Source organism: Pseudomonas paraeruginosa (genome assembly GCF_003025345.2).
GTDB lineage: Bacteria > Pseudomonadota > Gammaproteobacteria > Pseudomonadales > Pseudomonadaceae > Pseudomonas > Pseudomonas paraeruginosa.
Genome location: NZ_CP020560.1, coordinates 449,652 through 507,090, shown reverse-complemented (window position 1 = coordinate 507,090; position 57,439 = coordinate 449,652). Strand labels below are relative to the sequence as shown.

Here is a 57,439-nt window from a genome sequence, read left to right as displayed (position 1 = left end):
CCAGATGATCACCTGGCCCAGCCGCGAATCGGCGTACTCCTCCAGCCAGCGGGCCTGGGCGCGCTGGCCGAGATCGACGGGATACAGGCTCGGCTGCGGATAGCGCTCTTCCAGGTACTGGCAGATCACGCTGGAATCGTTGAGGACGAAGTCGCCGTCCACCAGCACCGGTATCTGCCGCAACGGACTGAGGCGCTCGAAGGCCTCGTCGCCGAAGAACGGCACGATGGGGTCGATGCGGTAGGCGACGCCTTTCAGCTCCAGCAGCACCAGTACCTTGCGCACATAGGGGGATAGATAGGAACCGATGATCAGCAAAGGTTCGGCCACGACGAGACTCCTGTTCTTGTTATCGGAACGCCGATCCTCCGGCAAACCACCGGGGCGACTCAAGTGGCTTCCCGACGGACGCCAATTGCAGGGATAGTCGCACTTTGCGATCATTTGCGAATAATTCTCGTTTTTCCATTCGATCCCGTTACGGGATGGGGAGCGTCCGTGGCGGCGGGTGAAGTCAGCAACAGCGAATTCGTGGGTAGCCTGTACCGGGACCACCGCGGCTGGCTGCTCGCCTGGCTGAACCGCAACCTCGGCTGCCGCCAGCGCGCCGAAGACCTCAGCCAGGACACCTTCGTCCGCCTCCTCGGCCGCCCGGAGCTGCCCGGCCTGCGCGAACCGCGTGCGTTCCTGGCGAAGGTGGCGCGCGGCCTGCTGATCGACCACTTCCGCCGCGCCGCCCTGGAGCAGGCCTATCTCGCCGAACTGGCGCTGGTTCCGGAAGCGGAGCAGCCTTCGGCCGAAGAGCGGTACCTGATCCTCGAGGACCTGCGCGAGATCGACCGCCTGCTCGGCACGCTGTCGCTGAAGGCGCGCAGCGCGTTCCTCTACAACCGCCTGGACGGCATGCCACACGCCGAGATCGCCGAGCGTCTCGGGGTCTCGGTGCCGCGCGTGCGCCAGTACCTGGCCCAGGGCCTGCGCCAGTGCTACATCGCCCTCTACGGGGAACCGCGATGAACCCCGACGAGCGCCAGACAGCAGTGCACGCGCGGGTGCTCGACGAAGCCATCGCCTGGCAGTTGCTGCTCGATTCCGGCGAGGCTCATCCCGACGACCACCGCGCCTTCCACCGCTGGTACGCGGCGCATCCCGAACACGAACGCGCCTGGGAACAGCTCGGCGGCCTCGACCGGCACCTGGCGAGAGCCGCCAACGGGCCGGCGCGCAACGCCCTGCTGTCCGGCAACGCACGCTTCAAGCGGCGCCTGCGCCGGCTCGGCGGCAGCGCCCTGGGACTGCTGCTGGCGCTGGGCGTCGGGCTCGGCGTGGCCAACCGCTACGTCCCGGTCCGCTACCTGCTGGCCGACGCCTACAGCGCCACCGGCGAGCAGCGCGAGCTGACCCTCCCCGACGCCACCCATGTGCGCCTGAACAGCCGCAGCGCCATCGATGTCCGCTTCGACGGCGAACGCCGCCAGGTCGTGCTGCTGGCCGGCGAGATCCTGGTGGAAACCGCCCATGGCGACCCGCGCCCCTTCGTGGTCAGCAGCGCCGACGGCGACATGCGCGCCCTCGGCACGCGCTTCCTGGTCCGTCGCGAGGAGCCCGGTACGCGCCTCACCGTATTGCAGTCGGCGGTGGCCGCGCGCGCGGAAACGCTCAGCGAAGAACGTGTGATCAAGGAAGGCCAGCAGGTGCTGATCCTGCCGCAAGGCCTGCAGGCCAGCGCAGCGGCTCCGGCCCTGGCCGGCGCCTGGGCGCAGGGCATGCTGGTGGTGGAGAACGCCCGGCTGGCCGACCTGGTGGCGGAACTGGGGCGCTACTCGCCGGCACTGCTGCGGGTCGACCCGAGCATCGCCGACCTGCGCGTCACCGGCAGTTTCCCGCTGAAGGACACCCGCCTCGCCCTCCAGGCCCTGGAGCCGAGCCTGCCGGTACGCAGCGTGAGGCACAACGCCTGGTGGTTCGAAGTGGTGCCACGCTGAACCGAACGGGTCGCGAAAAATTTTTTCCGCCGGCCCTATCACTTTTTCCGACTCGTCCGGCAAGGAGGCATTGAGACTCGTTTCCATCCAGGAGCCCCGCACATGCCCCGCCCGACGTTCCGTCCCGGCCTGCTCGCCATCGCCATCGCCCTTGCCGTTCCCGCACCGTTCCTCCACGCCGCCCCGGCCGAACAGGCCAGCGTGCGCGACTACCGCATCGCCGCCGGGCCGCTGGCGGGCACCCTGAACCGCATCGCGGCCCAGGCCGGCCTGGTCCTCACCCTGGACCCGGCGCTCGCCGAAGGACGCAGCGCCCACGCCGTGCAAGGTCGCTTCGACGCGCCCGGCGCATTGCGCGAAGCGCTCAGGGGCAGCGGCCTGGAGCTGGTGGAAAACGCCGGCGGCACCTACAGCCTGCGCAAGGTGCCGGAAGACACGCTGTCGTTGCAGGCGATGACGGTCAGCGGCGCCGAGGAAGACCCACTGGGGCCGACCAGCGGCTACGTGGCCAAGCGCAGCATGACCGGGACCAAGACCGATACGCCGATCCTCGAAACCCCGCGCTCGATCTCGGTGGCGACCCGCCAGCAGATGACCGACCGCGCCGTGCACAACCTCGACGACGCGGTGCGCTACATGCCCGGCGTCGTCGCCAGCAGCTTCGGCAGCGACACCCGCTCCGACTGGTTGAAGGTACGCGGCTTCAAGCCGACCCAGTTCCTCGACGGCCTGCCGATGGCGGTCGGTGTCTACAACAACCCGAAGCTGGAAACCTGGAACCTGGAGCGTGTCGCCCTGTTGCGCGGCCCGGCCTCCTCGGTCTACGGCCAGACCCCGCCGGGCGGCATGCTCGACATGGTCAGCCTGCGTCCGCAGAACGTCGCCAGTCACGAGGTGAAGGCCGAGGTCGGCAACTACAACCACAAGCAGGTCAGCTTCGACAGCACCGGCCCGCTCGACGACGAGGGACGCTTTCTCTACCGCGTCTCCGGGGTGGTGCGCGACAGCAACACCCAGGTCGATCATATCGACGACAAGCGCTACAACATCGCCCCGAGCCTGACCTGGAACATCGACGACGACACCCGGCTGACCTTCCTCGGCCAGTTCAACCGCGACGATACCGGCATCACCAGCCAGTTCCTGCCGCTGCGCGGGACCAAGTACGACGCGCCGTTCGGCAAGGTTTCCCACCACAAGAACCTCGGCGATCCGGACTGGGAATACTACGACCGCACCTACTACTGGCTGGGCTACGCCTTCGAGCGGCGGATCAACGACGTCTGGCAGTTCCGCCAGAACCTGCGCTACCTGCGCAACGACCTGTCGTTCCAGGCGCTGACCCCAGCCGGTTATTACGCTGCCGCCAGCGACGACGGTACCCTGCAGCGCACCAGCACATCAGTGGACGAGGACGTCAGCCAGTTCGTGGTGGACAACAACTTCCAGGCCGACTTCGACACCGGCGCGCTGCGCCACACCCTGCTGCTGGGCCTGGACCATAACAGGACCACCAACGAATACACCTCGATCTTCGGCTTCGAGGTACCGCCGACCAACATCAACAATCCGATCTACGGCCAGCCGATTCCCAAGCCGCCGCGTTCCGATGCGTACTACGACTACAAGCAGAAGACCTACCAGACCGGCCTCTACATCCAGGACCAGATCGCCCTCGACAACTGGCGCCTGACCCTCGGCGGGCGCGAAGACTGGGTGCACACCGGCGCCACCTTCTACAACAAGGGCGACGCCACCAATACCAGCCGCGACAAGAAGTTCAGCGGCAACGCGGCGCTCAGCTACATCTTCGACAATGGCGTGGCGCCCTACATCTCCTACGCCGAGTCGTTCCAGCCCACCACTGGCGCCGATATGAACAGCACCAGTTCGCTGAAGCCGACCGAAGGCAAGCAATGGGAAATCGGCGTGAAGTACCAGCCGGTGGGCTCCGACTCGCTGTTCACCGCCGCGGTCTATGACCTGCGCCAGGAGAACGTCAGCGTGTCGCAGAACATAGGCGGCACGCCGGTCACTTCGCAGACGGGCGAAGTGAAGGTCTCCGGGATTGAGCTGGAAGCCACCAGCAACGTCACCGAAAACCTGAAGATGATCGGCGCCTATAGCTACACCGACACCGAAGTGAAAAAAGGCCAGTACGCAGGCAACCGCCTGCAACAGGCGCCGCGCAACCAGGCCTCGCTATGGGCCGACTACACCTGGCACGAGGGTGCGCTCAACGGTTTCAGCGTAGGTGCCGGCGCCCGCTACGTAGGCTCGACCTACGGCGACCAGGCCAACACCTACGACGGCTACGCCGGCTCGTACACCCTGTACGACGCCGCCGTGCGCTACGACCTGGGCCAATTGAACGGCAGCCTGAAAGGCGTCAGCGTGGCGGTCAATGCCAACAATCTGTTCAACAAGGATTACCTGGCGTCCTGCGACGGCTACTACTGCTACTACGGCGACCAGCGCAGCGTGGTGGGCAGCGTCAGCTACAAGTGGTGAGCGACGCGTCACGGGTGTGCAACGGCGGATAACCGCTTCGCGGTTACTCGCCCTGCCGCAGAACGTACCTTCCGGGCACCGGATGCCCTCCTCCCGCCTGAGGGAGAGGGCCGGGATATCGGCAGCCGGCGCAATGGGGAGGACCCTGCATTCCGGGCGCCGGAGATCATCGTTCACCCCGCGATCCGACCCCACAGCGCGCTGGCGTCGTCGTGGATCTTGAAACGCGGGAACGCCAGGGCCTGGTCGTCGCCCTGTTCGATCTCGCGCAACTCGTCGAGCAGGGCGCTCACTCCGACGTCCTCGAGGCGCCGCAGCAACTGCTCGTCGGTATAGCGGCGGAAAGGCTCGACCAGCCGGTCGAAGCCGTCGGTCATCAGCACGAAAGAGCGCAACGCGGCGAGCGGCAGGGTCTCGCGCTGCACCTGGCCGAGCCAGCGATCGCTTATGTCCAGCGCCCAGTAGCCCTCGGGCTTGTTCATCAGCTGGCGGTTCTGCCGCACGCGCGGGCGGCTGGCCTTGAACAGTTCGGCGTGGTCCCACTGCGGGTGCTCCTCGCGCATCCGGCAGAAATGCGCCAGCGATTGCCGGTCCAGTTCGTGCAGGGCCGATTCGCCGAAGCTGCGCACCTGGCCGTCGGCGCCTTCGACGAGGATCCGGCTGTCGCCGATGTTGAGCAGTTCGACCTCGCCGCCGCGAATCCGCAGCAGGCTCAGGCAGGCCGCCGGCATGTCTTCGAGGTCGTGCCAGTCGCGGCCGCTCTGCGCGCGGAAGTCGCCCTGGATATCGTTGAGCAGGCGCCGCAGCAGGGTCTCGCTGGATTGCTCGGGCTCGACTTCCAGCAGCAACCGCAGGTGCCGGTCCACCGCCTGGGCCAGCCAGCGCGCGTCGCTTTCCACGCCCAGCACGCTGCGGCCGATGCTGGTGGCACCGTCGATCACCCAGGCGGCCTGCGCCGTGCAACCCAGCGCATCGTCGTTCACCGCGCCCCCGCGCGGCATTCCGCCCCGAGTATTTCCACTGTGGGCATTCGCAGTTCCTCCTATGCTCAATGGCTTGCCAGAATAGCAAGACAGGGCCTTTCCACGTCCCGCCCGTCGTTCGAGGAGAATTGCATGCGTTGCCTGTCATCCCCGTTGCTGGGCCTGCTTGTCGGCCTGTCGCTGAATGGCGCCGCCCTGGCGGGCGAGCAGTATTACCCGCTGGACAAGGGCTCCGCGCCCTACGCGGTCGCGCCCACCGCCCAGGGACCGGTATGGTTCGGCGCCGCCGGCGGGCACGCACTGGGCCGGCTCGATCCGACCAGCGGCGCGAGCGTGCAGGTGCCGCTCGGCGAAGGCGCGCGGCCGCGAGCCATCGTCAGCGACGAGAGCGGCAACGCCTGGGTGCTCGACAGCGGCCTCGACGCCATCCTCCGCGTCGGCGGCGAGCGCCTCGGCAGCGAGCGCTTCGCGCTGCCGGCCAAGGCCGCGCCGGTCGGGCTGGAGGCCGCCGCGTTCGACGACGACGGACGGCTCTGGTTCACCGGCAGCCGTGGTTTCCATGGCCGCCTGGATCCGCAGCGGCGCGTGGTGGAAGTCTGGCCGGCGCCCCAGGGCAAGGCGGCGAGCGGCATCTGCGTCACCCCGGACGGCGAGGTCTGGTACGCACAGGACGACGCGCTGGTGCATGTCGATCCGCTCGACGGCAGCGCCGAGCGGTTGCCCGCGCCTGAAGGCACGAAGGCCCTGCGCGGCCTCGGCGCCGACTCCGTCGGCAGGCTCTGGGCCAGCGACAGCGGCGGCGCCCGGCTGTACCGCTACGATCCCAGCGATGCCTCGTGGCAGAGCTGGCCGCTGCCGGACAGCCAGGCCCGCCCGGACAGCCTGCGGGTCGACGCCATGGACCGGGTCTGGCTGCACGACGCCGCCAGCGGCGCGCTCTTGCGTTTCGACAGCGAGCAGGCAACATTCCGCGTCCTGCCCAGCGACCGGCCGGCGCCCGGCAACGCCCTGCTCGGCGGGCGGCCCGGCGAGACCTGGAGCGCCGAGCCCGCCACCGATCGTCTTCGCGTCGTCCGCGATTGATCCATCCAAGGAGCCCGCATGAACGCCACCCATACGCTGTTCTACGCCGCCGCCTCGCCCTTCGTGCGCAAGGTCCTGGTCCTGCTCCACGAGACCGGCCAACGCGAGCGCGTGGCCCTCGAGGAAGCCATGCCGACGCCGGTCGCGCCCATCCGGCAGCTCAACGCCAGCAACCCGGCCGGCAAGATCCCCGCCCTGCGCCTGCCGGACGGCCAGGTGCTGCACGACAGCCGGGTGATCTGCGACTACTTCGACCAGCAGCACGTCGGCGAACCGCTGATTCCCCGCGAAGGCAGCGCCCGCTGGCGGCGCCTGACCATCGCCTCGCTGGCGGACGCCATCCTCGACGCGGCGGTGCTGGCCCGCTACGAAGCCTTCGTCCGCCCCGAGGAAAAGCGCTGGGACGCCTGGCTCGACGCACAACGGGAAAAGATCGCGCGTTCCCTGGCCTGGCTGGAGAGCGACTGCATCGCCGAACTGCGGGCGCGCTTCGACATCGCCGCCATCGGCGTCGCCTGCGCCCTGGGCTATCTCGACCTGCGCCAGCCGGAGTGGAACTGGCGCGGCCACTATCCGCAGTTGGCCGCCTGGTTCGCCGAGGTCAGCCAGCGCCCGTCGATGCAGGCGACCCGCGCCTGACCCCGGGGCCCGCCGACGCCTGCTGCCGCCGCAGGAGCTCGGCGCGTTGCAGCCAGGCCGCCGAGGGGCCGGGGAACAGCAGGCCGATCCGCGCCGCCAGGCGCTCGCCGTCGCGGCGGTCGTCGCGCAGGCCGACATAGCCGTTCATTTCCAGCACACCAGGCGGAACAGCAGCAGGCCCAGCAGCAGAGCGCTCTGCCCCAGTCCCATGCAGAGTTCGAGGAAGGAGCGCACATGGGGGTTGCCGGCGGCGTCCTCGATGCCGCTGAGGCCTTCCCAGAATCCGCCCGGCATCAGCACCAGCATGGCGTGGGCCAGGGGCTTGCCGCTGGCGATCCAGTACTCGATCAGGCCGAACTTGCCGAAGAACAGCAGGAAGATCAGGATCACGCCGCTGACCAGCAGGCCGAGGGCGGCGCAGAGGGTGAACTCGAAGAACAGGCGCATGGTTTTCCTCCTTGGAAATCGGCGGCGGCCGGTGCCGCCGCCCTCGTCGTCAGGCCTTGGCGGGTACGGCCGGGAGGTCCTTGCGACCGACGCCGTACCAGTCCAGCCTGCGGGTCAGCACCATCACCGCGGCGAGCACCGCGAACAGCAGCAGCGAGCCCATCAACAAGGCGTAGTCCTCGGCGCTGAGCAGGCCGTAGAGCAGCCCGTACAGCCCGGCCAGGCCGGCGCTGAAGCCCAGGCCACGGGTCACGCTGCGCAGGACGAAGCACAGGTAGAAGCCGATCAGGCCGACGCAGGCCCCGGCGGAGGCCAGGTAGGCCAGCTCGAAGCCGACGTGCTCGGCCAGCGATAGCAGCAGCAGGTAGAAGAACGCCAGCGCCAGGCCGACCAGCGCGTACTGGATCGGGTGCACCGCCAGGCGCTTGAGCACCTCGAAGAGGAAGAAGCCGGCGAAGGTCAGGGTGATGAACAGCAACGCATACTTGATCGCCCGGTCGGCCTTCAGGTACTGGTCCACCGGGTCGACCAGGCCGACGCCGAAGGCGCGCGCCTGGAAGCCGTCGCAGCGCTGCTCCTGCACGCAACTGCGCAGCGCCTCTTCCATGTTGGTGGCGAAGAAACTGGTCTGCCAGCGCGCGGTGAAGCCCTCGGCGGTGATCTCCCGCTCGCTGGGCAGGAATTCGCCGCCGAAGCTCGGGTGTGGCCAGTCGGCCTTGAGGATGACCTGGCTGTCGCGCCCCACCGGCACGATGTCCAGCCGCTCGCTGCCCAGCAGGGTCAGGTCGAAGGCGTACTCCAGGCGCTGCGCCTGGCGCCCGTCGACGCCTTGCAGCGGTGCGTGCACGCCGCTGCCGAGCAGGCCGACCCGGCTGCCCGGCTCGAAGTCGACGCCGGCGCCGTTGAGGGAAAGCCGCAGGGCGTTCTCGATGCCGCGGATGTCGCTGATGCCCATCGCCAGGAACGGCGTCTCGAACTGGTAGTCCTCCAGGTCCTCCTCGATGCCGTAGTGCGCCGGCACCTGGAAGTAGCCGCCGACCTTGTTGTCGACGTGGTACAGGCGCGCCTGGTAGATCCCGCGGTAGCGCAGCTCGGTGCGCATCTGGCCGTCGAGGGCGAAGCGATCGGGCAGGAAGTACAGCTCGCCACGCTGTTCGCGCTCCTGCAGGACGCGCTTCTGGGTCTTCTCCTCGGTGACCCATTCGCGCACCGTCCTGCGGTAGGGCACCACCAGCAGCGGCCCGGTGAGGCGCTGGCTGTAGCTGGAGCTGCGGGCGATGTCCTGCAGCACGCCGTCGCGGGCCTCCTGGCGATCGCGGATCAGGCCGTCGATCATCAGCAGGGGGATCAGCAACAGCAGGATGAGCAGGGCGATGGCGCCAAGCTTGTAGGCCAGCGTGCGGTTCATGGGGACTCTCCGTCAGGGTGATGGCGGAGAGTCTGCGACGCGCTCGTGGGATGCCGCGGGGCGTCGTGTGGAGAATCGATGGAGTTTGTGTGGAGCCGCTTCAGCCGCGCGGCAGCCAGAGCAGCGCCTCGACGCCGTCCTCATGGTTGCCGACCTGCAGCCGGCCGCCATGCAGTTGCGCCACCTCGGCGACGAAATTCAGTCCCAGCCCGGTGCTCTTGCGCCCGCTGGCCGGGCGCGGCAGCGAGTAGAAGCGCTCGGTGAGGCGCGCCAGGGCATAGTCGGGAATCGCCGGGCCCTGGTTGAACAGGCGCAGGGCGACACCCTTGCCGTCGACCTCGGCGCTGAGGCGGAGGCGACCGCCGGGCGGGGTGAAGTCGAGGGCGTTGTCGAGCAGGTTGGCCAGCGCCTGGCGCACCAGGAACCGCTCGCCGCGTATCGCGCAAGGACCGTCGAGGCGCTTCTCCACCGTCAGGCCCTGGCGCTGGATGCGCGCCGCCTGGCCTTCGAGCAAGGCCTCGGCGACCTCCCTCAGGTCGACCGGGCCGACCTCCTCCAGCCCCTGTCGCTGTTCCACCTGGGCCAGGCTCAGCAGGCGCTCGATCAACTGCTGCAGGCGCTCGCTCTCGCCGGCGATATTGGCGACGAAACGCGCCCGCTGCTCGGCCGGCATCTCGCCGTCGAGCAGCTCGGCGGCGCCGCGGATCGCCGCCAGCGGGCTCTTCAGTTCGTGGGTCAGGGTATGCACGTAGCGCTCGACATAGTCCTTGCCTTCCAGTTGGGTGCGCATGCGTTCCACCGCGCCCGCCAACTGCGCCATCTCGCCACCGCGATAGCGCGGCAGTTCGGCGCGGCGCCCCTCGCTGATCGCCTGGGCGTAGCGGGTCAGGCGCCGCAGCGCGCCGCTGAGCCACCAGGAGAGCAGGCCGCCGACCAGCAGGCCGAGGGCGATCAGGCCGGCGCCGAGCCAGGCCAGGCGCCGCTGCGAACGGTCGATGTAGGGTTGCAGGCTGCTGTTCGGCTTGGCCACCGAAACCACCCCGATGATCTTCCCGGCATCCTTGATCGGCGCGGCCACGTACATCACCGAGGAGTCCGGATCGTCCGGGTCTTCGCGACTGGAGCGCGCGCCGTACTGGCCACGCAGGGTCCGGTAGACGTCGTTCCAGCGCGAGTAGTCCTGGCCGACGGCGATCCCGGTGGAATCCAGCAGCACCTTGCCGCTGGCATCGGTGACATAGATGCGATGGTTCACCGCCTCCTTGCGCAACCCCCAGATGTCCGCCTGCGGCACCCGCTTGCCGTAGTCCTCGAGCATCTCCGGCAGGTCGCTCTGTGCCAGGGTGCCGTTCTTCACGTCCTGGCGGAGGATCTCGGCGAGCAGGTTGGCGGTGTCCACCAGGGTTTCCTCGGTGGACTGGCGCACCCCGGGGCGCACCTCGTCCATCACCGTGCTCAGCACGAAGTAGCCGGTGAGACCGACGAACAGGAAGTAGACCAGAAAGATCCGTACGCCGAGCGGCATCAGGCGTGGTCCGGGCTGTAGCTGTAGCCCAGGCCGCGATGGGTCTGGATCGCCTCGCCACGCGCGTTCACCTGGCGCAGCTTGGCGCGCAGGCTCTTGATGTGGCTGTCGATGTTGCGCTCGTAGCCGGCCTCGCTGGCGACGCCGAGGGCGTCGAGCAACTGCTCGCGGCTGAATACCCGCTCGGGCTGCCCGAGCAGCGTCTGCAGCAGGCGGAACTCATGACGGGTGAGGTTGAGCGGGGCGCCGTGGTAGTGGATGCGGACGCGCTCCGCGTCGACCTGGAACGGTCCGTGCAAGGCAGCCTCTTCCAGCGGCGCCGGGCGCGGCGCCATGCGCTTGAGGATGGCCTTGACCCGCGCCGCCACCTCGCGCGGGCTGAACGGCTTGACCACGTAGTCGTCGGCGCCGATCTCCAGGCCCACCACCCGGTCGATCTCGGCGTCGCGGGCGGTGAGGAAGATCACCGGTACCTCGGAGAACCGCCGCAGGCGCTTGCAGGCCTCGAAGCCGCTGATGTCCGGCAGGCCGACGTCGAGGATCAGCAGGTCCGCCGGCTGGCGCTCCTGCAACGCCAGCGCCTCGCCGGCGAGAGGCACCCAGGTGGTGGCGAAACCCTCGGCCTGCAGGGCGTAGAGCAGGGTGTCGGCAATCGCGGCTTCATCTTCGACGATCAGGATATGCGGCATGGCGTGACGGCGGCTGACGGGAATGCCGGAACGGTGCCGCAAGCCGGCGTGCGCGTCAATCGCGCCGCCGGTCGCGGGGCAGGCTTACTTGCAGGCGGGCTTGCCGGCGACGAAGCGCTCGGCGGGATCGACCGCCACGTGGAACTTGCGCAGGCCCTTGGTACCCATCAGGAACGGATAGTTGAAGGCGCTGCGGTCGGTGAGGTTGACCTCGATGGTCTTCATCTCGCCGCCCAGGCAGACCTGCAGGTCGATCACCGGGCGCTCGCTCAGGCGGTCCTCGTCCTCGTCCTCGCCGCTGCGGTTGTCGGCGCGGTTCTTGATCTTGCCGATGCGCGCCAGCTTGTGCTCGAACACCGAGCCGTCGGCCTCCTTGGTGGCCAGGCGGAAGCGCACCCATTCCTCGCCGTCGCGCTGGAACAGCTCGATGTCCTTTGCCGACAGCGAGGAGGTATAGGCGCCGGTGTCCATCTTCGCCTGCAGGGTACGATCCAGCTCCGGCAGCGAGACCCATTCGTAGCGGCCGTAGAGGTTGGGTTCGGCGGCGAGGACCGGCAGGGCGAACAGCGAGAGCAAGGCAAGGACACGCTTCACGCGGGCATCTCCTGAAGTGATACGAGGTCCACATAGGACTAGCACGGTGCGGTTTCGTTCGCCACGCCGGCGGCTTGGGCGGCACGGCGCTGATGCGTATGATGGGCCGCGTCGACCCACACCCAGGACAGGGAAACCAACCATGCGGGAACTGTTGACCGGCCTGACCAGCAGCCTTCTGCTGCTTCTCAACACGCTGATCCTGATCGGCCCGATGATGCTGATCGCTCTGCTCAAGCTGGTGCTCCCCGGCCAGCGCCTGAAGGACCTCTGCTCCAGGGGCGTGATGTGGATCGCCGAGACCTGGGCGGAGATCGACAAGTGGATCTTCGCCACCTGCACGCCGACGGTCTGGGACGTGCGCGGCGCCGCCGACCTGCGCCAGGACACCTCCTACCTGGTGGTGAGCAACCACCAGTCGTGGGTGGACATCCCCGCGTTGATCCAGGTGTTCAACCGGCGCACCCCGTACTTCAAGTTCTTCCTCAAGAAGGAGCTGATCTGGGTGCCCTTCCTCGGCCTGGCCTGGTGGGCGCTGGAGTATCCGTTCATGAAGCGCTATTCCAAGGCCTTCCTGGAGAAGCACCCGGAACTCAAGGGCAAGGACCTGGAGATCACCAAGGCCGCCTGCGAGAAGTTCAAGCGCATCCCGGTGACCGTGGTGAACTACCTGGAAGGCACGCGCTTCAGCGAGCAGAAGAAGGCCCGGCAACAGTCGCCCTATCGCCACCTGCTCAAGCCCAAGGCCGGCGGGGTGGCCTTCGTCCTCGCCGCGCTGGGCGAGCAGCTGGACGCCCTGCTCGACGTCACCGTGGTCTACCCGAGCGACAAGGTGCCGGGCTTCTGGGACCTGCTCTGCGGACGGGTGCCGAAGGTGATCGTCGACATCCAGACCCGGCCGATCGATCCCGCCCTTTGGCAGGGCGACTACGAGAACGACCCGGTGTTCCGCCAGTACGTGCAGGAATGGGTCTCGCGCATGTGGGAAGAAAAGGACGAACGCATCGCGCGCCTGCGGCAACTGCGCTGAAGTACCGGCCGAACGCCTCGCCGGAATGCCCCCGTTTCTACGGAGCCACGGCGGATAACGCCGGGGGCGTTATTCGCCCTATCGGTGCGGGGCAACGAATATCCAGGCGTCGCACCCACCTCGTAGGGCGAATAACCGCAACGCGGTTATCCGCCGATCCGCTGGCGACCCCCGGCGCAAATGAAAAAGCCCGGGCGGATGCCCGGGCTTCCCGTCGGTGGCGGCAGATCAGAGCAGCGACGAGCCGCCCGCCTTGCTCACCCCCCAGAGGTTGCTCAGGCTGCCCAGCAGCTCGCTGTTGGCGCCCTGTTTGCCGAAATAGTCGACCAGCACCTGGGCGAATTTCTCGGTCATGCCGCTATCCATGCCCAGGGTATTGAAGGCCTTGTTGACGTCGCCCATGCTGTCGGCGTTGCCCAGCAGCGAACCGAGGCCCTTGTCGGTGCCGGCGTTCTTGCCAAGCATATTGCCGAGCCCGCCGAGGCCGGCCAGGGCATTGTTGCCGGACAGCTTGTCGAGGCCCGGGATGGTCTTCACCAGTTGCGAATAATCGTTGCCGGCCAGCTGGTTCTTGGCCAGCCCGAGCAGGGCGCCGGTACCGCCGACCGCCTGCTCCTGGCTGACCCCGAGCTGGCCGGTGAGTGCGCCGAGCAGGCCGCTGGTCTGCGGGGTGGTGGCTACCTGGGCGGAGTCGCCCTGGGTGGCCCCGGCGACCGCCTTCGCGGCGTCCCCGAGATTGAAGGCGAACGCGGAGGCGGCGCTGAGCAGCAGGGCCGCGGCCAGGGTAGCGTGGGTAGTGACGCGCATCGGCAATTCCTCATGAGATATCGAACGCCCCGGCCGCATTCGCGGGCCGGGGTGAGATTTCGACCGGCAGGCCGGTGCCTTGTTCCCCAACCTTGGTCGGGTCACTTGGCCTTCGGCTTGTCGGCCTTGCCCTTGGCGGCAGCGCCTTTCTTCGCCGCCGGCTTCCTCGTCGCCGTCGCCCGCCCCTTGGGCGTCTCGCCGGCGCCGGCCTTCTTGCGCGCCGCCGGCTTCGGCGCGGCGCCCTTGCGGTAGCCGACGCCATCCCTGGCGTCGTGGAAGAAGGTGATCGTCTCGCCTTCCTTCACATCGCCCTTGAGCATCGCCGTGGCCAGGCGCGTCTCCAGTTGCTGGCGGATCTGCCGCTTCAGCTCGCGGGCGCCGAACTCCGGCTGGTAGGCCTCTTCGGCGAGGTGGCCGACCAGGCTGTCGTCGATGTGCAGGTGGATGTCCTGGGCGTGCGCGGCGCGCTTCACCCGCTCCAGTTGCAGGCGCACGATGTCCTCGATCTGCGCCTTGCTCAGCGACTCGAAGACGATCACTTCGTCGAGGCGATTGAGGAACTCCGGGCGGAAGTGCCCGCGCAGGGTGTTCATCAGCTCGCGCTTGAGCTTCTCCGGCGGCTGGGCGAATTCGCCGGCCTGGGCGTTCTTCATGATCAGGTCGGAGCCGAGGTTGCTGGTGGCGATGATGATGGTGTTGGTGAAGTCCACCACGCGCCCCTTGCCATCGGTGAGGCGGCCGTCGTCGAACACCTGCAGGAGGATGTTGTTGACGTCGGCGTGGGCCTTCTCGATCTCGTCGAGCAGGATCACGCTGTACGGCCGCCGGCGCACCCGCTCGGTGAGCTGGCCGCCCTCCTCGTAGCCGACGTAGCCCGGCGGCGCACCGATCAACCGGGACACCGCGTGGCGCTCCATGTATTCGCTCATGTCGATGCGGATCATCGCGTCCTCGTCGCCGAACACCACCTCGGCCAGGGCCTTGGCCAGCTCGGTCTTGCCCACCCCGGTCGGGCCGAGGAACAGGAAGGTGGCGATCGGCCGGCTGCCCTGGCGCAGCCCGGCGCGGGCCAGGCGCACGGCGTCGCTGACCGCGGTGATCGCCTCCTGCTGGCCGATCACCCGCTGGTGCAGACGCTCTTCCATCCGCAGGAGCTTCTCGCGCTCCTCGGCGGTCAGCTCGGTGACCGGGATGCCGGTGAGCCTGGAGATGATCTCGGCGATGTCCTCGACGCGCACCTCCTCGGTCTTCGACCCCTGGGTCTGCTGCCAGCGCTCGGTGATCTGCTCGAGATGTTCCTTGCGCTCCTGGATGCGTTTCTCGAAGACCTTCGCCTCGTCGTACCACTTGCGGCTGGCGGCGTAGTCCTGCTCGCGCTTGAGCTGCGCCAGCTCGGCCTCCAGTTCCTGGATCTCGGCCGGCCGCGAGGTGCTGGCGATGCGCACGCGGGCGGCGGCCTGATCGATCAGGTCGATGGCCTTGTCCGGCAGGAAGCGGTTGCCGATGTAGCGGTCGGACAGCTCGGCGGCGGCGACGAAAGCCTCGTCGCGGATGGTCACCTTGTGATGGCCTTCGAGCTTGTCGCGCAGGCCGCGGAGGATGGAGATGGTCTGCTCCACCGTCGGCTCGGGGACGAACACCGGCTGGAAGCGCCGCTCCAGCGCGGCGTCCTTCTCGATGTACTTCTGGTATTCGTTGAGGGTGGTGGCGCCGATCAGGTTCATCTCGCCGCGCGCCATCGCCGGCTTCAGCACGTTGGCCACGTCCAGCCCGCCTTCGCCGCCACCCTGGCCGGCACCGACGATGGTATGCACCTCGTCGATGAACAGGATGATCTCGCTCTGCGCCGCCTGCAGCTCGTCCATCACCTGCTTGAGGCGTTCCTCGAACTCGCCGCGGTACTTGGCGCCGGCGACCATGGCGTTGATGTTCAGTTCGACCAGGCGCTTGTCGCGCAGCACCTCCGGCACCTCACCCTGAACCATGCGCTGGGCCAGGCCTTCGACGATGGCGGTCTTGCCGACGCCGGGCTCGCCGATCAGCACCGGGTTGTTCTTCTTGCGCCGGGCGAGCACCTCGATGGTGGTCTCGACTTCCTTCGAGCGGCCGATCACCGGATCGAGCTTGCCTTCGCGGGCCAGCCGGGTCAGGTCGCGGCTGAACTTGTCCAGTTGCGGGGTGCTGCTCGGGCCGTCGACGCGGCCGTCCTCGGCGCCCTTGCCGACCACCTTGACCGCCTTCTGCCGCAGCGCCTGCTCGGTCAGGCCGTACTTCTTCAGCAGCGTCCCGGCGAAGCTGTCCGGCACCGCCGCCAGGCCGAGCAACAGGTGCTCGGGACCGACATAGCTGTGGCCGAGCTCGCGGGACAGGCCGAAGGCGTGCTGCAAGGCGCTCTTCACCCGCGGCGAGATGGTCATGTCCTCGCTCGCCTCGCCCTTGCCGGCGCCGCGCACGGCGTTGGCCTCGATGTACTGCTTGAGGTCGGCCGGCGACAGGCCGAACTGCTTGAGTACCGCCTGCACCACGTCGGCATCGGCCAGGGCGTAGAGCAGGTGCTCGGTGTCCACTTCGCGCTTGCCGAATTCGGCGGCGACCTGGGCGGCGCGTTGCAGGTACTCGGTGGTCTGCTTGCTGAAGTACTCGGCGATGTCCACCGCCTCCGGCTCGCGGGCGCGCACCGGGCTGACCGGGCTCTGCTCGCCGAAGCCGGAGAAGATCTCGTCGAACGGGCTGCCGCCGCCGAACAGCGACTCCAGCGGCGAGCGCATGCGCTGCTGGCGCATCAACTGGCGGTAATGCAGTTCGCACAGGGCGAGTTCGCGGCGCTGGCCGTTCTGCACCAGGCTGACGCGGGCGACGGCGGGACGTTCGTGGCAGATGGCGCAAAGTTCCTGGGCCATGGGAGGGCTCCTGTTTCCACGGAAGAAGGCTTCAGCATCGGCGGCGGCGACCGGGGGCGCCGAGCGGTGCGTGGAGAACATCGCGACAAGGCGGTGAAGCACGCGCCGTCGAGCATGCAACGCGGGACATGTCCGTGCGATGACGGCACGGCGGCGTCGCATCCGCAGCCACTGACGGGGTGACTCTTGAGTACTAGCACAGCGGCCGGCGAGCGCCAGCGCTTCGACTTGACCCAGGACAAAGAAAGCCGAGCGCTCTGGATCGCGACTTGCGTAGGAATGCCCCGCGGATCGTCCCGATCCGGTCGCCGGCAATGCCATCGGCGCGAGAAGTTCTCTATGCTTGAGGCCTGTCCGCCCGAGGGAGCCCGTTCATGAGCGAGCCGTTCCAGCTCACCCCCCGCATCGCCCGCCAACTGCCCTGGCTGGTCGCCGTCGCCTTCTTCATGCAAGCCCTCGACGGCACCATCCTCAACACCGCGCTGCCGAGCATGGCCACCTCGCTGAACGAGAACCCGCTGCGCATGCAGGCGGTGGTAATCGCCTACCTGCTCACCGTGGCCCTGCTGATCCCGGCCTCGGGCTGGATCGCCGACCGCTTCGGCACGCGCCGGGTGTTTCTTGGCGCGGTGCTGCTGTTCAGCCTCGGCTCGTTGCTCTGCGCGCTGTCGCCGAGCCTCGAGCTGCTGGTCGGTGCGCGTATCGTGCAGGGTGTCGGCGGCGCGCTGATGATGCCGGTGGGGCGGCTGGTGATCCTGCGCGTCTATCCGCGCCAGGACCTGGTGCGGGTACTCAGCTTCGTCACCATCCCTGGCCTGCTCGGCCCGCTGGCCGGGCCGACGCTGGGGGCTGGCTGGTGGAATACGCCTCCTGGCACTGGATCTTCCTGATCAACCTGCCGGTCGGCCTGCTCGGCTGCCTGGTGGCGATGAAACTCATGCCGGACCTGCGCAGCCCGTTGCCGAGCCGCTTCGACAGCATCGGCTTCCTGCTCTTCGGCGGCTCCATGGTGCTGATCTCCATCGCCCTGGAAGGCCTTGGCGAGCTGCACCTGTCGCACCTGCGCGTGGTCCTGCTGCTGGTCGGCGGGCTGGTCCTGCTCACCGCCTACTGGCTGCGCGCGCTGCGCATCGACAAGCCGCTGTTCCCGCCGAGCCTGTTCCAGGCGCGGACCTTCGCCGTCGGCATCCTCGGCAACCTGTTCGCCCGACTGGGCAGCGGCGCCCTGCCCTTCCTCACCCCGCTGCTGCTACAGGTGGGCCTGGGCTACCCGCCCTCCACCGCCGGCATGACCATGATCCCGCTGGCGCTGTTCGCGATGGTCGCCAAGCCGCTGGCCAAGCCGCTGCTGGATTTCTTCGGCTACCGCAAACTGCTGGTCGGCAACACCCTGATCCTCGGCTGCCTGATCGCCGGTTTCGGCCTGGTCGACCAGGACACCCCCTACGTCTGGCTGCTGCTGCACCTGAGCCTGCTCGGCGCGGTGAACTCCTTGCAATTCACGGCGATGAACACCCTCACCCTGATCGACCTGCAGGACAGCAACGCCAGCAGCGGCAACAGCCTGATGTCGGTGGTCGTGCAACTGTCGATCAGCCTCGGCGTGGCCTGCGCGGCGGCGTTGCTGGGGGGGTTCCAGACCGACCTGGATACGGGGCAGGACACCGTCCTCGGCGCCTTCCACGCCACCTATGTCAGCGTCGGCCTGATGTCGATGCTGGCCGCGGCGATCTTCTTCCAGCTCGGCAGCGAGGACGGTCGCACCAGCCCACGCCGGGTCGATCCGGAAAAGGACCCGGACCTCTAGGATGGCCTGGCTCGCCACGCTCAGGCGCTGGGCTCGCGGGCTGAAGGCCGAGGTCATCGCCCTCTGGCTGTGCAGCCGCCATCCGCACATGCCCTGGCCGGCCCGGCTGGTGGCGCTGCTGGTGGTGGCCTATGCCCTGAGCCCGATCGACCTGATCCCGGACTTCATCCCGCTGCTCGGCTACCTCGACGACCTGCTGCTGGTGCCGCTGGGGATCTGGCTGGCGATCCGCCTCACCCCACCCGCGTTGCTCGCCGAGTGCCGGGCGCGGGCTCGCGAAGTCGAGGCGCGCCCGCGCAACCCGTGGATGGCGGCGCTGATCGTGCTGCTCTGGCTGGCGCTGGCCGCGGGCCTGCTGCGCTGGTTCTTCTACTGAGCGGCGAGCGCTCCGCAGGAGGGTTTGCGAGTGAAGGTGCGGGACACGTCGACCGCGCCGAGGTGATCGAGCGTGCGGCGACCGAGCAGCACCGGATAGTTCATGTTGCCGCGGTCGCGCAGGGAGAACTGCTCGCGCAACAGCTTGTCGCCCAGGCAGATGTCCATCGCCACCACCGGGCGGCTGTCGCTGCCGCCGGCGCCGCGCACCTTGATCACCCGCAGTACCTTGCGCTCGAAGGTCACGCTGACCGGCGCCTTGCTCCCGGCGGTGGGCAGCACCACCTCGAAGCGCACCCAGCGCTCGCCGTCCTTCTTGTAGCGATGGATGTTCTTCGCGTCCAGCGACGAGGTCAGCGCGCCGGTATCCAGCTTGGCCTTGGCCTGCATGCGCTCGGGCATCAGCCAGGACTGCTCGATCCAGCCCCAGTGCTCGGCGGCGGCATGGCAGGACGCGGAAGAGAACGATAGCGACAACAGTGCGGCGAAGGCCAGACGACGGGATTGCACAGGCTTCATCGAAACGACTCCGTACGGGACCGGGCCACTCTGACCGGGTGCTCGCAAGACTGGGTGAACGGCAGGTGAAGACAGTGTGACGGGTTTCTGCGGGCAATAAAAAACCCGGATGTTTCCATCCGGGTTCTTCGGGCTGGGGCCCAGGGATCTTAGTTGATCACCTGAACGCGCTCGGCCTGCATGCCTTTCTGGCCTTGCACGACTTCGAAGCTGACCTTCTGGCCTTCGGCCAGGGTCTTGAAGCCGTTACCTTCGATGGCACGGAAGTGAACGAAAACGTCCGGGCCGCTTTCCGGGGTGATGAAGCCGTAGCCTTTGGTTTCGTTGAACCACTTAACGGTGCCGTTCTGACGGGACATTGCAAGTTCTCCTTGGAACTAGGGGTATTGATTTAGCCACGAAATCGTAGCCGGTAACTGAGTTGCAAGGAGTTACAAGGAGTCGAGCAGGACGGGCTGGAATTTCCGACCGCATCAGGTCACGATCGACGGCGACCCATGCAAACACAGTGTCAGCACTCTACGACAAAAAACTGAGGAAAGCGAACCTGTATAAAAATACAGAAACGCGCTTTTTTCGTTTTTCTGACGAATGGTACTGGCCAAAGATACATTGCCTGTCGCCGCTGCCTCGGCGGCGCTCGCACGCGGCAAGCGGCCGCAGGCTGCTAGACTAGCCCGCTCGAATCGCCTGCCGAGCCCTCCCCGTGACTTCCACCGTTTTCTCCTCGCTGCCGCTTTCCGCGGACCTCCTGGCCAATCTCGACTCCCTCGGTTACCGGGAGATGACGCCGATCCAGGCGCAGAGCCTGCCGCTGATCCTCCAGGGTCGCGACCTGATCGCCCAGGCCAAGACCGGCAGCGGCAAGACCGCCGCCTTCGGCCTCGGCCTGCTCGCGCCGCTGAACCCGCGCTACTTCGGCTGCCAGGCGCTGGTGCTGTGTCCGACCCGCGAGCTGGCCGACCAGGTCGCCAAAGAGATCCGCCGGCTGGCCCGCGCCGCCGACAACATCAAGGTCCTGACCCTCTGCGGCGGCGTGCCCTACGGTCCGCAGGTGGCTTCGCTGGAACACGGCGCGCACGTCGTCGTCGGCACCCCCGGGCGCATCCAGGAGCACCTGCGCAAGGGCACCCTGGTCCTCGACGGGCTCAATACCCTGGTCCTCGACGAAGCCGACCGGATGCTCGACATGGGCTTCTACGACAGCATCGCCGAGATCATCGGCCAGCTCCCCGAGCGCCGGCAGACCCTGCTGTTCTCCGCCACCTACCCGGACGGCATCGAGAAACTGGCCAAGGCCTTCATGCGCGATCCGCAGCAGGTGAAGGTCGAGTCGCTGCACACCGACAGCCAGATCGAGCAGCGCTTCTTCGAGATCGATCCGAAGCAGCGCATGGACGCCGTGGTACGCCTGCTCCAGCATTTCCGCCCGCAATCCTGCGTGGCGTTCTGCCAGACCCGCCAGCAGTGCCAGGAACTGGCCGACGCGCTGAAGGCGCACAGGATCTCCGCCCTGGCCCTGCACGGCGACCTGGAGCAGCGCGAACGCGACCAGGTCCTGACGGTATTCGCCAACCGCAGCTGCACCGTACTGGTGGCCACCGACGTGGCCGCCCGGGGGCTGGACATCGCCGCCCTGGAAACCGTGATCAACGTCGAGCTGGCGCGCGACCCGGAGGTCCACATCCATCGCATCGGCCGCAGCGGGCGCGCCGGCGAGAAGGGCCTGGCCCTGTCGCTGGTGGCACCGGCCGAGGCCAGCCGCGCGCAGGCCATCGAGGATCTGCAGAAGCAGCCGCTGGCCTGGTACGCCCTCGGCCAGCTGAAGGCCAACCCGGAACCGCTGCTGCCGCCGATGAGCACCCTGTGCATCGCCGGCGGTCGCAAGGACAAGGTACGTCCCGGCGACCTGCTCGGCGCCCTCACCGGCGACGCCGGGCTGCCCGGCAGCGCGGTGGGCAAGATCGCCATCTTCGACTTCCAGGCCTTCGTCGCCATCGAGCGCGGCCTCGCCCACCAGGCCCTGAAGCGCCTGAGCGAAGGCAGGATCAAGGGCCGCTCGTTCAAGGTGCGCCTGCTGTAACGGCCCCCTGCGGCAACCGCCGCGCGCCGCGGTCAGGGCGCGAGCCGCGCCGGCGGGTGGCTTCCGCGCCGGCGCCGGCGTCTCAGCGCTCGAAGGCACGAAGCCTGCATCCGCGAATGGCCGGCTCGGGCGGGACAGCAACCGTGCGAGCCATTTGAATTCGCCAGACAGCCCACATAGGCTGAATCACGGACCCTCGGACAGCCCTCCGCCCCCATGCCGCCCACTTCGCTGACACATACGCTCCGCCGCCTCTGGGCCCTCGACAAGTTCGCCTATAGCCTGCGGGTCTTCCTCGCCCTGGCCGGAGCCATGCTGCTGTGCTGGTGGCAGGGCCGCATCGAGCTGCTGATCCCGCTGTTCCTCGGGATCATCGCCAGCGCCCTGGCGGAGACCGACGACAACTGGCTCGGCCGCCTGCAGGCGTTACTGGTGACCCTGCTGTGCTTCAGCGTCGCCGCCTTCGCCGTCGAACTCCTGTTTCCCTATCCCTGGCTGTTCGTTTCCGGGATGGCGCTGTCGGCGTTCGGCATGATCCTGCTCGGCGCTCTCGGCGAACGCTACGCGGCGATCGCCTCGGCGACCCTGATCCTGTCGATCTACACCATGATCGGCGTCGACCAGCGCGGCGGCGAGGTCGCCGACGTCTGGCACGAACCGCTGCTGCTGGTGGCCGGCGCGGCGTGGTACGGGCTGCTCTCGGTGCTGTGGAACGCGCTGTTCTCCAACCAGCCGGTGCAGCAGAGCCTGGCGCGCCTGTACTTCGAACTGGGCGAGTACCTGCGGATCAAGTCGAGCCTGTTCGAACCCCTGCGCCAGCTCGACGTGGAAGGCCAGCGCCTGGCGCTGGCGCGGCAGAACGGCAAGGTGGTGGTGGCGCTGAACCAGGCCAAGGAGACCATCCTCAACCGCCTCGGCCACGGCCGCCCGGGGCCGAAGGTGAGCCGCTACCTGAAGCTCTACTTCATCGCCCAGGATGTCCACGAGCGCGCCAGTTCCTCGCACTACCCGTACAACCGCCTGGCCGAAGCGTTCTTCCACAGCGACGTGCTGTTCCGCTGCCAGCGCCTGCTCAACCAGCAGGGCAAGGCCTGCCAGGCCCTGGCGCGGGCGATCCGCCTGCGCCAGCCGTTCGACTACGACGACAGCGAGCAGGCCCTGGAGGACCTGCAGGCATCGCTGGAGCACCTGCGCCAGCAGAGCAATCCGGCCTGGAGGGGCCTGCTGCGTTCGCTCGGTGCTCTCGCCGCCAACCTCGCCACCCTGGACCGCAAGCTGGCCGGGGCGAGCAATCCGGACGCCATCGCCGACGAACAGGACAGCGCCCTGCTCGATCGCTCGCCGCGCAGCCTGAAGGACGCCTTCGAGCGCCTGCGCCAGCAGCTCACCCCGACCTCGCTGCTGTTCCGCCACGGCCTGCGCATGGCCCTGGCGCTGACCGCCGGCTATGGTGTGCTGCACTGGATCCACCCGACCCAGGGCTACTGGATCCTGCTCACCACGGTGTTCGTCTGCCAGCCCAACTACGGCGCGACCCGCCTGCGCCTGGTGCAGCGGATCCTCGGTACCCTGGTCGGCCTGGTGGCCGGCTGGGCGCTGATCGACCTGTTCCCCAACCCGCTGGTGCAGTCGCTGTTCGCGGTCGCCGCCGGGGTGGCCTTCTTCGCCACCCGCAGCAGCCGCTATACCCTGGCGACGGCGGCGATCACCCTGCTGGTGCTGTTCTGCTTCAACCAGGTCGGCGACGGCTACGGACTTATCCTGCCGCGCCTGTTCGATACCCTGCTGGGCAGCCTGATCGCCGGCCTCGCGGTGTTCCTGGTGCTGCCCGACTGGCAGGGCCGCCGGCTCAACCGCATGCTCGCCAACACCCTGGCCTGCAACAGCCGCTACCTGCGGCAGATCATGCAGCAGTACGCCACCGGCAAGCGCGACGACCTCGACTACCGCACCGCCCGGCGCAACGCGCACAACGCCGACGCGGCGCTCTCCACCACCCTCTCGAACATGCTCCTGGAGCCCGGCCACTTCAGGAAGGACGCGGAGATCGGCTTCCGCTTCCTGGTCCTCACGCACACCCTGCTCAGCTACCTGTCCGGCCTCGGCGCGCACCGCGAGAACCTGCCCGAGGACGCCAGCGACGGCCTCCTGCAACGCGCCGCCGAGCGCCTCTCCGCCAGTCTGGAGGAGATCGCCGCCTGCCTGGAGCAGAAGCGTCCGGTCGCCATCTACAGCGAGGAGGAGGAAGCGCTGGCCAAGGAACTGGAACAGATGCCCGAGGAAATGGACGACGGCCATCGCCTGGTGCAGACCCAGCTGGCGCACATCTGCCGCCAGCTCGCGCCGCTGCGCACCCTGGCCGCGCACCTGTTGAAGAAGGAACTGGCCGGCGAGCAGCCGCTGCCCGGGCAGCCCTAGCGCGCGCCGTAGCGCTGCAGCAGACGCTGGTAGCTGCCGTCGTCGCGCATGCCGCGGATGGCCAGGTCGAAGCCGTCGACGATTTCCTCGTGGCGCGGGTTCCTCAGGCTCACCAGCAGGTGCAGGCCATTTTCGCCGAGCGGCGTCGGCAGGACCTCGAGCTTGTCGCGCAGGTAGGCCAGTTCGCCGTTGAGGGCGAAGCCCAGCGCCAGCTCATCCTCCACCGCCAGGTCGACCCGCCCCGCCTCGAGCATCCGCGCGGCATTGGCGAAGCTGGTCACGTTGACCTTCTGCAGCCCGCTGTCGCGGTCGAACTCGGGGGCGTAGGCGTAGTCGCGCACCACCGCGATGCGGTAGGGCCGCAGGTCGCTCAGGCGGGTGAACTCGATGCCGCGGCCCTTGCGTTGCAGCAGGCGGATGCGGTTGGTCAGGTAGGCGCGGGAAAACTGCCCATAGAGGCTGCGGGCGGGCTCGTACCAGGCGCTCAGGGCGATGTCGTAGTCGCCGCTGCGCACGCCGTACAGGGCCCGCGACCAGGGCACCTGCTGGAAGCTGGCGTCGAAGCCGGCACGCTTGAGCGCGGTGGTCACCAGCTCGACCGCCAGGCCGTTGCCGGGCAGGCGCGCATCGACGAAGGGCGGCCAGGCGTCGCCGACCAGGCGCAGGTTGGCGGCGGGCGAAGCACAGGAAAGAAGCAATGACAGCAGCAGGAGTGCGCATCGCAGCATGAAGGACGGTTCCCGGGGATGGATCGCCACAGCATAGCCATCCCGACCCCGGGCACGCATGTCCCCGTGTCGCGGCTCGATGATATTTCGATCACAAACCGCGCGCTTTCACCTCTCCTGGTCCTCTCCGGCAGCCTTTTCGTTCCGCGGCGCGGCACCTGCGTACTTGCCGCCGAAGAGTTCGATCGGCATCGGGAAAACGATGGTCGTACTCTTGTCGCCAGCGATCGCACCGAGGGTCTGCATGTAGCGCAACTGCATGGCACCGCTCTGCCGGCCGAGCATCTGCGCCGCCTGCATGAGTTTCTCCGAGGCTTGCAACTCGCCCTCGGCGTGGATCACCTTGGCCCTGCGCTCACGTTCCGCCTCGGCCTGCCGGGCGATGGCGCGGACCATCGATTCGTTGAGATCGACGTGCTTGATTTCCACATTCGCCACCTTGATGCCCCAGGCGTCGGTCTGCGCGTCGAGCACCTGCTGGATATCCAGGTTCAGGCGCTCGCGCTCGGCGAGCATCTCGTCCAGTTCATGCTTGCCCAGCACCGCGCGCAGGGTGGTCTGCGCCAGTTGGCTGGTGGCGGCCAGGTAGTTCTCCACCTGGATGATCGCCTTCTGCGGATCGAGTACGCGGAAGTACACCACCGCGTTGACCTTCACCGAAACGTTGTCGCGGGAAATCACATCCTGCGGCGGCACGTCGAGAACGATGGTGCGCAGGTCGATGCGCACCATCTGCTGGATCGCCGGGATCACCAGCACCAGCCCCGGCCCCTTGACCTTCCAGAAGCGCCCGAGCTGGAACACCACGCCGCGCTCGTACTCGCGGAGGATGCGCAGCGCGCTGAACAGCAGCAGCGCGAGGAACGCCAGCAACATCGCCAAACCATAGGAAATACCCATCATCCACCTCCTTCATCGGCCAGCGCGACTTCCAGGAGCAGGCCCTTGCGCGCCAGCACCCAGACCGGCTGGCCCACCGCCAGCGGCCGCGTGGCGAGCACCCGCCAGCGCTCGCCCTGGAGCAGCACCCAGCCTGCGCAGGGTTGTTCGGGATCCACCGCCGCCACAGTCGCCAGACTGCCGACCAGTCCGGCGGTGCCACTCACCACCGCCTGCCGGCGAGCGCGCAGGGCCATGCCCAGCAGACCGACGATCAGCGCCGCGCTGAGCAATGCCAGGGCCACCACCAGGCCTGGCGGAATGCCGTAGCCGGGCACCTCGGTATCGATCAGGATCAGCGCGCCGGCCACGAACGAGACGATCCCGCCGATGCCGAGCACGCCGAAACTGGCGACGAACGCCTCGCCCACCATGAACGCCAGGCCCAGCGCGATCAGCGCCAGCCCGGCGTAGTTGACCGGCAGCATCTGCAGGGCGTACAGGCCGAGCAGCAGGCAGATGCCGCCAAGCACGCCGGGCAGCGCCATGCCGGGATTGGCCAGTTCGAAGATCAGCCCGTAGATACCGATCATCATCAGGATCAGCGCCACGCTGGGGTCGGTGAGCACCGCCAGCAGCCGCGCACGCCAGTCCGGTGCCTGGCGCTCGACCGTGGCGCCGGCGGTGGCCAGGGTCAACGCGCGCTCGCCGACGCGCAGGCTGCGGCCATCGAGCTGGCGCAGCAGGTCGGGCAGATCGCGAGCCTGCAGGTCGATCACCTTCTGCGCCGCCGCCTCGCTCGCCGCCAGGCTGACCGCCTCGCGCACCGCGCGCTCGGCCCATTCGGCGTTGCGCCCGCGCAGTTGCGCGAGGCCGCGGATATAGGCGGCGGCATCGTTGACCTGCTTGCGCGCCATGGGGCCGGTGCCCCGCGCCGGGGGTTTGCCTTCGGCTTCGTCCGGCGCCCCCAGCGCCACCGGCGTGGCGGCGCCGAGATTGGTACCGGGCGCCATCGCCGCGACATGGCAGGCGTAGAGGATATAGGTACCGGCGCTGGCCGCCCGGGCGCCGGCGGGCGCGACGAAGCCGGCGACCGGTACCCGGCTGGCGAGGATCGCCTTGACGATGCGCCGCATCGATGCGTCCAGGCCGCCGGGCGTGTCCATTTCCAGCACCACCAGTTGCGCGCCGTCCTCGGCGGCACGCTGGATGCCGCGCACCAGGTAATCGGCGCTGGCCGGGCCGATCGCGCCGTCCACGGAGAGTACCCGCACCGTTGCGCTGGCGGCCAGGCATGCCTGGCCGGCTAAGCACAGCCACAGCGCCAGCGCGAGCCGCCACGGCATACGCATATCGACCTCCCCGGCCGCCCGGCCGGGCCACCCCGGGACGAAGACGCTCGTCCCGCGCGACGGACCGGCAAGCGACCGGTCCTGCCGCGCACTTCTCAGTCTAGTCCAGCGCCTCTCGCCTTCCCGAGCGTGTCCGGTTCGGCAAATCTCTCAACATGCCAACTTTTTAGCGACAAAATGATGGCACTCATCGCAGGAATTCATTAACCTTCGCGCCCGCAGCGGGCAGGCCGCCTGGCGCCCGACCCCATCCGGCTTCCAGCGGCCTCCCGCGGCCCCTGCCCTTTTCTTCGCCAGCCGAAGCCGGCAGGCGCAAGACACAACTTGTCACAATCGCCTGCCCATGATGTGCCGGTCACCCCAGCGCGGACCTGCACCATGACCTCCGATGCCCTTCCCGCCGACGCCATCGCCAGCGCCGGCAAGCCGCAACTCGAGCACAAGCCCGGCCGCCTCGCCGCCATCGTCTTCTTCGCCGCCCTCGCCATCGGCCTGCTGTTCAGCGCCTACAGCCTGGTGCAGGACATCGACGACGTCGGCAGCGCGGTCACCACCTGGACGCCCTTCCTGCTGCTCGGCGTGGCCCTGCTGATCGCCCTCGGCTTCGAATTCGTCAACGGTTTCCACGACACCGCCAACGCCGTGGCCACGGTGATCTACACCCACTCGCTGCCGCCGCACTTCGCGGTGGTCTGGTCGGGCAGCTTCAACTTCCTCGGCGTATTGCTCTCCAGCGGCGCGGTGGCCTTCGGCATCATCGCCCTGCTGCCGGTGGAACTGATCCTGCAGGTCGGCTCCTCGGCCGGCTTCGCCATGGTCTTCGCCCTGCTGATCGCCGCCATCCTGTGGAACCTCGGGACCTGGTGGCTGGGCCTGCCGGCATCGTCCTCGCACACCCTGATCGGCTCGATCATCGGCGTCGGCGTGGCCAATGCGCTGATGCACGGCCGCGACGGCACCAGCGGGGTGGACTGGGGCCAGGCGAGCAAGGTCGGCTACTCGCTGCTGCTTTCGCCGCTGATCGGCTTCGCCTGCGCCGCCCTGCTGCTCCTGACGCTGCGCCTGCTGGTGAAGAACCGCGCACTGTACAAGGCGCCGAAGGGCAAGGCGCCGCCGCCCTGGTGGATCCGCGGCCTGCTGATCCTGACCTGCACCGGGGTATCGTTCGCCCACGGCTCCAACGACGGGCAGAAAGGCATGGGCCTGATCATGCTGATCCTGGTCGGCACCCTGCCGATGGCCTACGCGCTGAACCGCACCATGCCGGCGGACCAGGCGGTGCAGTTCGCCGCGGTCGCCGAGGTCACCCGGCAAGCGCTGGTGAAGAGCGCGCCGCAACCGGCGCCGGCCGATCCGCGCCAGGTGCTCTCCGAGTACGTGCGCAGCAAGCAGGCATCGCCTGAGCTGATCCCGGCGCTGGCCGCGCTGACCGGCTCGATCGGCCGGGAAGTGAAAGGCTACGGTGCGTTCTCGCGGGTACCGGCGGAAGCCATGGGCAACGTGCGCAACGACATGTACCTGACCTCCGAGGCGATCCGCCTGATGGACCAGGACGGCGTCGGCCGCTTCGACGCCGACACCCGCGGCAAGCTGCAGGCGTTCAAGCAGAAGATCGACGACGCCACCAAGTTCATCCCGCTGTGGGTAAAGATCGCCGTGGCCATCGCCCTCGGCCTGGGCACCATGGTCGGCTGGAAACGCATCGTGGTGACGGTCGGCGAGAAGATCGGCAAGACCCACCTGACCTACGCCCAGGGCGCCTCGGCGGAAACCGTGGCGATGTTGACCATTGGCGCGGCGGACCTGTACGGCTTGCCGGTGTCCACCACCCACGTGCTCTCCTCGGGGGTGGCCGGGACCATGGCGGCGAACGGTTCGGGGTTGCAGTGGAGGACCATCCGCAACCTGCTGATGGCCTGGGTGCTGACGCTGCCGGCGGCGATCCTGCTCTCGGCCTCGCTCTACTGGCTGCTCACCCGGCTGTTCTGAAACGCGGCGGCCGGCTCGGCTGCCGGCCGCCTGGCGCGCCGCTCAGGGCAGGACTTCGTCTTCCTTGAACTGGTCCTTGATGTAGGTGATCTCGGTCTTGCCATGGGGCGCCGGCAAGCCGTCCGGGCCGAGGTTGACGAAGACCATCTTGTCGATGGTGAGGATGCTCTTGCGGGTGATCTTGTTGCGCACGTGGCAGGTCATGGTCAGCGAGGTGCGGCCGAAGTCGGTGGCGGTGATGCCCAACTCGATGATGTCGCCCTGGCGCGCCGAGCTGACGAAGTTGATCTCGGAAACGTACTTGGTGACCACGCGCTGGTTGCCCAGCTGGATGATCGCGTAGATCGCCGCCTCTTCGTCGATCCAGCGCAGCAGGCTGCCACCGAACAGGGTGCCGTTGGGGTTGAGATCTTCTGGCTTGACCCACTTGCGGGTGTGGAAATTCATGTGAACTCCTGGTGTGGTGCTCCGCGGCCGCCGTCCTGGCCGTCGTGGAGGATGCCCGGCGGGATCGCCGCCGCGGCTCCGCGGGACCCGGCCGGCAAGCCCGGTCCCGGAGCGGCGCGTCCTGCCTGCGCCGCCCGGTGTTCCTGCGCGTTCAGCCGAGTCCGTTGGCCTCGCGGTACTGCCTGGCCTCTTCCACCAGCCAGTCGCGGAAGGCGTTGAGCATGGCCGACTCGACCCTGCGCTCGGGAATGATCAGGTAATACGCGTTCTCGCTCAAATAGGCATGTTGCATGGGCACGATTAGCCGGCCGTCGGCCAGTTCCTCCTGGATCAGGAAGGGCGGTACCAGCGCCACGCCCATGCCGTGCATCGCCGCCTGGGCGAGCATCGAGAACAGCTCGTAGCGCGGCCCGCTCATGTCGTGGGCGACGTTCAGGCCCTGGGAATGGAACCACTGGCGCCAGCCGTAGGGCCGGGTGCTCTGCTGCATCAGTGGCAGCCCGGCGATCTGCTCGGCGCTCAGCGTTCGGCGCCCGCCCAGCAGCTCCGGGCTGCACACCGGCACCGGATTCTCGCGCATCAGGAAATGCGAGACGGTACCCGACCAGTCGGCATCGCCGAAGTACAGCGCGGCGTCGAACTCGGTGTCGGCGAAGAGGAACGGACGGGTACGGTTGGTCAGGTTGACCGTGACCTCCGGGTGCAGACGCTGGAAGCGCTTGAGCCGCGGCAACAGCCACTGGGTACCGAAGGTCGGCACCACCGCCAGCTCGATCGCGCCGCCGCCCTGGTGGCCCATCACCGCCAGGGTGTCGCGCTCCACCGCGTCGAGGCGTACCGCCACCCGCCGGCTATAGGACAGCCCGGCCTCGGTGAGCTTGACCCCGCGCCGCGAGCGACGGAACAGCTCGACACCGAGGAACTCCTCGAGCGTGGCGATCTGCCGGCAGATCGCGCTCTGGGTCAGGGACAGTTCTTCCGCCGCCTTGGTGAAGCTCTCGTGGCGCGCGGCGGACTCGAAGCTGACCAGCGCGGCGGTGGAAGGGATCTTGCGTCGCACGGAAGACTCCGGAGTGCTGGTTTCGCATCTATGACGCCCTGGTCACGCTTCCTCGCGCCTCGCAAAGGGCATGGAATACGGGCATTCATTTTTCGGAGTGAGAAAATAGCACAGATCAGTGCGAATTCCTCGTTTGCCGCCCCACTCGCCAGGCTCTTAGGATGCTTCCATTCCGGCTGGCCCACGCCAGCCTCCGCTACCGCTCGACGAGGATGTACGCATGGCCACCAAAGCTAGCTTCAACTGGGAAGATCCCCTGCTGCTGGACCAGCAGCTCACCGAAGAAGAGCGCATGGTTCGCGACAGCGCCCAGCAGTTCGCCCAGGACAAGCTGGCCCCGCGCGTGCTCGAAGCCTTCCGCCACGAACAGACCGACCCGAAGATCTTCCGCGAGATGGGCGAGACCGGCCTGCTCGGCGCGACCATTCCCGAAGCCTACGGCGGCAGCGGCCTCAACTACGTCTGCTATGGCCTGATCGCTCGCGAAGTCGAGCGCGTCGACTCCGGCTATCGCTCGATGATGAGCGTGCAGTCCTCGCTGGTGATGGTGCCGATCCATGAATTCGGCAACGAAGCCACCCGGCAGAAGTACCTGCCCAAGCTGGCCAGCGGCGAATACATCGGCTGCTTCGGCCTGACCGAGCCGAACCACGGTTCCGACCCGGGCTCGATGGTCACCCGGGCGAAGAAGGTCGACGGCGGCTATCGCCTGAGCGGCAGCAAGATGTGGATCACCAACAGCCCGATCGCCGACGTCTTCGTGGTCTGGGCCAAGGACGACGAAGGGCAGATCCGCGGCTTCGTCCTCGAGAAGGGCTGGGAGGGCCTGAGCGCCCCGGCGATCCACGGCAAGGTCGGCCTGCGCGCCTCGATCACCGGCGAGATCGTGATGGACAACGTGTTCGTTCCGGAAGAGAACGCCTTCCCCGAAGTACGCGGCCTGCGCGGTCCGTTCACCTGCCTGAACTCGGCGCGCTACGGCATTTCCTGGGGCGCCCTGGGCGCCGCCGAGTTCTGCTGGCACACCGCCCGCCAGTACGTGCTCGACCGCCAGCAGTTCGGCCGCCCGCTGGCCGCCAATCAACTGATCCAGAAGAAGCTGGCCGACATGCAGACCGAGATCACCCTGGCCCTGCAAGGCTGCCTGCGCCTGGGGCGGATGAAGGACGAAGGCACCGCGGCGGTGGAAATCACCTCGATCATGAAGCGCAACAGCTGCGGCAAGGCCCTCGACATCGCCCGCCTGGCCCGCGACATGCTGGGCGGCAACGGCATCTCCGACGAGTTCGGCATCGCCCGCCACCTGGTCAACCTGGAGGTGGTGAACACCTACGAGGGTACCCACGATGTCCACGCGCTGATCCTCGGCCGCGCGCAGACCGGCATCCAGGCGTTCTTCTGAGTCACCGAGCAACACCCCGGCGCGCTTTTTCACGGTAGCGCGCCGGCCGCCGGGGAGACGGGCAAGGAACCCGTCTTCCCGGCCATTTCCGTTTCCAGCCCCCAGCAGCGAGAACCGTCATGCCCGGCGCCCTTTCCCATATCCGCGTACTCGACCTGTCCCGTGTCCTGGCCGGCCCCTGGGCCGGGCAGATCCTCGCCGACCTCGGCGCCGAGGTGATCAAGATCGAGCGCCCCGGCAGCGGCGACGACACCCGCGCCTGGGGCCCGCCGTTCCTCAAGGATGCCGAAGGCAACGACACCGGCGAGGCGGCCTACTACCTGTCGGCCAACCGCAACAAGAAGTCGGTGACGGTGGACTTCACCCAACCGGAAGGCCAGCGCATCGTCCGCGAGCTGGCGGCCAAGGCCGACATCCTGCTGGAGAACTTCAAGGTCGGCGGGCTCAAGGCCTATGGCCTCGACTACGAATCGCTGAAGCAGGTCAACCCGAAGCTGATCTACTGTTCGATCACCGGCTTCGGCCAGTCCGGCCCCTATGCCAAGCGCGCCGGCTATGACTTCATGATTCAGGGCCTGGGCGGCCTGATGAGCCTCACCGGGCGCGCCGACAACGAGGAAGGCGCCGGTCCGGTGAAGGTCGGCGTGGCGCTGACCGACATCCTCACCGGACTGTACTCCTCCACCGCGGTGCTCGCCGCCCTCGCCCACCGCGACGTCAGCGGCATCGGCCAGCACATCGACATGGCCCTGCTCGACGTACAGGTCGCCTGCCTGGCCAACCAGACCCTCAACTACCTGACCACCGGCGTGCCGCCGCGGCGCCTGGGCAACGCGCACCCGAACATCGTGCCGTACCAGGACTTCCCCACCGCCGACGGCGACATGATCCTCACGGTCGGCAACGACAGCCAGTTCCGCAAGTTCGCCGAGCTGGCAGACCATCCGGAATGGGCCGACGACCCGCGCTTCGCCACCAACAAGGCGCGGGTGGCCAACCGCGAGGTGCTGATCCCGCTGATCCGCCAGGCCACGGTGCTGCACAGCACCGCCGAGTGGATTCTTTCCCTGGAGCGCGCCGGCGTGCCCTGCGGGCCGATCAACGACCTGGCGCAGGTGTTCGCCGACCCGCAGGTGCAGGCCCGCGGCCTGCGCGTGGAGCTGCCGCACCCGCTGGGCGGCACGGTGCCGCAGGTGGCCAGCCCGATCCGCCTGTCCGAGACGCCGGTGGAATACCGCAACCCGCCGCCTACCCTCGGCCAGCACACCGACGATGTCCTCGAGACGCTCCTCGGCCTGGACGCGGCCGCGCTGGAAAGACTGCGCGACGGTAAGGTGATCTGAACCCAGCGCGCCGCCCCAGCGACGCAGCGGCGGACAACGCCCCACCGTCCACCGCGCAGCACCACGTAGGGCGTAGGGCGCATAACCGCAACGCGGTTATCCGCCGACCAGCCGCGCATCGGCGGATAACGCCCCTGGCGTTATTCGCCCTACCGAACCCGTGTAGAAGGCGGTCTGCCCGCGCCTCGATGGAAGCGCCGCTCAGGCCGCCAGGCGGCCGCCGGCGATCGCCTCGGAAGCCTTGAGCATGGCTCGCAACAGCACCGCGCAGCCGGCGGCCAGGTCGTCCAGACTGGCATTCTCGATCTCGTTGTGGCTGATGCCGTTCTCGCAGGGCACGAAGATCATCCCCGCCGGACCGAGTTCGGCAAGGAAGATCGCGTCGTGGCCGGCGCCGCTGACGATGTCCATGTGCGGCATCCCCAGCGCCTGCGCCGCCTCGCGCACCGCGCCGACGCAACCCTGGTCGAAGTACAGCGGCGGGAAGTCGGCGGTCGGCACCAGCTCGTATTGCAAGCCATGCTTCTCGCAGGTCGCGGCGATCACCTGGCGGACCTCGGCGATCATCGCGTCCAGGCGCTCCGGTTGCAGATGGCGGAAGTCCAGGGTCATCTTCACTTCGCCAGGTATCACGTTGCGCGAGCCGGGATAGGCGTGCAGGCAGCCGACCGTGCCGCAGGCGTGCGGCTGGTGGCCGAGGGCCGCGCGATTGACCGCCTCGACCACCGCGGCGGCGCCGACCAGGGCGTCCTTGCGCAGGTGCATCGGCGTCGGCCCGGCGTGTGCCTCGACGCCGCGCAAGGACAGGTCGAACCACTTCTGGCCGAGCGCGCCGAGCACCACGCCGATGGTCTTCTCCTCGTCCTCGAGGATCGGCCCCTGTTCGATGTGCGCCTCGAAATAGGCACCCACCGGATGCCCGAGACAATCGCGCGCTCCCGCATAGCCGATGGCGTCCAGCGCCTCGCCTACGCTGACACCGTCGGCATCGCGCTTGGCCAGGGTCTCCTCCAGGGTGAACTTGCCGGCGAATACGCCCGAGCCCATCATGCAGGGCGCGAAGCGCGAGCCTTCCTCGTTGGTCCACACCACCACCTCCAGCGGCGCCTCTGTTTCCACGCCGAGGTCGTTGAGGGTGCGGATCACCTCGAGGCCGGCCATCACCCCGAAGCAGCCGTCGAACTTGCCGCCGGTGGGCTGGGTGTCGATGTGGCTACCGGTCATCACCGGCGGCAGTTCCGGATTGCGCCCGGGACGACGGGCGAAGATGTTGCCGACCCGATCGACGCTGACCGTGCAGCCGGCCGCTTCGCACCATTGCACGAAGAGATCGCGGGCCTGGCGGTCGAGATCGGTCAGGGCCAGGCGGCAGACCCCGCCCTTGGCGGTGGCGCCGAGGCGGGCGAGATCCATCAGCGATTGCCAGAGACGCTGGCCATCGATGTGCCGCTGGGTGGATTGCAGGACGTTCCGGGCAGTGCTCATTGTCGTCTCCTCAGGCTTGGAGTGGGTATCGGCGGCTCGCCGGCCGCCTGTGCGCCCATCAGGGCAGCGGTTTGGCCAGCGCCGCCGGGCTCCGCGCGCGGCGGCCGCAGAGGCCGTAGTAGAGCGCGCCGCCGAGCAGCGAGCCGGTGAACCAGCCGTAGTCGTAGAACCAGTGGAACTGGCGATTGCCGATGGCCATGACGGTCAGCGCCACCGGCACCGCGAAGGCGGCGAAGCCGGGCCAGTTCCAGGCCGGGTAGACGTCGTCGCGGTAGAGTCCGGCGAGGTCGAGGCGTTGCCTGCGCACCAGGAAGTAGTCCACCACCATGATCCCCGCGATCGGCCCGAGCAGGCTGGAGTAGCCGAGCAGCCAGTTGGAGTAGACGCTTTCCAGGCTGAGGTCGGAAACGATCCAGCCGAGCTTCTTCAGCAACTCGTGGGCCATCAGCGCCAGGCCGATGAAACCGGTGAGCCAGACCGCGCGGGTGCGGCCGATGAGTTTCGGCGCGATGTTCTGGAAGTCATTGGTCGGCGAGACGATGTTCGCCGCGGTGTTGGTCGAGAGGGTAGCGACGATGATCAACGCCATCGCCACCGCTACCCAGCCGGGGCTGGGGATGTGGCCGATCAGGCTGACCGGGTCGGAAACCGTCTCGCCCACCAGCGAGGCCGAGGCGGCGGTCATCACCACGCCGAGGGCGGCGAACAGGAACATGGTCAGCGGCAGGCCGAGGATCTGTCCGAGTATCTGGTCCTTCTGGCTGCGCGCGTAGCGGCTGAAGTCGGGGATGTTCAGCGACAGCGTGGCCCAGAAGCCGACCATCGCGGTCAGCCCGGCCATGAAGTAGCCGGTGACGCTGGCGCCCTCCGGACGCTTCGGCGGCTGCGCCAGCAGTTCGCTGACCGAGATGTGCGGCAGCGCCCACACCAGCAGGCCGAGGCCGACCAGCACCAGCAGCGGTGCCGAGAGTGTCTCCAGCCACTTGATCGACTCCGCGCCGCGCAGCACCACCCAAAGGTTCAAGCCCCAGAACAGGAGGAAACCGATCACCTCGCCGGTGCCGCCGAGGGCCTTCCAGGCGGGAAAGAGCGAACCGAGGAAGAGGTGGATCGCCAGCCCGCCGAACAGCGTCTGGATGCCGAACCAGCCGCACGCGACCACGGCGCGGATCAGGCATGGCACGTTGGAGCCGATGATCCCGAACGAGGCGCGCAGCAGCACCGGGAAGGGAATGCCGTAGCGGGTGCCGGCGAAGGCATTGAGGGTCAGCGGGATCAGCACCACCAGGTTGGCCAGCAGGATCGCCAGCAGCGCTTCGCCGACGCTGAGGCCGAAGTAGGCGGTAAGTACTCCGCCGAGGGTGTAGGTGGGCACGCAGATGGACATGCCGATCCACAGCGCGGTGATGTGCCACTTGTTCCAGGTACGCTGTTCCACCCGGGTCGGGGCGATGTCGTGGTTGTAGCGGGGACTGTCGAGTACGTCGCTGCCGGCGGACAGCTCGACCAAGCCGTCGCGCTCGGTCACTTCCGATCTGCTCTGTTGCATGGGCCTCTCCAGGATTCTTCTAGTTATTCGCTCATCGGGCTAATGCGATGGCCGGAGTACCGCACCACCAGTACTGCACCTCCGGTCCGGACAATGCCGTGGCGGGCGGCACTCAATAAGCGTGCCGAAAACCCCGCGACGTCACTGGGCAGGCCGGTCTACTGGAGGTAACCGACTGATCTGAAACACTTCATCGACAATCACGGCGACATGCCGGCGGGCAGTCCGGCGCGTCGTCGGGGGAAATGCGCGAGCCTGTCGTCCCGGTCAGGAACCAAAGGAGTGCAGGCGAACTTTTTTCATCTCCCCACAACCGCCCGAACACGGCTTTCAAGCGGCTGATTTTGCATGGGAAATCTCGACCTTTTTGCGTTCTTGTCAAGCGCGTCAAAATGGTGAGAACCCTCACCATTTTGGTGATATTTATTTTTATTCATTCAAAATCAATTAGTTATAAACTCAAACAACCATTTGAAAATAATCTTGCTCAATCCATGATCAGCATCTAGATTCGAATCCTGTCAGCGCTGACAGGATTAACGAAACCCTCGGCGCATGGCGAAAAAACAATTTCAAGAACCGGCAACGACCGGTCAGCCTGCGAGGAAAGACGGCATGTCCCTGTTGATCCGTGGCGCCACCGTGGTCACTCACGAAGAGAGTTATCGAGCCGACGTGCTCTGTGCCAACGGCCTGATCCAGGCCATCGGCGAGAACCTCGAAACCCCCTCCGGCTGCGACGTCCTCGACGGCGGCGGCCAGTACCTGATGCCAGGCGGCATCGATCCCCATACCCATATGCAGTTGCCCTTCATGGGCACGGTGGCCAGCGAGGACTTCTTCAGCGGCACCGCGGCCGGGCTGGCCGGCGGCACCACCTCGATCATCGACTTCGTCATTCCCAATCCCCAGCAGTCGCTGCTGGAGGCCTTCCATACCTGGCGCGGCTGGGCGCAGAAGTCCGCCGCCGACTACGGCTTCCACGTCGCCATCACCTGGTGGAGCGACGAGGTGGCGCGGGAGATGGGCGAACTGGTGGCGCAGCACGGGGTGAACAGCTTCAAGCACTTCATGGCCTACAAGAACGCCATCATGGCCGCCGACGATACCCTGGTGGCCAGCTTCGAGCGCTGCCTGGAGCTGGGCGCGGTGCCGACGGTGCACGCGGAGAACGGCGAACTGGTCTTCCACCTGCAGCGGAAACTCCTCGCCCAGGGCCTCACCGGCCCCGAGGCGCACCCGCTGTCGCGGCCGCCGCAGGTCGAGGGCGAGGCCGCCAGCCGCGCCATCCGCATCGCCGAGACGCTGGGTACGCCGCTGTACCTGGTGCACATTTCCAGCCGCGAGGCACTGGACGAGATCGCCTATGCCCGCGCCAAGGGCCAGCCGGTCTACGGCGAGGTCCTGGCCGGGCACCTGCTGCTCGACGACAGCGTCTACCGCCACCCGGACTGGGCCACCGCAGCCGGCTACGTGATGAGCCCGCCGTTCCGTCCCGTCGAACACCAGGAAGCGCTGTGGCGCGGCCTGCAGTCCGGCAACCTGCATACCACCGCCACCGACCACTGCTGCTTCTGCGCCGAACAGAAGGCCATGGGCCGCGACGACTTCAGCAAGATTCCCAACGGCACGGCCGGCATCGAGGACCGCATGGCGCTGCTCTGGGACGCCGGGGTCAACAGCGGGCGCCTGTCGATGCACGAGTTCGTCGCGCTGACCTCCACCAACACCGCGAAGATCTTCAACCTGTTCCCGCGCAAGGGCGCGATCCGCGTCGGCGCGGATGCCGACCTGGTGCTCTGGGACCCGCAGGGCAGCCGCACCCTCTCGGCCGCCACCCATCACCAGCGGGTCGATTTCAACATTTTCGAAGGCCGCACCGTGCGCGGCGTTCCCAGCCACACCATCAGCCAGGGCAAGCTGCTCTGGGCCGCCGGCGACCTGCGCGCCGAACCCGGCGCCGGACGCTACGTGGAGCGCCCGGCCTACCCGTCGGTGTACGAAGTGCTCGGCCGCCGCGCCGAACGCCAGCGTCCGGTCGCCGTCGAGCGCTGATCCTTCCCGCAATACCGGACCGGCCCGTAGAGGCCGGACGGTGCCGTATTGCCGTTGACTGCCCCGAGAAGAAACCAGAAGAGAGGCTACAACCGTGATCGATTCCCTGAACCACCTCCCCCGTCCGGACGCCGGCGCGGACACGCTCGCCGAGCGCTTCGCCGACCTCGCGCCGCCGCTCAACGCCCGCCAGGCCGACCTCGAAAGCGCCCGTTGCCTGTACTGCTACGACGCGCCCTGCGTCAACGCCTGCCCGACCGGCATCGACATCCCCGGGTTCATCCGCAGCATCGCCCAGGAGAATGTCCAGGGCGCGGCGCAGAAGATCCTCTCGGCGAACATCCTCGGCGGCAGCTGCGCCCGCGTCTGCCCCACGGAGATCCTTTGCCAGCAGGCCTGCGTGCGCAACAACGCCCAGGAATGCGCACCGGTGCTGATCGGCCAGCTGCAACGCTACGCCCTCGACCACGCCGGCTTCAGCGAGCATCCGTTCAAGCGCTCGCCGGCCACCGGCAAGCGCATCGCCGTGGTCGGCGCCGGGCCGGCCGGGCTGTCCTGCGCCCACCGCCTGGCCATGCACGGCCACGAGGTGGTGCTCTTCGAGGCCCGCGCCAAGGCCGGCGGCCTCAACGAGTACGGCATCGCCCGCTACAAGCTGGTGGACGACTTCGCCCGGCGCGAAGTGGAATTCCTCCTGCAGATCGGCGGTATCGAACTGCGCCACGGCCAGCGGCTCGGCGACAACCTGGCGCTCGGCGCCCTGCACGAAGAGTACGACGCGGTGTTCCTCGGCATCGGCCTGGCCGCCAGCAAGCGCCTCGGCCTGGAAGACGAGGACGCCCCCGGCCTGCTCGCCGCCACCGACTACATCCGCGAACTGCGGCAGAGCGACGACCTGCTCGACCTGCCCGTCGCCGACCGTTGCATCGTCATCGGCGCCGGCAACACCGCCATCGACATGGCGGTGCAGATGAGCCGGCTCGGCGCCCGCGACGTCAATCTGGTCTATCGCCGCGGCTTCGAGGAAATGGGCGCCACCGGCCACGAGCAGGAGATCGCCAAGGCCAGCCAGGTGCGCCTGCTGACCTGGGCCCGACCGGAACGGGTACTGCTCGACGAGCATGGCCGGGTGCGCGGCATGCGTTTCGCCCGCACCCGCCTGGAGAACGGCCGCCTGGGCGACACCGGCGAGCATTTCGAGCTGGCCGCCGACGCCATCTTCAAGGCCATCGGCCAGGCCTTCGACGACGCCAGCCTGGGCGATCCGCTGGCGGCGCAACTGCGCCGCGACGGCGGCCGCATCCAGGTCGACGGGCAGATGCGCACCAGCATCCCGGGCATCTACGCCGGCGGCGACTGCGTGGCGCTCGGCGAGGACCTCACCGTGCAGGCGGTGCAGCACGGCAAACTGGCGGCGGAAGCGATCCACGCCCAACTCATGCTCAACGTGGAGGCTGCGTGATGGCCGACCTGTCTATCGAATTCGCCGGCATCAAGTCGCCCAACCCCTTCTGGCTGGCATCCGCGCCGCCCACCGACAAGGCCTACAACGTGGTCCGCGCCTATGAGGCGGGCTGGGGCGGGGTGGTCTGGAAGACCCTCGGAGAAGACCCGGCGGCGGTCAACGTGTCGTCGCGCTATTCCGCGCACTTCGGGCCGAACCGCCAGGTGCAGGGGATCAATAACATCGAGCTGATCACCGACCGCTCGCTGGAGATCAACCTGCGCGAGATCGCCCAGGTGAAGAAGGACTGGCCGGACCGCGCGCTGATCGTGTCGTTGATGGTGCCCTGCGTCGAGGAGTCGTGGAAATACATCCTGCCGCTGGTGGAAGCCACCGGCGCCGACGGCATCGAGCTGAACTTCGGCTGCCCCCACGGCATGCCCGAGCGCGGCATGGGCGCGGCGGTCGGCCAGGTGCCGGAGTACGTGGAGATGGTCACCCGCTGGTGCAAGACCCACTGCTCGCTGCCGGTGATCGTCAAGCTCACCCCCAACATCACCGACATCCGCCAGTCGGCGCGCGCCGCCCAGCGCGGCGGCGCCGACGCGGTGTCGCTGATCAACACCATCAACTCGATCACCAGCGTCGACCTGGAACGCATGGTCGCCCTGCCGGTGGTCGGCACCCAGAGCACCCACGGCGGCTACTGCGGCTCGGCGGTGAAGCCGATCGCCCTGAACATGGTCGCCGAGATTGCCCGCGACCCGCAGACCCGCGGCCTGCCGATCTGCGGCATCGGTGGGATCGGCAGCTGGCGCGACGCAGCGGAATTCGTCGCGCTCGGCTGCGGCGCGGTGCAGGTGTGCACGGCGGCGATGCTGCACGGCTTCCGTATCGTCGAGGACATGCAGGACGGTCTCGCGCGCTGGATGGACAGCCAAGGCTACCAGCGGCTGGCCGATTTCAGCGGCGCCGCGGTGGGCAATACCACCGACTGGAAGTACCTGGACATCAACTACCAGGTGATCGCCCGCATCGACCAGGACGCCTGCATCGGTTGCGGCCGCTGCCATATCGCCTGCGAGGACACCTCGCACCAGGCCATCGCCAGCCTGCCCCGGGCCGACGGCACGCACCGCTACGAAGTGATCGACGCCGAGTGCGTGGGCTGCAACCTGTGCCAGATCACCTGTCCGGTGGAGAACTGCATCGAAATGGTGCCGCAGGATACCGGCAAGCCCTATCTCAACTGGACCCAGGATCCGCGCAACCCCTACCGCGAAGCCTCCTGAACGCAGGGCGGCGCCCGCATCCCCGGCGGATGCCGCCCTGCCGCGCGCCGGCACGCTTCCTGCGTGCCGCTGCGGTCCGGCGACGCGCAACGGCGTCTGTCGGATCGACCCGCCTTCGACTACCATTCGCCGCGGCCCGGCCGACGCTCCCGGACGGCCGGCGCCCCATGGAGACTCGCGCATGTCCGCAGACAGCAACTACAGCCAGCAACCGGTCCCGCTGGCGGCGCGCAAGAGCGCGCTGGCCCTGAGCGTGGTGATGCTCGGCCTGACCTTCTTTTCCGCCAGCATGTGGACCGGCGGCACCCTCGGCACCGGCCTGAGCTACGACGACTTCTTCCTCGCCGTACTGCTGGGCAACCTGATGCTCGGCCTGTACACCGCGATCCTCGGCTTCATCGGCGCGCGCACCGGCCTTTCCACCCACCTTCTGGCGCACTACTCGTTCGGCAGCAAGGGCTCCTGGCTGCCCTCGGCGCTGCTCGGCGGCACCCAGGTCGGCTGGTTCGGCGTCGGCGTAGCGATGTTCGCCATCCCGGTGGCCAAGGCCAGCGGACTCGACGTCAACCTGCTGATCCTGGTTTCCGGGGCGCTGATGACCCTCACGGTGTTCTTCGGCATCGCCGGGCTGACGCTGCTGTCAGCCATCGCGGTACCGGCGATCGTCGTCCTCGGCAGCTACTCGGTGTGGCTCGCGGTGCGCGACGCCGGCGGCCTGGCGGCTTTGCAGCAGGTGACGCCGAGCGCGCCGCTGAGCCTCTCGGCGGCGATCGCCCTGGTGGTCGGCTCGTTCGTCAGCGCCGGCACCCTCACCGCCGACTTCGTCCGCTTCGGTCGCAGCGCGCGTACCGCGGTGGTGGTGTGCCTGGTGGCGTTCTTCCTCGGCAACTCGCTGATGTTCATCTTCGGCGCGGCCGGCGCGGCGGCGGTGGGCAAGTCGGACATCTCCGACGTGATGATCGCGCAGGGCCTGCTGATCCCGGCGATCCTGGTCCTCGGCCTGAACATCTGGACCACCAACGACAACGCGCTGTATGCCTCCGGCCTCGGCTTCGCCAACATCACCGGGCTCTCCAGCCGCTTCCTGGCGATGCTCAACGGCGCCCTCGGCACCCTCGCCGCGCTCTGGCTGTACAACCACTTCGTCGGCTGGCTGACCTTCCTCTCCGCCGCCATCCCGCCCATCGGCGGGGTGATCATCGCCGACTACCTGAGTCGCCGCCGGCGCTACCGCCAGCACCCCTGCGCGGACATCCAGGCGATCAACTGGGCGGCGATCCTCGCCGTCGCCTGCGGCACCGCCGCAGGCCACTGGCTGCCGGGGATCGTGCCGGTCAACGCGGTGCTCGGCGCCGCCATCGCCTACCTGCTGCTCAATCCCCTGCTGAGCCGCAGCCCGAACAAACCAGAAGAGGTCCTCCATGCTGATTGACAACCTGCGCCTGCGTGGCCGCGAAGGTCTCTGGCAACTGCGCGTCGCCGATGGCCGTATCGCCGCCCTGGTGCCGATGGAACAGGCCGCCGACGACACCGGCGAGCGCCTGGACGGCGCCGGCGGTCTCGCCGTGCCGCCGTTCATCGAGCCACACATCCATCTCGACACCACCCAGACCGCCGGCCAGCCGGAGTGGAACCGCTCCGGCACGCTGTTCGAAGGCATCGAACGCTGGGCCCAGCGCAAGGCGCTGCTCAGCCACGAGGACGTCAAGCAGCGCGCCTGGCAGACCCTGAAGTGGCAGATCGCCAACGGCGTGCAGCACGTGCGCAGCCACGTCGACGTCTCCGACCCGACCCTCACCGCGCTCAAGGCTATGCTCGAGGTGCGCGGCGAAGTGGCGCCCTGGGTCGACCTGCAGATCGTCGCCTTCCCCCAGGAGGGCATCCTCTCCTACCCCAACGGCCTGGAACTGCTGGAGGAGTCGCTGCGCCTGGGCGCCGACGTGGTGGGGGCGATCCCGCATTTCGAATTCACCCGCGAGCTGGGCATCGAGTCGCTGCACAAGGCCATCGACCTGGCCAGGCGCTACGACCTGCCGGTGGACGTGCATTGCGACGAGATCGACGACGAGCAGTCGCGCTTCCTCGAGACCCTGGCCATGCTCGCCCATCGCGACGGCCTCGGCGGACGGGTCACCGCCAGCCATACCACGGCGATGCACTCCTACAACGGCGCCTACACCTCGCGGCTGTTCCGCCTGCTGAAACTGTCGGGAATCAACTTCGTCGCCAACCCGCTGGTGAACATCCACCTGCAGGGGCGCTTCGACGACTATCCGAAGCGCCGCGGCATCACCCGGGTCAAGGAACTGCTCGGCGCCGGGATCAACACCTGCTTCGGCCACGACGACGTGTTCGACCCCTGGTACCCGCTGGGCACCGCGAACATGCTGCAGGTGCTGCACATGGGCCTGCACGTGACGCAGATGATGGGCTACGACGAGATCGACGGCGGCCTCGACCTGATCACCCACAACAGCGCCCGCACCCTCGGCCTGCGGGAATACGGCATCGAGGTCGGCCATCCGGCCAACCTGCTGGTGCTGCCGGCCCGCGACGGCTTCGACGCGGTGCGCCGGCAGGTTCCGGTGCGCTACTCGATCCGCGGCGGACGGCTGGTCGCCGAGACGCTCCCGGCGCAGACCACGGTGTTCCTCGAACAGGCGGAAGCGGTGGACTTCACCCGCGCCAGCTGAGCCTTCGCCGGAGCCTTCGCGCGAAGGCTCCGATTGCTCAGGGCTCCAGGCCGATTCCGCGCAGGACCACGCTGGTCACCGTCTGTACCGCCCTTTCGAACTGCATGTCGCTGAGCGGCTGGTGGCCGTTGAGCACCTCGACCTGGTAGCCGAAGTCGGCATAGTGCTGGGTGGAGGCCCAGATCAGGTAGAGCAGGCTGCTCGGTTCGATCGGCAGGATGCGCTTTTCCTCGACCCACTGGCGGATCTTCGCCTCCTTCATCTTGGCCCATTCGTAGAGGCTGTCGTCGAGGGTGGCGCCGAGCAGCGGCGCGCCATGCATGATTTCGTTGGCCCAGACCTTGGAACCATGCGGACGGGTGCGCGAGTGGTTCATCTTCGCGCGGATATAGCTGGTCAATACCACCCTTGGGTCATCGAACATCTCGAAGCAGAGGGCGTCCTGCTTCCAGACCTCGAGCAGGCCGAGGAGGACGTCGCGGTACAGCTCGTCCTTGGTGCTGAAGTAGTAGTGCAGATTGGAGCGCGGCAGTTCGGCTTCTTCGGCGATGTTGCCCATGGAGGTGCCGGCGTAGCCTTTTTCGGCGAAGACTTTTTCGGCGGCCAGGAGAATCTTCTCGACGTTGCGGCGGCGGATCTCGATCTTGTGTGTGCCCATGTGCGATCCATTACTGCGAATTCAACCAAGGCTACCAGCAAATCCGGGCGCGCGGCGACGCCCAGTCTTGCCAGGTAGCCCTCTCAGCGGCGCTTCGGACGGCGGCCGCGCAGACGACGCCAGCCGATCCAGCAGCCGCTGGCGCAGACCACCAGGCCGCCGAGGCTGCCACCGAGCATCCACAGGTCCCACAGCGGACGCCGGGTCAGCAGCGGCAGCCAATCCCAGCTGTGCAGCAGGGAAAACAGCCAGCGGCTGCCGCGCCGACCGTCGTCGAGCACGCCAACCACCGCGCCGCTGTAGGGATCCAGGTGCACCCAGGTATGCCGGGAATCGTCGAAACGCAGGCGCCAGACCGGCAGGCGCCGTTCCAGGTAGCCCATCATGCTGTGCTCTTCGCGCGGGTAGTAATGGAAGTCGTAGCGATCCAAGCGTTCGGCCTGCATCGGCACCCCCGGCAGCAGCGCGCGAGCCGACGCCAGCAGGCGCTCCTCGGGCAACTCGCGGAGGGTTTCGCCGTCCGCCGTGAGCAGCAGGCTGGCGCCGCTGCCGCTGCGCCCGACCACATAGGGCGCGCCACCGAGCATCCGCCACTCCAGTTCGCGCACCCGCAGCCCGGCGCCGCGAAAACGCCGCAGGGCGGCGTCCGCTTCCAGGCCGGCGGGCAGCGCCTGGTCCCAGCTTGCGCCCTGGTAGGCCGCGAGGTCGAGCGGCGTGCCGCGACCGAACAGGTTCCACGGATTCATCGACATCAGCCCGCTGAAGATCCAGCTCAGCACCAGCGCGCCGAAGAGCAGGCCGGCGAGGTGGTGCCAGCGCTGGAAGCCGCCCGCATAGGGCGAGCGCGAACCGCTGCGGTAAGGCTTGCGGAAGCGCCAGCGGAGCAGGCCGACGAGGATGCCGAGGACGGTCGCCAGGGTCGCCAGCAGCGACAGGCCGATCACCAGGTTCGCCCATTGTCCGTCGAACCAGCCGCCGCGCAGCGGATAGAGCCAGTGCAGCCAGGCGCCGAGCCAGTTCCAGGCGCGCTCCCGGCGACTGGCGTCGCGTACCACCTCGCCGGTCTGCGAGGACAGGTAGAGCAGCCGGCCCTCCTCGTCCGCGGTCTGCACCCGCCATAGCGGCCGGTGCGGATCGAGGTTGCGGGTATGGGTCCAGGCGTCTTCCTCGATCCGCCCTTGCACCTGCATCGGTACTTCGCCGCTGAAGGCACGGGCCGAAGCCAGCACCCTGTCCGCGTCCACCGCCAGCGGCCGGCCGTCGCGCGCCGCCAGCGCACGCGTGCGCCCGTCGGCGTCGTCCAGCAGGTAGGTCGGCAGGCCGGCTACGCTGGCCAGCCGGATGCTTCGCGGGGCCTTTCCAGCGCCGTCGGCGAGGGCCGTCCGCAGCGGCATGCAGGCCTCGCAGCCTTCCAGCCCGGGCAGATGGGTCAGGCGCTCCAGCGGAGTCAGCTTGGGATAGCCAACGTAGAGCATGACCATCCCGGAGACGAACCACAGCACCATCAGCAGGCAGCAGCCGATGCCCAGCCAGCGGTGCCAGAGGTACAGGTAGCGTTTCATCGGCAGCTCCTCAGAAACGCGTCTGCACGCTCAGTTCGAAGGTCCGCGGGTCGCCGACGTAGTACAGCGGCGTGCTCTGCACGAAACGCGCGTAGACCTCGTCGGTGAGGTTGCGCACCCGCCCGGTGATGCGCGTGCGCTCGTCCAGCCGGTAGCTGAGGAAAGTCCCGTAGACCGTATAGGACGGCACGTGCCAGGTGTTGGCGTTGTTGGCGTACACCGAGGACACGTAGCGCGCGTCCACCCCGCCCTGCCAGGCCGGGTCGAAGTCGTAGGTCAGCCACAGGTTGCCGACCCGCTCCGGCACGTTCGGCGGCGTCTTGCCCTTGCGCGAGACGGCGACGCCGCCGACGTTCTCGGTGAACTCGTCGTACTGCGCGTCGACCCAGGCGAAGTTGCCCTCGGCCAGCAGCTTCGGGGTGATCCGCAGGGAGGCGGCGGCCTCGATGCCCCTGGAGGTCTGCTGGCCCACCGGCACGCTGAGGTTGGGGTCGTTCGGGTCGGCCACCGAGAAATCCCGGCGGACGATGCGGTAGGCGGCCAGGGTGGCGCTGCCGCGACCGTCGAGGAAATCGAACTTGCTGCCCAGCTCCCACTGGTCGCCGGTGGACAGGTCGTAGTCGCGGACCTGGGCGAAGCTGGCGCTGGTCAGCACCCCGCCCGGCGGGTCGGCGGCGGTACTGTATTGCAGGTAGACGTTGGCGTGCGGGGTGAACTGGTAGACCAGCCCGGCGCGCCCGGTGACCACGTCCCAGCGCCGTTCGAAGTGTGCGGGATTGTCCTTGTCGGGCACCCGATGGTTGCGCACGTCGAGGTCGAGGTGGTCGTAGCGCAGCCCGGTGACCAGCGACAGCTCGTCGGTCAGGCCCAGGCGGTTCTCGGCAAACAACGCGCTGGTGCGCACCTCGTTGCTGCGGTCCTTCCGGTGGCCGGGACGCATGCCCGGCAGGTCGTAGAAGTGGCCCGGCTCGAAACTGGCCGGATCGACCGTACCGAACGGCCCGGAGGCGGTACTCGGGAAGCGCGTCTGCTTGTTGATGCTGTAGTCGAAGCCCAGCGCCCAGTCGCTGGCCAGTCCGAACAGCGGCTGGCTGTGCTGCAGCTCGAAGCGGTTGCCGTCGAGCTGCTGGTCGTGGCGCTGGAGGAATGCGTTGGAGCGCACCACCCCGCTGTTGTCGGCGTTGTAGCGGTAGGTCTCGAGGTTGCGGTAATCACGCTCGGCATCGTAGTGGTAGAAGGTGTTGCGCCAGCGCGTGCTGTCGCTGACCCGGTATTCGAGGATCGAGCGCAGCCAGCGCACGCGCTGTTCGTAGCGACCGTCGGCGACGTTGTAGTTCTCGCGGCGGCGGCTCTTGTCGATCTTCAGCTCGCCGGCATAGGGATTGAGCACCGGCGTGCCCCAGTAGGGGCTGTCTTCCTGTTCGTCCTGGTACTCCAGGGCCAGGGTGTGGGAAAGGTCCGGGGTCAGGTCGCTGAGCAGGGAGAAAGCGACGTTCCACGATTCGCGCGAATTGCGGTCGACGTAGCCGTTGCCACCGCTGCGGCTGACGTCCAGGCGCACGAAGTGCTTCGGCTCGGGGCCAATGTCCAGGGCCTGGTTGAAGCCGAAGGCGACTTCCGAATCGTCGTAGCTGCCGTAGCGCACCCGGCCTTCCATGAAATCGCCGTAGCGATCGGCGAGCTTGCTGATGTAGTCCAGCGAGCCGCCGACGGCGCCGGCGCCGTTGAGGAAGGAGGACGGACCGCCGACCAGTTCGACGCGCTCGACGATCCAGTCGTCCAGCGGACGCATGGCGCTGCTGTATTGCACCGGGATGCCGTTGAACAACTGGTTGACCTGGCTGGAACTGAAGCCGCGGTAGCTGACGAAGCCGCCGAAGCCCGGCGGCGCCGAGGCGTTCACCCCGGGCAGGCTGTTGGCGATGTCCTGGGTGCTGCGCAGGCCGCGCCGCTCGAAACCGGCGCGGCTGGCCACGCTCACCGAGCCGGGAGTCTCGCGCAGGCTCAGGCCCAGGCGCGAGCCGCCGCCGGCGCTGTCGTCGAGATCGAGGGCAGGCGGGGTTTCCCCGGCGGCGCCGGCGCTGACGGTGAGGGCGGGCAGTTCGGTGGGTTCCTCATCGGCCCAGAGCAAGGCCGGAACGCCGGCCAAGGTGAGGTTGAGACCCAGCGCGAGGGCGCGGCGGGCCGTGGAGTGCTTTTTCATCGAGCGATCCTGAAGCAAGGCATGGTGGGCACGCCCGCCTCGCCCGGATGGACAGCGGCGAGCGCTGCGCGGACGAGGCAGGACGGGCGACGGATGCAAATGCCCGGCGCGGCGGGCGTTCAGGATCAGGCGGGGGAAGCGCGCGGGTTGGCCGGCGGCCAGACGTACCGGGGCGGCACCGGCTCGCGCGTGGCGGGCGGGCGGAAACGCGCCTGGTGTCGCCGTTGCAGGCGCCAGGTCCAGATCACTCCGAGCGCGACGAACAGCGCCAGCGCGCTGCACATCGGGCAGCTCATCGGCAACTGGGGATTGACCGGCGCCGGATCGCCGGCGGAGCCGTCCTCGGAGTCCAGGGACAGCCATTGGCTGGCACCGGCGACACAGAACAGCCCGACGCTGGCCTTCTGCCCCTTGTCGCCGCCCACTCCCAGCGCCTGCAGGTGCAGGACGCCGCAAGCCAGCGCGTTGACCAGCACGCAGGCACAGAGGGCGAAGCTCAGCCACTGCAGCAGCGGCGAGCGGGAGATGGGAGCGATTCTCATGACCGCGCACTCTAGCATCCTGACCCGCAAATTCCCCGCGCTTCTGCGCTGCGGTGCATCGCCGCAGGCCGAGGGCGCCACGCACGGCGACGAGCGGCGTAGCAGGGGTGACTTGGGAGTTTCATGTGGCGCCGCTATAATCGCCCGCTCAGGCGGCCCTCCGGGTCGCTCCCGCCTTCCGTTCGAGGGGCGCTGCAGCAGGCCTAGGCCTGTCAGGCTCGAACGGAGCGCGCTCTCAGGCCGGCCTCGCCGGTCTGTCAACGCACCAACGGCGCCCATTCGCAGACAACGAATGGAGAGTTACGCATGAGCGCTGTCATGACGCCCGCCGGTTTCACCGACTACAAGGTCGCCGACATCACCCTGGCCGCCTGGGGCCGCCGCGAGCTGATCATCGCCGAATCGGAAATGCCCGCACTGATGGGCCTGCGCCGCAAGTATGCCGGCCAGCAGCCGCTGAAAGGCGCGAAGATCCTCGGTTGCATCCACATGACCATCCAGACCGGCGTGCTGATCGAGACCCTGGTCGCGCTGGGCGCCGAAGTCCGCTGGTCGAGCTGCAACATCTTCTCCACCCAGGACCAGGCCGCCGCCGCCATCGCCGCCGCCGGCATCCCGGTGTTCGCCTGGAAGGGCGAGACCGAGGAAGAGTACGAGTGGTGCATCGAGCAGACCATCCTCAAGGACGGCCAGCCGTGGGACGCCAACATGGTGCTGGACGACGGCGGTGACCTGACCGAGATCCTGCACAAGAAATACCCGCAGATGCTCGAGCGCATCCACGGCATCACCGAAGAGACCACCACTGGGGTCCACCGCCTGCTCGACATGCTCAAGAACGGCACCCTGAAAGTCCCGGCGATCAACGTCAACGACTCGGTGACCAAGAGCAAGAACGACAACAAGTACGGCTGCCGCCATAGCCTCAACGACGCCATCAAGCGCGGCACCGACCACCTGCTGTCGGGCAAGCAGGCGCTGGTGATCGGCTACGGCGACGTGGGCAAGGGCTCCTCGCAGTCGCTGCGCCAGGAAGGCATGATCGTCAAGGTCGCGGAAGTCGACCCGATCTGCGCCATGCAGGCCTGCATGGACGGCTTCGAAGTCGTCTCGCCGTACAAGAACGGCATCAACGACGGCACCGAGGCCAGCATCGACGCCGCGCTGCTGGGCAAGATCGACCTGATCGTGACCACCACCGGCAACGTCAACGTCTGCGACGCCAACATGCTCAAGGCGCTGAAGAAGCGCGCGGTGGTCTGCAACATCGGCCACTTCGACAACGAGATCGACACCGCCTTCATGCGCAAGAACTGGGCCTGGGAAGAGGTCAAGCCGCAGGTGCACAAGATCCACCGCACCGGCAAGGACGGTTTCGACGCGCACAACGACGACTACCTGATCCTTCTCGCCGAAGGCCGCCTGGTCAACCTGGGCAACGCCACCGGCCACCCGAGCCGGATCATGGACGGTTCCTTCGCCAACCAGGTGCTGGCGCAGATCCACCTGTTCGAGCAGAAGTACGCCGACCTGCCGGCCGCCGAGAAGGCCAAGCGCCTGAGCGTCGAAGTGCTGCCGAAGAAGCTCGACGAGGAAGTGGCCCTGGAGATGGTCAAGGGCTTCGGCGGCGTGGTCACCCAGCTGACCCCCAAACAGGCCGAGTACATCGGCGTCAGCGTGGAAGGCCCGTTCAAGCCGGACGCCTACCGCTACTAAGCGAACCACGGGGCAGGCGCCATGCGCCTGCCCCGTTCGCATGAGCGCCCCTCGATGTCCACGCACCTCGCCGATCGCTACAACCAGGCCTGGCTGTTCGCCGCCCGCGCCCACCGCAACCAGACCCTCAGCGGCTCGCCGCTGCCCTACCTGGTGCACCTGGGCATGGTCGCCAACGAACTGCTGGCCGCCGATCGCCAGGGCGCCGTCGAACGGCTGGCGGAAACCCTGCAGATCGCGGTCCTGCACGACACCCTGGAAGACACGGCGACCTCGCCCGAGGAGCTGCGGCAACAGTTCGGTGAGTTCGTCCACGACGGCGTGCTGGCCCTGAGCAAGCGCGTCGGCGACGGCCCGAAGCGCTCGCCCGACGACTACTTCCAGGCTCTGGCCGAAGGACCGGCGCAGTATGCCCTGGTCAAGCTGTGCGACCGCATCACCAACCTGCAGCCACCACCGCAGACCTGGAACCCGGACAAGATCGCGGACTACCACCAGGAGTCGCGATTGATCCTCGCCCGCCTCGGCCATGCGCATGCCGCGACGGCCCGGCGCCTGCGGGAAAAAATCGAGCACTACCGCCAGTACTACTGAGGTACGGCGCTAGACAGAATCAACAAGAAGAGGCGCGGCCACGGCCGCGTCCAAGGAACCGATCATGAGTCAGAGCGAACGCCGTTTCAGCTTCGAGTTCTTCCCGGCGAAGACCGAGGCCGGCCATGAAAAGCTGTTGGCCACCGCCCGCAACCTGGCGGGCTACAAGCCCGACTTCTTCTCCTGCACCTACGGCGCCGGCGGCTCCACCCGCGACCGCACGCTGCACACCGTGCTGCAACTGGACGGCGAGGTGAAGGTACCGACCGCGCCGCACCTGTCCTGTGTCGGCGACTCGAAAGCCGAGCTGCGCGAGCTGCTCGGCCAGTACCGTGCCGCCGGCATCCGCCGCATCGTCGCCCTGCGCGGCGACCTGCCGTCGGGCATGGGCATGGCCAGCGGCGAGCTGCGCTACGCCAACGAACTGGTGGAGTTCATCCGCGCCGAGACCGGCGACCACTTCCACATCGAGGTCGCCGCCTATCCGGAAGTCCATCCCCAGGCACGCAGCTTCGAGGACGACCTGGCGAACTTCGTGCGCAAGGTGAAGGCCGGCGCCAGCAGCGCCATCACCCAGTACTTCTTCAACGCCGACGCCTATTTCTACTTCGTCGAGCGGGTCGCCAAGCTGGGCGTGGACATCCCGGTGGTCCCCGGCATCATGCCGATCACCAACTACTCCAAGCTGGCGCGCTTCTCCGACGCCTGCGGCGCCGAGCTGCCGCGCTGGATCCGCAAGCAGCTGGAGGCCTACGGCGACGACAGCCGCAGCATCCAGGCCTTCGGCGAGCAGGTGATCAGCGAAATGTGCGAACGCCTGCTGCAAGGCGGCGCACCGGGACTGCATTTCTATACTCTGAACCAGGCCGATCCGAGCCTGGCGATCTGGAAGAATCTCCAGCTGCCGCGCTGATACCGGGGAAACCCGGATCGACGCCGCAGCGTACATCGGCAGGGAAGCCTCTCACGCGATCCACGACACCATGGCCAACTCACGCAAGCATCTGATCTACCTGGTCTACGGGCGACAGACCTACCACCAGGAAGCCCTGTTCAGCATCGCCAGCGCCTTCGCTCACCTGCGAGACGAACCGGCGCATGGCCTGACCGTCAGGGTCTACACCGACGACCCCAGCCCCTACGCCGGCCTGCCGGTGCAGGTCCGCCCACTGACCGCCGAGGAACTGGTCGCCTGGTGCCAACCGCACGGCTATCACTTCCGCGCCAAGCACGTGGCCCTGCGCGAGGCCCTGGAGGACGCCGACCAGGCATTGCTGATCGACACCGACACCTTCTTCCACAGTTCGCCCCTGCGCCTGTTCGAGCGCATCCAGCCCGGCCGCCTGCTGTGCAACGCGATCGGCGCGCGCTATGGCGAACATCGCAACTTCCCGCTCTACCGCGACCTCTCGGCCTACCTGTTCGAGCGCGGCTGGGCCGACGACGAGATGCACCAGCTCAACTCCGGCGTCATCGGCCTGCCCCGGGAAGAGGCAAAAATACTCGACCGTTCGTTGGAATTAATGGATGAACTCTATCCAATTGCCAACGGTGCCTATACTCTTGAGGAATTCGTCCTGGCCGTCGCCGCCCACAAGCGGCTGGAGCTGGTGGGTTGTACCGACCTGATCCACCATTACTGGAGCCGGAAACAGCTGTTCCGCGCGAAGATCCAGGCCTGGTTGTGCAAGCACGGTTCCTCCCTTCTCAGCGCTGCAGCCCTCGACGACACCCTGAAGGTGACCGATCGACTGCCACGCCCACCGCGTGCCAAGCGTCTGCTGTACAAGCTGGGAACCCTGCCGTTGCCGGCACCGATGCGCCAGTTCAGTATCGAGCTGCTCTACGGTTGCCACGAATACAGTAACGAGTTCGACCGGGCCTGCGGCCCCGTCTGGTGGGAGAAAGCCGCGACCAATGCCATCGAACGCTATCCGCGGGAACCGATTGCGGAACAAATCGAGGATTGGCTGAATCACAGCTTGCTGCGCAACCTCCTTGGCTCCCGGGCCAACGAGATCCGCCAGCATTTGCGCCAGCGTGACCTGCTCTGACCGCAGCCCTCCGTTGACGCTGCCCCCGGCCCCCCCACCCAGGGCCGGGAGCGAACCGGCCAGCGCCCCATACCCGGTGCGCGGCCATGCCCGCGAGGGCACCCGTTCGACACCGGCCTCCGAGCGCATACGCAGCGCCGCGGCCAGACCTTCCGCCCTGGCCGACAGGGCCCGAAGGTAGACAGGAGTTCGCAGAACTTGGTGATTTCACAGCAGCCGGCCTCGCCCCGGCCCATATAGGAAAACCCGCATGTCCTTTTCTTCCCTCGGACTCTCCGAGGCGCTTGCCCGCGCTGTGGAGGCTGCGGGCTACAGCCAGCCCACTCCCGTGCAACAGCGGGCGATTCCCGCCGTGTTGCAAGGTCGCGACCTGATGGTCGCGGCACAGACCGGCACCGGCAAGACCGGTGGTTTCGCCCTGCCGGTACTGGAGCGCCTGTTCCCCGCCGGTCACCCCGACCGCGAACACCGCCACGGCCCGCGCCAGGCGCGGGTGCTGGTACTGACCCCGACCCGCGAGCTGGCCGCCCAGGTGCATGACAGCTTCAAGGTCTACGCCCGCGACCTGCCGCTGAACAGCACCTGCATCTTCGGCGGGGTTGGCATGAACCCGCAGATCCAGGCCCTGGCCAAGGGCGTCGACGTGCTCGTCGCCTGCCCCGGCCGCCTGCTCGACCTGGCCGGGCAGAACAAGGTCGACCTGTCCCACGTGGAAATCCTCGTCCTCGACGAAGCCGACCGCATGCTCGACATGGGCTTCATCCACGATGTGAAGAAGGTCCTCGCCAAGCTGCCGCCCAAACGCCAGAACCTGCTGTTCTCGGCGACCTTCTCGAAGGACATCGTCGACCTCGCCAACAAGCTCCTGCACAACCCGGAGCGCATCGAGGTGACGCCGCCGAACACCACGGTCGAGCGCATCGAGCAGCGCGTGTTCCGCCTGCCGGCGCCGCAGAAGCGCGCCCTGCTGGCGCACCTGGTGACCGTCGGCGCCTGGGAACAGGTGCTGGTCTTCACCCGTACCAAGCACGGCGCCAACCGCCTCGCCGAGTACCTGACCAAGCACGGCCTGCCGGCCGCCGCGATCCACGGCAACAAGAGCCAGAATGCGCGGACCAAGGCGCTGGCCGACTTCAAGGCCAACGACGTGCGGATCCTGGTGGCGACCGATATCGCCGCCCGCGGCCTGGACATCGACCAGTTGCCCCATGTGGTCAACTACGAACTGCCCAACGTCGAGGAAGACTACGTCCACCGTATCGGCCGTACCGGCCGCGCCGGACGCAGCGGCGAGGCGATCTCGCTGGTGGCGCCGGACGAGGAGAAACTGCTCAAGGCCATCGAGAAGATGACCAGGCAGCGCATTCCCGACGGCGATCCCCAGGGCTTCGACCCGGAAGCCGTGCTGCCCGAGGTGGCCCAGCCGGAACCCCGCGAGGCGCCGCAGAAGCAGCCGCGCCGCGACAAGGAACGGCGCAGCCGTGAGCGCAAGCCGAAAGAGGCCCAGGCGCCCGCGGAAAACGCTGCCGTCGTCGGCCAGGACGGCGCCGAGAAGCCTGCCGGCAAGCGTCGCCGCCGTGGCGGCAAGAACAAGGAAAACCGCGAGGCCGGCCAGGCGCAGCAACCGCGGCAGAGCCGTGAAGCGCGTCCCGCCAAGCCCAATCGGCCGCCGGAAATCGACGGTAATCGCGATCCGGAAGAGTTCCTCGACGACGACTTCGACAATTTCGGCAACCGCGCCGACTACGTCAGCCCTTACCAGGGCCAGGAAAACAAAGGTCGCGGCCGCCGCGGCGGCCAGCAGAAGTCGCAGGGCGGCGCTGGCCAGCAGGGTCGTGGCCAGGGCCAGGGGCGCGGCAAGAGCCAGGGCAGCGCTCAAGGCGGCGCTCGCGGCCAGGGTGCCGGCCAGGGCAAGGCGAAGAAACCGCGCGCCGGCAAGCCGCGCGGCCAGGGCCGTGACAATCCTTCGCGGATGAGCGACGCGCCGCTGCGCGAGCCGTCCGAGTATGGCGTCGGCAAGCAGCCGAGCCGTCAGCCGGTGGTGATCAACAAGCGCGACCTGGTGCGCATGGATCGCTTCCCCACCGCCGAGCAGCTCGACGAGCTGGAACCACGGCGCAAGGGCGAGCGCCCCGCGCTGCTGACCCGCAACCGCTGAAGCACGGCGGGCCCCCGGGCCCGCCAACTTCCGCGAGGGATAAAAGAACGCCGACCCAAGGGTCGGCGTTCTTGCATGGCGCGGAAGGCGGATCAGGCCTGCGGATCTTCCTTCTTCGCGGTCTGCTGCTGGGTCACGGTCTGCTGGTTCCAGCCGCCGCCGAGGGCCTTGTACAGGTTGACCTCGCTGGTCAGCTGGTTGAGGCGGTCGGTGATCAGCTGCTGCTGCGCGGTGAACAGCGAGCGTTGCGCGTCGAGCAGGGTCAGGTAGTTGTCCACACCCGTGCGATAGCGCTTGTCGGCGAGCTGGTAGTACTCGTCGCTGGCCTTGACCAGGTCGCGCTGTGCCTGCAACTGCTCGGTGAAGGTGCCGCGCGCGGCCAGGCCGTCGGCGACTTCCTGGAACGCCGTCTGGATCGCCTTCTCGTACTGCGCGACGTTGATGTCCTTCTGGATCTTCGCGTAGTCCAGGCTGGCGCGCAGGCTGCCGGCGGTGAAGATCGGCAGGTTGATCGACGGCTGGAACAGCCAGGACCCCGAACCGGCGTCGAACAGGCCGGACAGCTGGCGGCTCATGGTGCCGGCGTTGGCGGTCAGGCTGATGCTCGGGAAGAACGCCGCGCGTGCGGCGCCGATGCTGGCGTTGGCGGCCATGAGCTGGTGCTCGGCCTCGAGGATGTCCGGACGCCGCTGCAGCAGGTCAGACGGCAGGCCCGCCGGCACTTCGGTCAGCAGGGTCTGGTCCAGGCCCAGGCCTTGCGGCAGGTTCGCCGGGATCCCGGAACCCAGCAGCAGGACCAGCGCGTTCTGGTCCTGGGCCACCAGGCGGGTGTACTGCGCCAGGGTCGCCCGGGCGCCTTCCACGGCGGTCTGCGCCTGGCGCAGGTCGAGCGCGGAGGCGACGCCGACGTCATAGCTGCGCTGGGTCAGGTCGAAACTCTTCTGGTAAGTGCCCAGGGTGTCCCTGGTCAGTTGCAACTGCGCCTGGTCGGCTTTCAGCGTCAGGTAGGCGGTCGCCACGCTGGCCACCAGGGTGGTCTGCGCGCTGCGCTGCGCCTGTTCGGTCGCCAGGTACTGCTCCAGGGCCTGGTCGCGCAGGCTGCGCAGGCGGCCGAAGAGATCGAGCTCCCAGGCGGTAGTGCCCAGGGTCACCCCGTACTGGCTGGAGATCGCCGGGTTGCCGGTGGTCGACAGGTCACCGGGCAGGCGCTGGCGGGTACCGCTGCCATCCACGCCGATCCGCGGGAACAGGTCGGCCCGCTGGATGCGGTACTGCGCGCGGAAGGCCTCGACGTTCAGCGCGGCGACGCGCAGGTCGCGGTTGTTTTCCAGCGCCACGCCGATCAGCTGCTGCAACTGCGGGTCGCGGAAGAACTCGCGCCAGCCGATGTCGGCGGCCGGAACGGCCGCCGCGCCGGTGTTCTGCCCGTAGGCCTGCCCTTGCGGGTAGGCCGCGGCTACCGGCGCCTCGGGGCGCTGGTAGTCGGGAATCAGCGAGCAGCCGGACAGAACGACAGCGGCTACCGCCAGGGAAAGGAAGGACCTTTTCATATCATTGCCCCTTTTCGGCCTCAGCCTGCTGCTTGGACGCCTCGTCCTTGAACAGCGTGCTGACCGCCACGTAGAACAGCGGTACCCAGAAGATCGCCAGGACGGTCGCGGTGACCATGCCGCCGATCACGCCGGTACCGATCGCATGCTGGCTGCCGGAGCCGGCGCCGGTGGAGATGGCCAGCGGCACCACGCCGAGGATGAACGCCAGGGAGGTCATCACGATCGGCCGCAGACGCATGCGGCAGGCCTCGATGGCCGCCTCGACGATACCCTTGCCCTGCTCGTGCAGCTCCTTGGCGAACTCCACGATGAGGATGGCGTTCTTCGCCGACAGGCCGATGGTCGTCAACAGGCCCACCTGGAAGAACACGTCGTTGGACAGCCCGCGCATGGAGGTCGCCAGCAGCGCGCCGATCACGCCCAACGGCACCACCAGCATCACCGAGAACGGAATCGACCAGCTTTCATAGAGCGCCGCCAGGCAGAGGAACACCACCAGCAGGGACAGCGCGTACAGCGCCGGCGCCTGCGAGCCGGACAGACGTTCCTCGTAGGACAGGCCAGTCCAGGAGTAGCCCACGCCTTTCGGCAGTTGCTTGACGATCTCCTCGACCGCCGCCATCGCGTCACCGGAACTCAGGCCGGGCGCCGGCTCGCCGAGGATTTCCATGGCCGGCACGCCGTTGTAGCGCTCCAGCTTCGGCGAGCCGTACTCCCACTTGCCGGTGGCGAAGGCGTTGAACGGCACCATCTCGCCCTTGTCGTTGCGCACGTACCACTTGCTCAGGTCGTCCGGATTCATCCGCGCGTCCGGCCTGCCCTGCAGGTAGACCCGCTTGACCCGGCCACGGTCGATGAAGTCGTTGACGTAGCTGGAA

At 67.9% G+C, this 57,439-nt stretch carries 46 protein-coding genes, 2 pseudogenes and 1 riboswitch (2 of these 49 only partly in view); of the genes and pseudogenes, 23 read left to right on the top strand and 25 right to left on the bottom strand.

Features of this window, described 5'->3' with window-relative positions; genetic code table 11:
• Positions 1-330, bottom strand: partial view of a glutathione S-transferase family protein gene (locus tag B7D75_RS02395; protein WP_033999595.1) — the beginning only. It extends 420 nt beyond the left edge of the window; the window shows 330 of its 750 coding nt (coding positions 1-330); the start codon lies at positions 328-330; its stop codon lies beyond the left edge, outside the window.
• 168 nt (positions 331-498) lie between these two features.
• Here B7D75_RS02395 and B7D75_RS02390 point away from each other — a divergent pair, with 168 nt between their 5' ends.
• From B7D75_RS02390 to fiuA, 3 genes are all read left to right on the top strand, one after another.
• A complete protein-coding gene (locus tag B7D75_RS02390; protein WP_012074052.1) occupies positions 499-1,017 on the top strand; it encodes an RNA polymerase sigma factor in 519 nt (172 codons plus the stop codon).
• On the top strand, positions 1,014-1,985 hold the full coding sequence (locus tag B7D75_RS02385) for a FecR domain-containing protein (RefSeq protein ID WP_012074051.1): 972 nt from the start codon (positions 1,014-1,016) through the stop codon (positions 1,983-1,985). The genes B7D75_RS02390 and B7D75_RS02385 overlap by 4 nt, the downstream gene beginning before the upstream one ends.
• Positions 1,986-2,087: 102 nt before the next feature.
• On the top strand, positions 2,088-4,496 hold the full coding sequence (fiuA, locus tag B7D75_RS02380) for a TonB-dependent ferrichrome receptor FiuA (RefSeq protein WP_043099005.1): 2,409 nt from the start codon (positions 2,088-2,090) through the stop codon (positions 4,494-4,496).
• Positions 4,497-4,669: 173 nt separating this feature from the next.
• Here the strand turns inward: fiuA and B7D75_RS02370 are convergent.
• Positions 4,670-5,526, bottom strand: a pseudogene (locus B7D75_RS02370) (PP2C family serine/threonine-protein phosphatase).
• An 85-nt stretch (positions 5,527-5,611) separates the two neighbouring features.
• On the opposite strand from B7D75_RS02370, the gene B7D75_RS02365 reads away from it, so the two are divergent.
• A complete protein-coding gene (locus tag B7D75_RS02365) occupies positions 5,612-6,562 on the top strand; it encodes a Vgb family protein (RefSeq protein ID WP_107113705.1) in 951 nt (316 codons plus the stop codon).
• An 18-nt stretch (positions 6,563-6,580) separates the two neighbouring features.
• Positions 6,581-7,201 (top strand): glutathione S-transferase family protein, encoded by a 621-nt coding sequence (locus B7D75_RS02360; protein WP_107113704.1) that lies wholly within the window; start codon positions 6,581-6,583, stop codon positions 7,199-7,201.
• Here the strand turns inward: B7D75_RS02360 and B7D75_RS02355 are convergent.
• From B7D75_RS02355 to rloA2, 6 genes are all read right to left on the bottom strand, one after another.
• Positions 7,164-7,349: a hypothetical protein gene (locus B7D75_RS02355; protein ID WP_107113703.1), complete on the bottom strand. Its 186-nt coding sequence runs from the start codon at positions 7,347-7,349 to the stop codon at positions 7,164-7,166. The genes B7D75_RS02360 and B7D75_RS02355 overlap by 38 nt on opposite strands.
• Entirely contained in the window at positions 7,346-7,648 is a 303-nt protein-coding gene (locus tag B7D75_RS02350; protein WP_003154248.1) for a hypothetical protein, read from the bottom strand. The genes B7D75_RS02355 and B7D75_RS02350 overlap by 4 nt, the downstream gene beginning before the upstream one ends.
• A gap of 49 nt (positions 7,649-7,697) precedes the next feature.
• Positions 7,698-9,056, bottom strand: coding sequence for a cell envelope integrity protein CreD (gene creD, locus B7D75_RS02345; protein WP_012074045.1), 1,359 nt, complete (start codon positions 9,054-9,056; stop codon positions 7,698-7,700).
• A gap of 100 nt (positions 9,057-9,156) precedes the next feature.
• Positions 9,157-10,581, bottom strand: a complete 1,425-nt coding sequence (creC, locus tag B7D75_RS02340) for a two-component system sensor histidine kinase CreC (protein ID WP_012074044.1) — start codon at positions 10,579-10,581, stop codon at positions 9,157-9,159.
• A complete protein-coding gene (creB, locus tag B7D75_RS02335) occupies positions 10,581-11,270 on the bottom strand; it encodes a two-component system response regulator CreB (protein ID WP_012074043.1) in 690 nt (229 codons plus the stop codon). The genes creC and creB overlap by 1 nt, the downstream gene beginning before the upstream one ends.
• Positions 11,271-11,354: 84 nt before the next feature.
• Entirely contained in the window at positions 11,355-11,864 is a 510-nt protein-coding gene (gene rloA2, locus B7D75_RS02330) for a retropepsin-like aspartic peptidase RloA2 (protein WP_003154670.1), read from the bottom strand.
• Between the two features lie 142 nt (positions 11,865-12,006).
• Between rloA2 and B7D75_RS02325 the strand changes: the two genes are divergently transcribed.
• Positions 12,007-12,894, top strand: a complete 888-nt coding sequence (locus B7D75_RS02325) for an acyltransferase (RefSeq protein WP_034080843.1) — start codon at positions 12,007-12,009, stop codon at positions 12,892-12,894.
• 228 nt (positions 12,895-13,122) lie between these two features.
• On the opposite strand, the gene B7D75_RS02320 is transcribed toward B7D75_RS02325, so the two are convergent.
• Both B7D75_RS02320 and clpG read right to left on the bottom strand, forming a co-directional pair.
• Entirely contained in the window at positions 13,123-13,701 is a 579-nt protein-coding gene (locus B7D75_RS02320; protein ID WP_033999613.1) for a DUF2780 domain-containing protein, read from the bottom strand.
• A gap of 101 nt (positions 13,702-13,802) precedes the next feature.
• Positions 13,803-16,601, bottom strand: coding sequence for an AAA family protein disaggregase ClpG (gene clpG, locus B7D75_RS02315; RefSeq protein WP_033999616.1), 2,799 nt, complete (start codon positions 16,599-16,601; stop codon positions 13,803-13,805).
• A 374-nt stretch (positions 16,602-16,975) separates the two neighbouring features.
• On the opposite strand from clpG, the pseudogene mdtD reads away from it, so the two are divergent.
• Positions 16,976-18,408: pseudogene (gene mdtD, locus B7D75_RS02310) on the top strand (multidrug transporter subunit MdtD).
• 1 nt (position 18,409) lies between these two features.
• Positions 18,410-18,784 carry a YkvA family protein gene (locus B7D75_RS02305; protein WP_043099017.1) on the top strand — a complete coding sequence of 125 codons (375 nt, stop codon included), beginning with the start codon at positions 18,410-18,412 and terminating at the stop codon, positions 18,782-18,784.
• On the opposite strand, the gene rloA3 is transcribed toward B7D75_RS02305, so the two are convergent.
• Together rloA3 and B7D75_RS02295 are read right to left on the bottom strand one after the other, a co-directional pair.
• A complete protein-coding gene (gene rloA3, locus B7D75_RS02300; protein WP_012074039.1) occupies positions 18,778-19,302 on the bottom strand; it encodes a retropepsin-like aspartic peptidase RloA3 in 525 nt (174 codons plus the stop codon). The genes B7D75_RS02305 and rloA3 overlap by 7 nt on opposite strands.
• Positions 19,303-19,451: 149 nt before the next feature.
• Positions 19,452-19,661, bottom strand: coding sequence for a cold-shock protein (locus tag B7D75_RS02295; protein WP_003084710.1), 210 nt, complete (start codon positions 19,659-19,661; stop codon positions 19,452-19,454).
• A 347-nt stretch (positions 19,662-20,008) separates the two neighbouring features.
• Here B7D75_RS02295 and dbpA point away from each other — a divergent pair, with 347 nt between their 5' ends.
• Positions 20,009-21,385: an ATP-dependent RNA helicase DbpA gene (gene dbpA, locus B7D75_RS02290; RefSeq protein ID WP_012074038.1), complete on the top strand. Its 1,377-nt coding sequence runs from the start codon at positions 20,009-20,011 to the stop codon at positions 21,383-21,385.
• A gap of 216 nt (positions 21,386-21,601) precedes the next feature.
• Positions 21,602-23,803 carry a YccS family putative transporter gene (yccS, locus tag B7D75_RS02285; RefSeq protein WP_034080841.1) on the top strand — a complete coding sequence of 734 codons (2,202 nt, stop codon included), beginning with the start codon at positions 21,602-21,604 and terminating at the stop codon, positions 23,801-23,803.
• On the opposite strand, the gene B7D75_RS02280 is transcribed toward yccS, so the two are convergent.
• The 3 genes from B7D75_RS02280 to B7D75_RS02270 form a co-directional block, all read right to left on the bottom strand.
• On the bottom strand, positions 23,800-24,531 hold the full coding sequence (locus tag B7D75_RS02280) for a substrate-binding periplasmic protein (protein ID WP_034080840.1): 732 nt from the start codon (positions 24,529-24,531) through the stop codon (positions 23,800-23,802). The genes yccS and B7D75_RS02280 overlap by 4 nt on opposite strands.
• Before the next feature lie 108 nt (positions 24,532-24,639).
• Positions 24,640-25,434 carry a slipin family protein gene (locus tag B7D75_RS02275; RefSeq protein ID WP_034080839.1) on the bottom strand — a complete coding sequence of 265 codons (795 nt, stop codon included), beginning with the start codon at positions 25,432-25,434 and terminating at the stop codon, positions 24,640-24,642.
• Positions 25,431-26,762: an NfeD family protein gene (locus tag B7D75_RS02270; protein WP_079741253.1), complete on the bottom strand. Its 1,332-nt coding sequence runs from the start codon at positions 26,760-26,762 to the stop codon at positions 25,431-25,433. The genes B7D75_RS02275 and B7D75_RS02270 overlap by 4 nt, the downstream gene beginning before the upstream one ends.
• 378 nt (positions 26,763-27,140) lie before the next feature.
• On the opposite strand from B7D75_RS02270, the gene B7D75_RS02265 reads away from it, so the two are divergent.
• Positions 27,141-28,751, top strand: a complete 1,611-nt coding sequence (locus B7D75_RS02265; RefSeq protein WP_107113702.1) for an inorganic phosphate transporter — start codon at positions 27,141-27,143, stop codon at positions 28,749-28,751.
• Between the two features lie 42 nt (positions 28,752-28,793).
• On the opposite strand, the gene B7D75_RS02260 is transcribed toward B7D75_RS02265, so the two are convergent.
• A complete protein-coding gene (locus tag B7D75_RS02260) occupies positions 28,794-29,198 on the bottom strand; it encodes an acyl-CoA thioesterase (protein WP_012074031.1) in 405 nt (134 codons plus the stop codon).
• Between the two features lie 151 nt (positions 29,199-29,349).
• Complete coding sequence (locus B7D75_RS02255) at positions 29,350-30,258, bottom strand: LysR family transcriptional regulator (RefSeq protein WP_003154941.1); 909 nt, start codon at positions 30,256-30,258, stop codon at positions 29,350-29,352.
• A 220-nt stretch (positions 30,259-30,478) separates the two neighbouring features.
• Here B7D75_RS02255 and B7D75_RS02250 point away from each other — a divergent pair, with 220 nt between their 5' ends.
• Both B7D75_RS02250 and B7D75_RS02245 read left to right on the top strand, forming a co-directional pair.
• A complete protein-coding gene (locus B7D75_RS02250) occupies positions 30,479-31,660 on the top strand; it encodes an acyl-CoA dehydrogenase (protein ID WP_003084682.1) in 1,182 nt (393 codons plus the stop codon).
• A gap of 119 nt (positions 31,661-31,779) precedes the next feature.
• The gene (locus tag B7D75_RS02245; protein ID WP_012074029.1) at positions 31,780-33,003 is read left to right on the top strand and encodes a CaiB/BaiF CoA transferase family protein; all 1,224 of its coding nucleotides are present in this window, start codon (positions 31,780-31,782) and stop codon (positions 33,001-33,003) included.
• 201 nt (positions 33,004-33,204) lie between these two features.
• On the opposite strand, the gene B7D75_RS02240 is transcribed toward B7D75_RS02245, so the two are convergent.
• Together B7D75_RS02240 and B7D75_RS02235 are read right to left on the bottom strand one after the other, a co-directional pair.
• On the bottom strand, positions 33,205-34,488 hold the full coding sequence (locus B7D75_RS02240) for a Zn-dependent hydrolase (RefSeq protein ID WP_012074028.1): 1,284 nt from the start codon (positions 34,486-34,488) through the stop codon (positions 33,205-33,207).
• A 58-nt stretch (positions 34,489-34,546) separates the two neighbouring features.
• Positions 34,547-36,037 (bottom strand): NCS1 family nucleobase:cation symporter-1, encoded by a 1,491-nt coding sequence (locus B7D75_RS02235; RefSeq protein ID WP_003157341.1) that lies wholly within the window; start codon positions 36,035-36,037, stop codon positions 34,547-34,549.
• A 615-nt stretch (positions 36,038-36,652) separates the two neighbouring features.
• On the opposite strand from B7D75_RS02235, the gene hydA reads away from it, so the two are divergent.
• The 5 genes from hydA to B7D75_RS02195 all read left to right on the top strand — a co-directional run bounded on the left by hydA (position 36,653) and on the right by B7D75_RS02195 (position 43,521).
• Positions 36,653-38,092 carry a dihydropyrimidinase gene (gene hydA, locus B7D75_RS02220; RefSeq protein WP_058146347.1) on the top strand — a complete coding sequence of 480 codons (1,440 nt, stop codon included), beginning with the start codon at positions 36,653-36,655 and terminating at the stop codon, positions 38,090-38,092.
• Positions 38,093-38,186: 94 nt separating this feature from the next.
• Complete coding sequence (locus B7D75_RS02215) at positions 38,187-39,554, top strand: NAD(P)-dependent oxidoreductase (protein WP_107113701.1); 1,368 nt, start codon at positions 38,187-38,189, stop codon at positions 39,552-39,554.
• The gene (gene preA, locus B7D75_RS02210; RefSeq protein WP_023443368.1) at positions 39,551-40,828 is read left to right on the top strand and encodes an NAD-dependent dihydropyrimidine dehydrogenase subunit PreA; all 1,278 of its coding nucleotides are present in this window, start codon (positions 39,551-39,553) and stop codon (positions 40,826-40,828) included. Before B7D75_RS02215 ends, preA begins: the two co-directional genes overlap by 4 nt.
• Positions 40,829-41,009: 181 nt before the next feature.
• Entirely contained in the window at positions 41,010-42,260 is a 1,251-nt protein-coding gene (gene codB, locus B7D75_RS02200; RefSeq protein WP_012074022.1) for a cytosine permease, read from the top strand.
• Positions 42,250-43,521, top strand: coding sequence for a cytosine deaminase (locus tag B7D75_RS02195; protein ID WP_107113700.1), 1,272 nt, complete (start codon positions 42,250-42,252; stop codon positions 43,519-43,521). Before codB ends, B7D75_RS02195 begins: the two co-directional genes overlap by 11 nt.
• Before the next feature lie 37 nt (positions 43,522-43,558).
• Here the strand turns inward: B7D75_RS02195 and B7D75_RS02190 are convergent, their stop codons facing one another.
• From B7D75_RS02190 to B7D75_RS02175, 4 genes are all read right to left on the bottom strand, one after another.
• A complete protein-coding gene (locus B7D75_RS02190; protein WP_003157297.1) occupies positions 43,559-44,179 on the bottom strand; it encodes a TetR/AcrR family transcriptional regulator in 621 nt (206 codons plus the stop codon).
• Between the two features lie 83 nt (positions 44,180-44,262).
• Positions 44,263-45,741 carry a PepSY domain-containing protein gene (locus tag B7D75_RS02185; RefSeq protein ID WP_058146350.1) on the bottom strand — a complete coding sequence of 493 codons (1,479 nt, stop codon included), beginning with the start codon at positions 45,739-45,741 and terminating at the stop codon, positions 44,263-44,265.
• Positions 45,742-45,751: 10 nt separating this feature from the next.
• Positions 45,752-47,944: a TonB-dependent receptor gene (locus B7D75_RS02180; RefSeq protein ID WP_107113699.1), complete on the bottom strand. Its 2,193-nt coding sequence runs from the start codon at positions 47,942-47,944 to the stop codon at positions 45,752-45,754.
• A 125-nt stretch (positions 47,945-48,069) separates the two neighbouring features.
• Positions 48,070-48,486, bottom strand: coding sequence for a DUF2946 domain-containing protein (locus B7D75_RS02175; RefSeq protein WP_185269327.1), 417 nt, complete (start codon positions 48,484-48,486; stop codon positions 48,070-48,072).
• Positions 48,487-48,664: 178 nt separating this feature from the next.
• Positions 48,665-48,770, top strand: a riboswitch (S-adenosyl-L-homocysteine riboswitch).
• 22 nt (positions 48,771-48,792) lie between these two features.
• Between B7D75_RS02175 and ahcY the strand changes: the two genes are divergently transcribed.
• From ahcY to B7D75_RS02150, 5 genes are all read left to right on the top strand, one after another.
• Complete coding sequence (gene ahcY / locus B7D75_RS02170; RefSeq protein WP_034080829.1) at positions 48,793-50,202, top strand: adenosylhomocysteinase; 1,410 nt, start codon at positions 48,793-48,795, stop codon at positions 50,200-50,202.
• Positions 50,203-50,223: 21 nt separating this feature from the next.
• Positions 50,224-50,796 (top strand): HD domain-containing protein, encoded by a 573-nt coding sequence (locus B7D75_RS02165; protein WP_074197204.1) that lies wholly within the window; start codon positions 50,224-50,226, stop codon positions 50,794-50,796.
• Positions 50,797-50,860: 64 nt separating this feature from the next.
• Complete coding sequence (gene metF, locus B7D75_RS02160; protein ID WP_003151226.1) at positions 50,861-51,709, top strand: methylenetetrahydrofolate reductase [NAD(P)H]; 849 nt, start codon at positions 50,861-50,863, stop codon at positions 51,707-51,709.
• 70 nt (positions 51,710-51,779) lie between these two features.
• Complete coding sequence (locus B7D75_RS02155) at positions 51,780-52,850, top strand: hypothetical protein (protein WP_012074014.1); 1,071 nt, start codon at positions 51,780-51,782, stop codon at positions 52,848-52,850.
• A gap of 250 nt (positions 52,851-53,100) precedes the next feature.
• On the top strand, positions 53,101-55,008 hold the full coding sequence (locus B7D75_RS02150; RefSeq protein ID WP_058174704.1) for a DEAD/DEAH box helicase: 1,908 nt from the start codon (positions 53,101-53,103) through the stop codon (positions 55,006-55,008).
• A gap of 92 nt (positions 55,009-55,100) precedes the next feature.
• Here B7D75_RS02150 and oprM read toward each other — a convergent pair whose 3' ends face one another.
• Both oprM and mexB read right to left on the bottom strand, forming a co-directional pair.
• Positions 55,101-56,558: a multidrug efflux RND transporter outer membrane channel subunit OprM gene (oprM, locus tag B7D75_RS02145; protein WP_012074012.1), complete on the bottom strand. Its 1,458-nt coding sequence runs from the start codon at positions 56,556-56,558 to the stop codon at positions 55,101-55,103.
• Position 56,559: 1 nt separating this feature from the next.
• Positions 56,560-57,439, bottom strand: partial view of a multidrug efflux RND transporter permease subunit MexB gene (gene mexB / locus B7D75_RS02140; protein ID WP_003153085.1) — the end only. 2,261 nt of this gene lie beyond the right edge of the window; the window shows 880 of its 3,141 coding nt (coding positions 2,262-3,141); the start codon falls outside the window, past its right edge — the gene reads right to left on this strand; it ends in the stop codon at positions 56,560-56,562.

What these genes read in the sequence shown, in the direction of transcription:
- B7D75_RS02385 (WP_012074051.1), top strand. Translation starts at nt 1,014, where the DNA reads ATGAACCCCGACGAGCGCCAGACAGCAGTGCACGCGCGGGTGCTCGAC.
- fiuA (WP_043099005.1), top strand. Translation starts at nt 2,088, where the DNA reads ATGCCCCGCCCGACGTTCCGTCCCGGCCTGCTCGCCATCGCCATCGCC.
- B7D75_RS02365 (WP_107113705.1), top strand. Translation starts at nt 5,612, where the DNA reads ATGCGTTGCCTGTCATCCCCGTTGCTGGGCCTGCTTGTCGGCCTGTCG.
- B7D75_RS02360 (WP_107113704.1), top strand. Translation starts at nt 6,581, where the DNA reads ATGAACGCCACCCATACGCTGTTCTACGCCGCCGCCTCGCCCTTCGTG.
- B7D75_RS02355 (WP_107113703.1), bottom strand. Translation starts at nt 7,349, where the DNA reads ATGAACGGCTATGTCGGCCTGCGCGACGACCGCCGCGACGGCGAGCGC.
- B7D75_RS02350 (WP_003154248.1), bottom strand. Translation starts at nt 7,648, where the DNA reads ATGCGCCTGTTCTTCGAGTTCACCCTCTGCGCCGCCCTCGGCCTGCTG.
- creD (WP_012074045.1), bottom strand. Translation starts at nt 9,056, where the DNA reads ATGAACCGCACGCTGGCCTACAAGCTTGGCGCCATCGCCCTGCTCATC.
- creC (WP_012074044.1), bottom strand. Translation starts at nt 10,581, where the DNA reads ATGCCGCTCGGCGTACGGATCTTTCTGGTCTACTTCCTGTTCGTCGGT.
- creB (WP_012074043.1), bottom strand. Translation starts at nt 11,270, where the DNA reads ATGCCGCATATCCTGATCGTCGAAGATGAAGCCGCGATTGCCGACACC.
- B7D75_RS02325 (WP_034080843.1), top strand. Translation starts at nt 12,007, where the DNA reads ATGCGGGAACTGTTGACCGGCCTGACCAGCAGCCTTCTGCTGCTTCTC.
- B7D75_RS02320 (WP_033999613.1), bottom strand. Translation starts at nt 13,701, where the DNA reads ATGCGCGTCACTACCCACGCTACCCTGGCCGCGGCCCTGCTGCTCAGC.
- clpG (WP_033999616.1), bottom strand. Translation starts at nt 16,601, where the DNA reads ATGGCCCAGGAACTTTGCGCCATCTGCCACGAACGTCCCGCCGTCGCC.
- B7D75_RS02305 (WP_043099017.1), top strand. Translation starts at nt 18,410, where the DNA reads ATGGCCTGGCTCGCCACGCTCAGGCGCTGGGCTCGCGGGCTGAAGGCC.
- rloA3 (WP_012074039.1), bottom strand. Translation starts at nt 19,302, where the DNA reads ATGAAGCCTGTGCAATCCCGTCGTCTGGCCTTCGCCGCACTGTTGTCG.
- B7D75_RS02295 (WP_003084710.1), bottom strand. Translation starts at nt 19,661, where the DNA reads ATGTCCCGTCAGAACGGCACCGTTAAGTGGTTCAACGAAACCAAAGGC.
- yccS (WP_034080841.1), top strand. Translation starts at nt 21,602, where the DNA reads ATGCCGCCCACTTCGCTGACACATACGCTCCGCCGCCTCTGGGCCCTC.
- B7D75_RS02280 (WP_034080840.1), bottom strand. Translation starts at nt 24,531, where the DNA reads ATGCTGCGATGCGCACTCCTGCTGCTGTCATTGCTTCTTTCCTGTGCT.
- B7D75_RS02275 (WP_034080839.1), bottom strand. Translation starts at nt 25,434, where the DNA reads ATGATGGGTATTTCCTATGGTTTGGCGATGTTGCTGGCGTTCCTCGCG.
- B7D75_RS02270 (WP_079741253.1), bottom strand. Translation starts at nt 26,762, where the DNA reads ATGCGTATGCCGTGGCGGCTCGCGCTGGCGCTGTGGCTGTGCTTAGCC.
- B7D75_RS02265 (WP_107113702.1), top strand. Translation starts at nt 27,141, where the DNA reads ATGACCTCCGATGCCCTTCCCGCCGACGCCATCGCCAGCGCCGGCAAG.
- B7D75_RS02260 (WP_012074031.1), bottom strand. Translation starts at nt 29,198, where the DNA reads ATGAATTTCCACACCCGCAAGTGGGTCAAGCCAGAAGATCTCAACCCC.
- B7D75_RS02250 (WP_003084682.1), top strand. Translation starts at nt 30,479, where the DNA reads ATGGCCACCAAAGCTAGCTTCAACTGGGAAGATCCCCTGCTGCTGGAC.
- B7D75_RS02245 (WP_012074029.1), top strand. Translation starts at nt 31,780, where the DNA reads ATGCCCGGCGCCCTTTCCCATATCCGCGTACTCGACCTGTCCCGTGTC.
- B7D75_RS02240 (WP_012074028.1), bottom strand. Translation starts at nt 34,488, where the DNA reads ATGAGCACTGCCCGGAACGTCCTGCAATCCACCCAGCGGCACATCGAT.
- B7D75_RS02235 (WP_003157341.1), bottom strand. Translation starts at nt 36,037, where the DNA reads ATGCAACAGAGCAGATCGGAAGTGACCGAGCGCGACGGCTTGGTCGAG.
- hydA (WP_058146347.1), top strand. Translation starts at nt 36,653, where the DNA reads ATGTCCCTGTTGATCCGTGGCGCCACCGTGGTCACTCACGAAGAGAGT.
- codB (WP_012074022.1), top strand. Translation starts at nt 41,010, where the DNA reads ATGTCCGCAGACAGCAACTACAGCCAGCAACCGGTCCCGCTGGCGGCG.
- B7D75_RS02195 (WP_107113700.1), top strand. Translation starts at nt 42,250, where the DNA reads ATGCTGATTGACAACCTGCGCCTGCGTGGCCGCGAAGGTCTCTGGCAA.
- B7D75_RS02190 (WP_003157297.1), bottom strand. Translation starts at nt 44,179, where the DNA reads ATGGGCACACACAAGATCGAGATCCGCCGCCGCAACGTCGAGAAGATT.
- B7D75_RS02185 (WP_058146350.1), bottom strand. Translation starts at nt 45,741, where the DNA reads ATGAAACGCTACCTGTACCTCTGGCACCGCTGGCTGGGCATCGGCTGC.
- B7D75_RS02180 (WP_107113699.1), bottom strand. Translation starts at nt 47,944, where the DNA reads ATGAAAAAGCACTCCACGGCCCGCCGCGCCCTCGCGCTGGGTCTCAAC.
- B7D75_RS02175 (WP_185269327.1), bottom strand. Translation starts at nt 48,486, where the DNA reads ATGAGAATCGCTCCCATCTCCCGCTCGCCGCTGCTGCAGTGGCTGAGC.
- ahcY (WP_034080829.1), top strand. Translation starts at nt 48,793, where the DNA reads ATGAGCGCTGTCATGACGCCCGCCGGTTTCACCGACTACAAGGTCGCC.
- B7D75_RS02165 (WP_074197204.1), top strand. Translation starts at nt 50,224, where the DNA reads ATGCGCCTGCCCCGTTCGCATGAGCGCCCCTCGATGTCCACGCACCTC.
- metF (WP_003151226.1), top strand. Translation starts at nt 50,861, where the DNA reads ATGAGTCAGAGCGAACGCCGTTTCAGCTTCGAGTTCTTCCCGGCGAAG.
- B7D75_RS02155 (WP_012074014.1), top strand. Translation starts at nt 51,780, where the DNA reads ATGGCCAACTCACGCAAGCATCTGATCTACCTGGTCTACGGGCGACAG.
- B7D75_RS02150 (WP_058174704.1), top strand. Translation starts at nt 53,101, where the DNA reads ATGTCCTTTTCTTCCCTCGGACTCTCCGAGGCGCTTGCCCGCGCTGTG.
- oprM (WP_012074012.1), bottom strand. Translation starts at nt 56,558, where the DNA reads ATGAAAAGGTCCTTCCTTTCCCTGGCGGTAGCCGCTGTCGTTCTGTCC.